The 57,671-nt window shown below is 31.7% G+C and carries 53 protein-coding genes, 1 tRNA gene and 1 pseudogene (2 of these 55 running past the window's edge); 23 read left to right on the top strand and 32 right to left on the bottom strand.

Annotated elements, in window-relative coordinates; translation table 11 throughout:
• Both BXU10_RS06960 and BXU10_RS06965 read left to right on the top strand, forming a co-directional pair.
• A protein-coding gene (locus BXU10_RS06960) for an SPOR domain-containing protein (RefSeq protein ID WP_078226724.1) crosses the window boundary here: on the top strand, positions 1-477 show its 3' end. 486 nt of this gene lie to the left of the window's left edge; only the last 477 of its 963 coding nucleotides appear in the window; its start codon lies beyond the left edge, outside the window; the stop codon is at positions 475-477.
• Positions 478-574: 97 nt separating this feature from the next.
• Positions 575-934, top strand: coding sequence for a hypothetical protein (locus BXU10_RS06965; RefSeq protein WP_078226725.1), 360 nt, complete (start codon positions 575-577; stop codon positions 932-934).
• 40 nt (positions 935-974) lie between these two features.
• Here the strand turns inward: BXU10_RS06965 and BXU10_RS06970 are convergent, their stop codons facing one another.
• The 8 genes from BXU10_RS06970 to BXU10_RS07005 all read right to left on the bottom strand — a co-directional run bounded on the left by BXU10_RS06970 (position 975) and on the right by BXU10_RS07005 (position 12,617).
• Entirely contained in the window at positions 975-1,739 is a 765-nt protein-coding gene (locus BXU10_RS06970) for a hypothetical protein (protein WP_078226726.1), read from the bottom strand.
• 47 nt (positions 1,740-1,786) lie between these two features.
• The gene (locus tag BXU10_RS06975) at positions 1,787-4,066 is read right to left on the bottom strand and encodes a helix-turn-helix domain-containing protein (protein WP_078226727.1); all 2,280 of its coding nucleotides are present in this window, start codon (positions 4,064-4,066) and stop codon (positions 1,787-1,789) included.
• Between the two features lie 102 nt (positions 4,067-4,168).
• Positions 4,169-4,744, bottom strand: a complete 576-nt coding sequence (locus BXU10_RS06980; RefSeq protein WP_078226728.1) for an OmpH family outer membrane protein — start codon at positions 4,742-4,744, stop codon at positions 4,169-4,171.
• Positions 4,745-4,989: 245 nt separating this feature from the next.
• The gene (locus tag BXU10_RS06985; RefSeq protein WP_078227929.1) at positions 4,990-5,838 is read right to left on the bottom strand and encodes a bifunctional 2-polyprenyl-6-hydroxyphenol methylase/3-demethylubiquinol 3-O-methyltransferase UbiG; all 849 of its coding nucleotides are present in this window, start codon (positions 5,836-5,838) and stop codon (positions 4,990-4,992) included.
• A gap of 98 nt (positions 5,839-5,936) precedes the next feature.
• A complete protein-coding gene (locus BXU10_RS06990) occupies positions 5,937-6,317 on the bottom strand; it encodes a GNAT family N-acetyltransferase (RefSeq protein ID WP_223255402.1) in 381 nt (126 codons plus the stop codon).
• Positions 6,318-6,494: 177 nt separating this feature from the next.
• Complete coding sequence (mnmG, locus tag BXU10_RS06995) at positions 6,495-8,366, bottom strand: tRNA uridine-5-carboxymethylaminomethyl(34) synthesis enzyme MnmG (protein WP_078226729.1); 1,872 nt, start codon at positions 8,364-8,366, stop codon at positions 6,495-6,497.
• 412 nt (positions 8,367-8,778) lie between these two features.
• Complete coding sequence (ybeY, locus tag BXU10_RS07000; RefSeq protein WP_078226730.1) at positions 8,779-9,198, bottom strand: rRNA maturation RNase YbeY; 420 nt, start codon at positions 9,196-9,198, stop codon at positions 8,779-8,781.
• Positions 9,195-12,617: a DUF4175 family protein gene (locus tag BXU10_RS07005; RefSeq protein WP_223255403.1), complete on the bottom strand. Its 3,423-nt coding sequence runs from the start codon at positions 12,615-12,617 to the stop codon at positions 9,195-9,197. Before BXU10_RS07005 ends, ybeY begins: the two co-directional genes overlap by 4 nt.
• A gap of 135 nt (positions 12,618-12,752) precedes the next feature.
• Between BXU10_RS07005 and gltX the strand changes: the two genes are divergently transcribed.
• Positions 12,753-14,258, top strand: a complete 1,506-nt coding sequence (gltX, locus tag BXU10_RS07010) for a glutamate--tRNA ligase (protein WP_078226731.1) — start codon at positions 12,753-12,755, stop codon at positions 14,256-14,258.
• 124 nt (positions 14,259-14,382) lie between these two features.
• Positions 14,383-15,360, top strand: a complete 978-nt coding sequence (locus tag BXU10_RS07015; protein WP_078226732.1) for an SPFH domain-containing protein — start codon at positions 14,383-14,385, stop codon at positions 15,358-15,360.
• 25 nt (positions 15,361-15,385) lie between these two features.
• Here BXU10_RS07015 and BXU10_RS07020 read toward each other — a convergent pair whose 3' ends face one another.
• From BXU10_RS07020 to BXU10_RS07035, 4 genes are all read right to left on the bottom strand, one after another.
• On the bottom strand, positions 15,386-15,640 hold the full coding sequence (locus BXU10_RS07020) for a DUF6327 family protein (protein ID WP_078226733.1): 255 nt from the start codon (positions 15,638-15,640) through the stop codon (positions 15,386-15,388).
• Between the two features lie 3 nt (positions 15,641-15,643).
• Positions 15,644-15,994 carry a competence protein gene (locus BXU10_RS07025; RefSeq protein WP_078227931.1) on the bottom strand — a complete coding sequence of 117 codons (351 nt, stop codon included), beginning with the start codon at positions 15,992-15,994 and terminating at the stop codon, positions 15,644-15,646.
• 117 nt (positions 15,995-16,111) lie between these two features.
• Positions 16,112-16,438: a YtxH domain-containing protein gene (locus BXU10_RS07030; protein WP_031453825.1), complete on the bottom strand. Its 327-nt coding sequence runs from the start codon at positions 16,436-16,438 to the stop codon at positions 16,112-16,114.
• A 939-nt stretch (positions 16,439-17,377) separates the two neighbouring features.
• Positions 17,378-19,510 (bottom strand): glutamine--tRNA ligase/YqeY domain fusion protein, encoded by a 2,133-nt coding sequence (locus tag BXU10_RS07035; RefSeq protein WP_078226734.1) that lies wholly within the window; start codon positions 19,508-19,510, stop codon positions 17,378-17,380.
• Positions 19,511-19,616: 106 nt separating this feature from the next.
• Here BXU10_RS07035 and folB point away from each other — a divergent pair, with 106 nt between their 5' ends.
• The gene (folB, locus tag BXU10_RS07040) at positions 19,617-19,976 is read left to right on the top strand and encodes a dihydroneopterin aldolase (protein ID WP_031453827.1); all 360 of its coding nucleotides are present in this window, start codon (positions 19,617-19,619) and stop codon (positions 19,974-19,976) included.
• 94 nt (positions 19,977-20,070) lie between these two features.
• Positions 20,071-20,141, top strand: a tRNA-Cys gene (locus BXU10_RS24895).
• Between the two features lie 218 nt (positions 20,142-20,359).
• On the opposite strand, the gene BXU10_RS07045 is transcribed toward BXU10_RS24895, so the two are convergent.
• The 4 genes from BXU10_RS07045 to rnr are packed head-to-tail and all read right to left on the bottom strand — an operon-like array spanning position 20,360 to position 24,704.
• On the bottom strand, positions 20,360-21,127 hold the full coding sequence (locus tag BXU10_RS07045) for a GldM family protein (RefSeq protein ID WP_180908691.1): 768 nt from the start codon (positions 21,125-21,127) through the stop codon (positions 20,360-20,362).
• Between the two features lie 10 nt (positions 21,128-21,137).
• Positions 21,138-21,815: a LysE family translocator gene (locus BXU10_RS07050; RefSeq protein WP_078226736.1), complete on the bottom strand. Its 678-nt coding sequence runs from the start codon at positions 21,813-21,815 to the stop codon at positions 21,138-21,140.
• Between the two features lie 15 nt (positions 21,816-21,830).
• The gene (locus BXU10_RS07055) at positions 21,831-22,499 is read right to left on the bottom strand and encodes a head GIN domain-containing protein (RefSeq protein ID WP_078227932.1); all 669 of its coding nucleotides are present in this window, start codon (positions 22,497-22,499) and stop codon (positions 21,831-21,833) included.
• Positions 22,500-22,523: 24 nt separating this feature from the next.
• A complete protein-coding gene (gene rnr, locus BXU10_RS07060) occupies positions 22,524-24,704 on the bottom strand; it encodes a ribonuclease R (protein WP_078226737.1) in 2,181 nt (726 codons plus the stop codon).
• A gap of 196 nt (positions 24,705-24,900) precedes the next feature.
• Between rnr and BXU10_RS07065 the strand changes: the two genes are divergently transcribed.
• A complete protein-coding gene (locus BXU10_RS07065; RefSeq protein WP_078226738.1) occupies positions 24,901-25,134 on the top strand; it encodes a putative signal transducing protein in 234 nt (77 codons plus the stop codon).
• Positions 25,135-25,190: 56 nt separating this feature from the next.
• On the opposite strand, the gene BXU10_RS07070 is transcribed toward BXU10_RS07065, so the two are convergent.
• Entirely contained in the window at positions 25,191-26,627 is a 1,437-nt protein-coding gene (locus BXU10_RS07070; RefSeq protein WP_078226739.1) for a T9SS type A sorting domain-containing protein, read from the bottom strand.
• A gap of 954 nt (positions 26,628-27,581) precedes the next feature.
• On the opposite strand from BXU10_RS07070, the gene rpiB reads away from it, so the two are divergent.
• Positions 27,582-28,013: a ribose 5-phosphate isomerase B gene (rpiB, locus tag BXU10_RS07080; RefSeq protein WP_078226741.1), complete on the top strand. Its 432-nt coding sequence runs from the start codon at positions 27,582-27,584 to the stop codon at positions 28,011-28,013.
• Positions 28,014-28,151: 138 nt separating this feature from the next.
• Here rpiB and BXU10_RS07085 read toward each other — a convergent pair whose 3' ends face one another.
• The gene (locus tag BXU10_RS07085) at positions 28,152-28,421 is read right to left on the bottom strand and encodes a DUF1294 domain-containing protein (protein WP_078226742.1); all 270 of its coding nucleotides are present in this window, start codon (positions 28,419-28,421) and stop codon (positions 28,152-28,154) included.
• A 116-nt stretch (positions 28,422-28,537) separates the two neighbouring features.
• Here BXU10_RS07085 and BXU10_RS07090 point away from each other — a divergent pair, with 116 nt between their 5' ends.
• Complete coding sequence (locus BXU10_RS07090) at positions 28,538-30,661, top strand: Tex family protein (RefSeq protein WP_078226743.1); 2,124 nt, start codon at positions 28,538-28,540, stop codon at positions 30,659-30,661.
• A 38-nt stretch (positions 30,662-30,699) separates the two neighbouring features.
• Here the strand turns inward: BXU10_RS07090 and BXU10_RS07095 are convergent, their stop codons facing one another.
• The 3 genes from BXU10_RS07095 to BXU10_RS07105 form a co-directional block, all read right to left on the bottom strand.
• Positions 30,700-32,043 carry a S9 family peptidase gene (locus tag BXU10_RS07095; RefSeq protein WP_123921962.1) on the bottom strand — a complete coding sequence of 448 codons (1,344 nt, stop codon included), beginning with the start codon at positions 32,041-32,043 and terminating at the stop codon, positions 30,700-30,702.
• A 106-nt stretch (positions 32,044-32,149) separates the two neighbouring features.
• Entirely contained in the window at positions 32,150-32,737 is a 588-nt protein-coding gene (locus tag BXU10_RS24780; RefSeq protein WP_123921963.1) for a YIP1 family protein, read from the bottom strand.
• Between the two features lie 2 nt (positions 32,738-32,739).
• Positions 32,740-33,006, bottom strand: a complete 267-nt coding sequence (locus BXU10_RS07105; protein ID WP_078226746.1) for a DUF2089 family protein — start codon at positions 33,004-33,006, stop codon at positions 32,740-32,742.
• 114 nt (positions 33,007-33,120) lie between these two features.
• Between BXU10_RS07105 and BXU10_RS07110 the strand changes: the two are divergent.
• Positions 33,121-33,315, top strand: a pseudogene (locus tag BXU10_RS07110) (S1 RNA-binding domain-containing protein); the annotation flags it as partial.
• 93 nt (positions 33,316-33,408) lie between these two features.
• On the opposite strand, the gene BXU10_RS25730 reads toward BXU10_RS07110, so the two are convergent.
• Together BXU10_RS25730 and BXU10_RS07120 are read right to left on the bottom strand one after the other, a co-directional pair.
• On the bottom strand, positions 33,409-33,807 hold the full coding sequence (locus tag BXU10_RS25730; RefSeq protein WP_369803402.1) for a T9SS type A sorting domain-containing protein: 399 nt from the start codon (positions 33,805-33,807) through the stop codon (positions 33,409-33,411).
• Between the two features lie 73 nt (positions 33,808-33,880).
• Entirely contained in the window at positions 33,881-35,968 is a 2,088-nt protein-coding gene (locus tag BXU10_RS07120; protein ID WP_078226747.1) for a hypothetical protein, read from the bottom strand.
• Positions 35,969-36,091: 123 nt separating this feature from the next.
• On the opposite strand from BXU10_RS07120, the gene BXU10_RS07125 reads away from it, so the two are divergent.
• Complete coding sequence (locus tag BXU10_RS07125) at positions 36,092-36,736, top strand: hypothetical protein (protein WP_078226748.1); 645 nt, start codon at positions 36,092-36,094, stop codon at positions 36,734-36,736.
• A gap of 62 nt (positions 36,737-36,798) precedes the next feature.
• Here the strand turns inward: BXU10_RS07125 and BXU10_RS07130 are convergent, their stop codons facing one another.
• From BXU10_RS07130 to tatA, 3 genes are all read right to left on the bottom strand, one after another.
• On the bottom strand, positions 36,799-38,199 hold the full coding sequence (locus BXU10_RS07130) for a glycosyl hydrolase family 8 (RefSeq protein WP_078226749.1): 1,401 nt from the start codon (positions 38,197-38,199) through the stop codon (positions 36,799-36,801).
• An 80-nt stretch (positions 38,200-38,279) separates the two neighbouring features.
• Positions 38,280-39,071, bottom strand: coding sequence for an IS982 family transposase (locus BXU10_RS07135; RefSeq protein ID WP_223255405.1), 792 nt, complete (start codon positions 39,069-39,071; stop codon positions 38,280-38,282).
• Between the two features lie 282 nt (positions 39,072-39,353).
• A complete protein-coding gene (gene tatA / locus BXU10_RS07140; protein WP_078226750.1) occupies positions 39,354-39,527 on the bottom strand; it encodes a twin-arginine translocase TatA/TatE family subunit in 174 nt (57 codons plus the stop codon).
• 207 nt (positions 39,528-39,734) lie between these two features.
• Here tatA and BXU10_RS07145 point away from each other — a divergent pair, with 207 nt between their 5' ends.
• The 6 genes from BXU10_RS07145 to BXU10_RS07170 all read left to right on the top strand — a co-directional run bounded on the left by BXU10_RS07145 (position 39,735) and on the right by BXU10_RS07170 (position 46,725).
• A complete protein-coding gene (locus tag BXU10_RS07145) occupies positions 39,735-40,220 on the top strand; it encodes a peptidase (protein ID WP_078226751.1) in 486 nt (161 codons plus the stop codon).
• A 10-nt stretch (positions 40,221-40,230) separates the two neighbouring features.
• Positions 40,231-41,715, top strand: a complete 1,485-nt coding sequence (locus tag BXU10_RS07150; RefSeq protein WP_078226752.1) for a GH3 auxin-responsive promoter family protein — start codon at positions 40,231-40,233, stop codon at positions 41,713-41,715.
• A gap of 126 nt (positions 41,716-41,841) precedes the next feature.
• Entirely contained in the window at positions 41,842-43,521 is a 1,680-nt protein-coding gene (locus tag BXU10_RS07155; protein WP_078226753.1) for a hypothetical protein, read from the top strand.
• 100 nt (positions 43,522-43,621) lie between these two features.
• Positions 43,622-44,605 carry a UDP-glucuronic acid decarboxylase family protein gene (locus BXU10_RS07160; RefSeq protein ID WP_031453853.1) on the top strand — a complete coding sequence of 328 codons (984 nt, stop codon included), beginning with the start codon at positions 43,622-43,624 and terminating at the stop codon, positions 44,603-44,605.
• Positions 44,606-45,958: an exopolysaccharide biosynthesis polyprenyl glycosylphosphotransferase gene (locus tag BXU10_RS07165; RefSeq protein ID WP_078226754.1), complete on the top strand. Its 1,353-nt coding sequence runs from the start codon at positions 44,606-44,608 to the stop codon at positions 45,956-45,958.
• Positions 45,958-46,725: a glycosyltransferase family 2 protein gene (locus tag BXU10_RS07170; RefSeq protein ID WP_078226755.1), complete on the top strand. Its 768-nt coding sequence runs from the start codon at positions 45,958-45,960 to the stop codon at positions 46,723-46,725. The genes BXU10_RS07165 and BXU10_RS07170 overlap by 1 nt, the downstream gene beginning before the upstream one ends.
• A gap of 31 nt (positions 46,726-46,756) precedes the next feature.
• Here the strand turns inward: BXU10_RS07170 and BXU10_RS25195 are convergent, their stop codons facing one another.
• The 3 genes from BXU10_RS25195 to BXU10_RS07180 are packed head-to-tail and all read right to left on the bottom strand — an operon-like array spanning position 46,757 to position 48,636.
• The gene (locus BXU10_RS25195) at positions 46,757-46,945 is read right to left on the bottom strand and encodes a hypothetical protein (protein ID WP_223255406.1); all 189 of its coding nucleotides are present in this window, start codon (positions 46,943-46,945) and stop codon (positions 46,757-46,759) included.
• A gap of 31 nt (positions 46,946-46,976) precedes the next feature.
• Positions 46,977-47,285: an ORF6N domain-containing protein gene (locus BXU10_RS25200; RefSeq protein WP_223255407.1), complete on the bottom strand. Its 309-nt coding sequence runs from the start codon at positions 47,283-47,285 to the stop codon at positions 46,977-46,979.
• 40 nt (positions 47,286-47,325) lie between these two features.
• Positions 47,326-48,636 carry a phenylacetate--CoA ligase family protein gene (locus tag BXU10_RS07180; protein WP_078226756.1) on the bottom strand — a complete coding sequence of 437 codons (1,311 nt, stop codon included), beginning with the start codon at positions 48,634-48,636 and terminating at the stop codon, positions 47,326-47,328.
• A gap of 135 nt (positions 48,637-48,771) precedes the next feature.
• Between BXU10_RS07180 and purD the strand changes: the two genes are divergently transcribed.
• Complete coding sequence (gene purD / locus BXU10_RS07185) at positions 48,772-50,046, top strand: phosphoribosylamine--glycine ligase (RefSeq protein WP_078226757.1); 1,275 nt, start codon at positions 48,772-48,774, stop codon at positions 50,044-50,046.
• 40 nt (positions 50,047-50,086) lie between these two features.
• Here the strand turns inward: purD and BXU10_RS07190 are convergent, their stop codons facing one another.
• Positions 50,087-50,317, bottom strand: a complete 231-nt coding sequence (locus BXU10_RS07190; protein WP_031453858.1) for a hypothetical protein — start codon at positions 50,315-50,317, stop codon at positions 50,087-50,089.
• 133 nt (positions 50,318-50,450) lie between these two features.
• On the opposite strand from BXU10_RS07190, the gene BXU10_RS07195 reads away from it, so the two are divergent.
• Entirely contained in the window at positions 50,451-51,380 is a 930-nt protein-coding gene (locus tag BXU10_RS07195; protein WP_078226758.1) for a DUF6427 family protein, read from the top strand.
• Here BXU10_RS07195 and upp read toward each other — a convergent pair.
• On the bottom strand, positions 51,375-52,028 hold the full coding sequence (gene upp, locus BXU10_RS07200; RefSeq protein WP_031453860.1) for a uracil phosphoribosyltransferase: 654 nt from the start codon (positions 52,026-52,028) through the stop codon (positions 51,375-51,377). The two genes, BXU10_RS07195 and upp, sit on opposite strands and share 6 nt — an antisense overlap.
• A 111-nt stretch (positions 52,029-52,139) precedes the next feature.
• Between upp and BXU10_RS07205 the strand changes: the two genes are divergently transcribed.
• From BXU10_RS07205 to BXU10_RS07220, 4 genes are all read left to right on the top strand, one after another.
• Positions 52,140-52,745, top strand: a complete 606-nt coding sequence (locus BXU10_RS07205; RefSeq protein ID WP_078226759.1) for a DUF4254 domain-containing protein — start codon at positions 52,140-52,142, stop codon at positions 52,743-52,745.
• Positions 52,746-52,788: 43 nt separating this feature from the next.
• Positions 52,789-53,790 (top strand): glycosyltransferase family 9 protein, encoded by a 1,002-nt coding sequence (locus BXU10_RS07210; RefSeq protein WP_078227935.1) that lies wholly within the window; start codon positions 52,789-52,791, stop codon positions 53,788-53,790.
• 187 nt (positions 53,791-53,977) lie between these two features.
• Positions 53,978-56,755, top strand: a complete 2,778-nt coding sequence (locus BXU10_RS07215; RefSeq protein ID WP_078226760.1) for a TonB-dependent receptor — start codon at positions 53,978-53,980, stop codon at positions 56,753-56,755.
• 66 nt (positions 56,756-56,821) lie between these two features.
• Positions 56,822-57,583, top strand: coding sequence for a GLPGLI family protein (locus tag BXU10_RS07220; protein ID WP_078226761.1), 762 nt, complete (start codon positions 56,822-56,824; stop codon positions 57,581-57,583).
• A gap of 24 nt (positions 57,584-57,607) precedes the next feature.
• On the opposite strand, the gene BXU10_RS07225 is transcribed toward BXU10_RS07220, so the two are convergent.
• Positions 57,608-57,671 carry the end of a hypothetical protein gene (locus tag BXU10_RS07225; RefSeq protein WP_123921964.1) on the bottom strand. 1,304 nt of this gene lie beyond the right edge of the window, so the window shows 64 of its 1,368 coding nt (coding positions 1,305-1,368); the start codon falls outside the window, past its right edge; the stop codon is at positions 57,608-57,610.

Genomic DNA, 57,671 nt, shown 5'->3' on the forward strand with positions numbered 1-57,671 from the left:
GAAAGAAAATCTTCAAATTCGTATTTAAAATATGCGGCCATATTTGTGTTGGGTCTTGGAATTACAGGAAGCATTGGCTATCCGCTGTATGAACAAGAAATTGCAACACAAACCCTAGTTGTTGAAAGTACTGTTCAGAAAAAGGTGCAGAACAAAATTCAGGAAGCTACCTTTATGATTCAAAATCCTTTACCTGCAGTAACGCTATCTATAGATACTTCAAAAACAGAAGCAGTAGATAAAACAATGCCATATCACATTATTGCAGGGGCTTTTAGAAGTGAGCAAAACGCTAAAAAAGCATATAACCAATTAATAAAAAATGGCTACGAAGCCAGAATGCTTGGCGAAAATAAACACGGATTATTCCCTGTGTTATATGGAAGTTACGCTACCATGTCTGAAGCTGAAAAAGCACAAAGAGAAATTCGTAAAGCTGAAAATCCTGACGCCTGGATTTTAATCGAAAATTTATAAAGCTTAGAGAGAAAAATTCATTTGTTTTATTATTCACTTTAGAACTACAAAGATTATGAAGTTTACCATTAGACTATTTATTATTATATGCCTTCTTATGACGTCACAATCTTTTTTTGCACAGGAGACCAGCGTTCCTTCAGAAAAAGCGATTCAGGAGGCTAAAACAGCGGAAGAGCATCAAAATAAAATAAATAAAGAGCAGAAAAAAATTGAGAAGCATCAGCGGGAGGTTAATAGCGCAGAAAAATCTATTAAGAAAACACAAAAGAAAATAGAAAAACAAAAAGCTGCAAATCAAAAAACTGACAGTCAAATTGCAAGCAGCAAAAATTCTGAAGAAGAAATTCAGAAATTAAAAATAAAGTCAACTAAGCAAAAACTTGAAATTGATAAACTGGAGCTTAAACTATTACAACAGAAAAAAGAATTAGACGAAATTAGAGCCTCTTTTTAATATATAAAAAATCCTATTCTGAACGAATAGGATTTTTTGTTTAACGTGGAACAATTTCAGCGTCCTGAGAAAGAATTATTTTTTTGTTTTGGTAAATAGTCAATCCTGCCGGAGCAGTGCCATTTTCTCGTAGAGGCGATATATGACATTCGTAAATATATTGTCCTTTTTTAAATTCAAATCGATGATTTCCACCATTTCCATCCAAAATCACTTTTCCTTTAGAAATCACCAGATCAGGTTCTTCAGTCATTTTCTTTTTCAAAGACCAGGAAGCATAACGATAGTTATTATTTCCTAAATCATCTATTCTAATCCTGAATTTACTAGTTTCTAATATACATTCAGGCACTTTAAACTTAGCTATTGAAGTATGTAATTTCGTTTTCTCTTTAGCGATTATATTATTTTTAAGATCCTTTTCGAATTTGGACTGATAATTTATCGAAATCAGGCGACCGTCAGTATCAATCCATATTGTACCCTGATTGAGCATAATACCTCTCCAGCCCATTTCTGACCAGTCTTTAGCAGGATCCGATTTTATGATTTCATTCTTCAAAGTAGCATCAAAAATTTCAGAATATCGTTTTACAAACTCTTCTTTACTTTTAATTTCCGGAATTGGATATTCTCTTTTGAACGGATACGAAATCATAGCAGCAAGAGCTTGCTTTTTATCATTTTTTACATTCGAAATAAAGGTTTTAATAAACTTTTGATATTCCGGTTTCAAATCCTGGCTTTTAACTAAATTAATTGTAAGTACTGATAGAAACAGGCATATAATTTTTATCTTTTTCATAATCTGTATTGTCTATGTTTTACGTGGAACATTAATTTTAAAGATACTTAATTAATACTGGCTTTAAACATTTTTAACTCATCCCAGGTGAATTCATCACCGTGTTTTTCTTTTAATCCGTTAAGAGATTCCTCCTGATAAAATTCGAAAGCATCTCGCAGTGCCAATATCTTATCATAGGGTAAAACATCCGAGATTTCGATTTTTTTTGCCTGAATCAATTTAACTAAATGCATTTCAATAGTCTGTATCGTAAGTTTTCGAAGTCGGGCAATATCAGCAATTGAATTTTTCTCAATCCACAAATCATATGTTTCTTCAACGGTGGTTTTCTTAATTGCTTTTGGCTCGTTCTTATCTAATTTTTTCGAGGTATAGCGTACAATTGGCTCATCTAACTTGAAAATATCGGTATTGCTCATTTTAAACTCGTCACGAATTTTCGAAATCTTATCTGATTTGTAATTTTTAATCGTTGAGGACGTTAATTTTTCCTTACAAATGGTTTCACCCGCAACAACTATTTCGATCAATAATTTGGCCTTCATTAAGCGTAAAACAGTCTTTGTTTGCAGATCGTCCAATAAAGCTAATTCTTCATAAAATTCTTTTACTTTTTTGAATTTCTGAATTTCGGCCATTTTCTGCAGAAGATCTGTAACCAGTTTATCCATCGGTTTAAAAAAATACTCATAGGCAGCCACTACCCTTTCCTGGACGAAAAATAAATCAACAGTTTCTTTACTAAAAATTTTATTGAGCTGATGCACAAACTTTTGCGAAGGATCTATTAGCAATTCAATTGTTTCAAGACGCTTATGTGCCCAAACAGAATGTTTTGATTTTTCGGAATTAGCAGCATTTTCGTTGTAACTAAATCTGTGATTGCGCCATTCCTGAGCTAAATCTATCCAGTTAAAACTGTTAATCAAATAGTTATGAATAAAATTTTTGGTTTCAAAATGCAAATGTTTTTCCAGAACGTCTTCGGTTGCTTTATTCAAAGCATAATCCATTACCTCCTGATCGTTTGAAATACCATTCATTTGAAGCGGAGAAAGCAAAATAAGCCCTTTTAAGGAAGTTAAACGTGATAATGCAACATACGCTTGTCCTGGCAAAAAAACTTGCGATACATCAAGCGCAGCTTTCTCAAAAGTTAGACCCTGACTTTTATGTACTGTAATTGCCCACGCCAATTTTAGCGGATAATGCGCAAAAGTCCCTAAAACCTCCTCTTCTATTTCTTTCGTAAGCTCATTTATCTTATACCGGATGTTTTTCCACTCGTATTTTTCAACCTCAATCGTTTTGTTCTCTTCCGGAAAATGCACAAAGATTTCTTCTGGTGAAAGTGATTTTACAACACCCATTTTTCCGTTAAAATACCTTTTATCAAAAGATAAATCGTTTTTAACAAACATCACCTGTGCTCCTACCTTTAGTTTCAGATTTTCTTCAACCGGAAATATTTTTTCGGGAAAATCGCCAACAATAAAAGGCTGATAGGTATATTCATTTCCGGCCAAATCACCAATTGCCTGTTCATTGATCGAATCAGCCTTTGCATTGTGTGTTGTGAGCGTAATATAGCCGGGATTATTTTTCAAATCAAAATCAGGTTTAACATATTCGTTTAAAATCTGAATATCCTGAGGCGTAATCTGATTGTTTCGAAGATTGTTCAAAACCGAGATAAAAGAATCATCAGTCTGTCGATAAATCTTAGATAATTCAATGTAAAGCGGTGGATTTTGCTGAATTACATGCGAATGAAAAAAGAATTTTCCTTTGTAATAATTGCGTAAAGTTCGCCATTCTTCATCCCGAATGACTGGCGGTAATTGCAGTAAATCTCCAATAAAAAGTACCTGAACACCACCAAAAGCCTGAGAATTTTTGCGAACCGTCTGCATCATAAAATCTATGGCGTCCAGCAAATCAGAACGTAACATACTTACTTCATCAATAATCAGCAATTCCATGTTACGGATCACATTACGTTTTACATTATTCATTTTGAAATGCCTTCGTAAAGTTTCCTTATTTTCAAATTTTACAGTCTCAGTGAATTGGGAATTGTCATCATACGAAGGAATAAAAGCCGAAAATGGCAGTTGAAACATCGAATGAATGGTTACTCCGCCAGCATTCAAGGCGGCGATTCCTGTTGGTGCCACAACCACCGTATTTTTATGTGTAGTAGCGATAATTTCACGTAAAAGTGTAGTCTTTCCTGTTCCGGCTTTGCCTGTCAGGAATATCGATTTTTGCGTTTGATTGATAAATTGTAAAGTATAAGCAGCTGCTTCTGAAACGTTTTGCATTGGGCGTATATTGAAGACTAAAAGTATCGCATTTTTATAAAATAAAAAAACCTAAATCTGTTAATTAGATTTAGGTTTTAGGATAGTTAGTTATTTTAGTTGTTATTTCTTTGCCTCTTCTTTAGTTGGAGCTTTTTCATCTGTTTTTGGCTCCGCTTTGTATTTATCGTTCAAAGCTTTAATAATTTCTTTTGTAATGTCGTATTTATCTTGTGCATATAAAACAGTTGCAGCATCACCTGTACCGTAGATATAGGAATATCCGTTTTTCTTTCCGTAATCTTTAATGAATTTTTTCACACCGCTTACAAGAGAATCCATTTCAACTCCGCTTTCTTGTTGCAATTGCTGCGCTAATTGTTGTTGAGCATAACCCAATTGTTGTTCTCTTTTTTGTAATTCAGCACCTCTTTGTTGTGCCCAGGCCTGACCGTTTGCCTGTGCCTGACTTTGAAAATTAGCAGCATCTTGTTTGAAACGATTTATCTCAGCTTGAAGTTGTCTTCCTTTTTCTTCTGATTGTGCTTTGTATTTTGCTTCAAGGTCTTTTGCTTCAGTGTACTCTTTCATTAAAACCGAAGTATCTACGTAAGCTGTTTTTACTTCCTTTACTTCAGCCGCTTTCTCACATGAAACAACTAAAACCGAAAGCGCGATAATTACTAATGCTTTTTTCATTTTCTGAATTTTCTATTTTTTATGTATGAAAGACAAAAATATAAAAAAATAAATAGCATCGACATAAAGTTCAAAAAATGCTATAATTTTATCATATTAGTTTTATTTATGGACAAAAAATCAACGATAAGATATCACTATTAAAAGTGGCTTTCATATCTTTTATTAGAGCTGTTTTCTTAAAAAAGACAACACAAACCCTCGTTTTACTTAAAAACATGCCGTAAATAAGCTTATTTTACGTTTTAGCTGTTTTTTAAGACATAAATGTGCGATGAATACTCTTTTGTTGAAGACGCTTTTAAATTTGATCGTAAACCGATAAAAAAAGCACGAATAAAATTCATTTTTCCGGTTTTATATTTTTCGGACAAAAGACTCACATAAAAAGAATCAAATTTCATCGGAAGAACTTTTTCCAATTTCATGTCTACTTTTTCGAACAGCGATTTTATTGCTTTTTTCGAGAAATGCCAAAAATGAATCGGTACATCGAAAGCTGCCCAAAATTCTCCGTAATGTTTTGCATCGAAAGATTTGAAATTTGGAACCGCAACAATTAATGTTCCAGTTGGCTTTAATAAACGCTTCAATTCCTGGATTTGTAATTCTAAATTTGGAACGTGTTCCAAAACGTGCCACATTGTAATTACGTCAAAAAAATTATTTTCCAATTCGCTGATTTGCTCCACAAATGAAATTCCTTTTTTCTTTGCAATTTCTTTTGCTCTTTCGCTTGGTTCTACTCCAAAAGTTTCCCAACCGTCATTTTTTGCCGTTAATAAAAAATCTCCGGTTCCGGCACCAATGTCTAAAATTTTCCCTTTTTGAGTTTGTTCTGAATTGATCAGATTCAGTTTGTTTTTTAAAGCAATATTTTTTACAAAATGATACGCTTTTTCAAAAACGGAACGTTTATTATCTGTGTGCGAGATATAATCTTCGCTTTCGTAATATCTTCCAAGATTTTCTAAATCCGGTTGGGGAGATGTAATTAGCATATCTAGATTTTCATCATAATACAAATCGAAAATTTCTTTTGAAACTGAATGGTCTTTTACAGTCAGAAAATGTTTTTTGTTTAAAACGTCCATTTTTAAATTATAGGTATTTTGGTTTAATTTCATAGTAAACCCTAAAAGTGGAATTTTTACTTTTAGGGTTTGTCTCTTTTAATATTTATATTTTGAATTCAGCCCTTCCAATTAATTTTAACAGCTGATAATTTTTCATTTTCAATTCGTATTTCCGGGATAATTGTAAAACCATTTTTGAGATAAAACTGCATTGGAGATTTATAAAAAGACTCGTTTTGTTTAACTTCTTTTTCGCCATCACTTGCCCATCCATTCAAGCTATTATTTTTGCTTTTAATTAAATTAATCAAAAGAGAACCGTTTCCTTTCCCCTGAAATTTATGATTCAAAATTAATCTAAACCAATCTTCATTTTCTCTTAAAAAAGTATAAGCCCAACCATTGATTTTGTTTTCATCATCAAGCAGCAAATAATGTTTTGTATTTAAAAGTCCGTTTAAATAAATATCAAATTCTTCGGCTGTTTTATATATCAATCTTACTGATATTCTACATTCCAAATCTCTCGTAAAACTTCTTTTTCCTCAAAAGATAAAATTTCTTTTTCAACTATTTTAATAAATTTTGAGAATACGTTTCACGTGGAACAATTTTTAAATTTGTTTCAGGTTTCAAGTTTCAAATTGCAACAAAAGTTGAAACCTAAAAAAAAATTATCTACCCATATAAATCAAAAGCACAGAAATATCACTCGGAGAAACTCCGCTGATTCTTGATGCCTGTGAAATTGTTACAGGACGAATTTTACCTAATTTTTGTTTCGCTTCAATAGACATTGATTTAATCTTATTATAATCAAAATTCTCAGGGATTTTTACTTCCTCGAGTCTAGTCAATTTATCTGCGTTATTTCTTTCCTTTTCGATATATCCGGAATATTTAACCTGGATTTCTGCCTGCTCCAAAATTTCCTGATCAAGATCATTTTCTTCAGCGTAAGCTTTCACTTTTTCAAATTTCATCATATCCTCCAAATCTAATTGCGGACGTGAAAAAACTTTAAACATTTTATCACCCTGAGAAATTGGTGCACTTTCTTTCGCTTCCAAAATCGGATTCGTTTCTGCAACCGAAACACTAGTTTCTTTAAAAAACTGAACCATTTTTTCAGACTCGTTTAATTTACGTTCCATTCTACGCAAACGAGCTTCAGAAGCTAAACCAATTTCATATGACATTGGGGTCAATCTGAAATCGGCATTATCTTGTCGCAACAATGTTCTGTATTCTGCTCTTGACGTAAACATACGATAAGGTTCTTCTGTTCCTTTCGTAATTAAGTCGTCAATCAAAACTCCAATATAAGCTTCATCACGTTTCAAAATTAAAGGCGCTTTTTCGTGCACTTTTAAATGTGCATTTATTCCTGCCATTAAACCTTGAGATGCTGCTTCTTCATATCCTGTTGTTCCGTTTATTTGTCCGGCAAAATATAACCCTTCAACTAACTTTGTTTCTAAAGTATGTTTCAACTGTGTCGGTGGAAAATAATCATATTCGATTGCATAGCCCGGGCGAAGAAATTTTACATTCTTAAAACCGGCAACAGAACGCAACGCTTTAAACTGAATATCCTCTGGAAGAGAAGTTGAAAATCCGTTCACGTAAACTTCACAGGTTTTCCATCCTTCTGGTTCGACAAACAATTGATGTCTTTCTTTATCGGCAAAACGATTTATTTTATCTTCAATCGAAGGGCAATATCTTGGGCCGATACTTTTTATTCTTCCGTTGAACATTGGAGAACGATCAAATCCTGATCTCAAAATATCATGCACATCCAAAGAAGTATACGTCATGTGACACGATCTTTGTTCGGTCAATGGAAAGGTCAAATCAGAATACGAAAACTTATCCGGTTTCGCATCTCCTTTTTCTTCGTTCATTTTAGAATAATCCAAAGAACGTCCATCGACTCTCGGCGGCGTTCCTGTTTTCATTCTTCCAGATTCAAAACCTACTGCAACCAAATCTTCGGTAATACCAAAAGCGGCACTTTCGCCCGCTCTTCCTCCACCGAATTGTTTATCTCCAATATGAATCAATCCGTTCAAAAAAGTTCCGTTTGTCAGGACAACAGATTTCGAACGAATTTCAACTCCAAGCGAAGTTATGATTCCTTTTATCTTTCCGTTATCGATAATCAATCCTTTTACCATCTCTTGGTAGAAATCCAAATTTGGAGTTCCCTCCAACATCATTCTCCATTCTTCAGCAAAACGCATTCGGTCACTTTGAACTCTCGGCGACCACATTGCTGGTCCTTTCGATTTATTTAACATCTTAAACTGAATTGCTGTTCTGTCTGAAACAATTCCGGAGTAACCTCCAAGCGCATCAATCTCACGAACGATCTGTCCTTTTGCAATTCCTCCCATCGCTGGGTTACAAGACATCTGTGCAATGTTCTGCAAACTCATTGTAACCAATAAAGTTTTTGATCCCAAATTTGCAGCCGAAGCTGCAGCTTCAGATCCTGCATGGCCAGCACCGACCACAATAACATCGTATTCTTCTAAAAACATTTTGTTTTATTATTCTCTGGAAACCGGTTAAGTCAGTTCTCAGAATTAACATTCTTTATTTTTGATTCAGGTTTCAAAATTACCCCTGAATTATGTTCCACGTGAAACATATATTTTATTCCCATTATTCATCTTTCATGTTTCCGGTAAACCTAAGACATGTTCCACGTGAAACATTTTTACCACTTTCTGATTTACTAGTTTCGAATTTAAACTGTTTTACGTGGAACAATTAACTAATTAAACCTTAGACTTGAAACAAAGATTTTCATGTTCCACGTGGAACGAATTTAATAAAAATCTAAAACTTAAAAAAACGTTCCACGTGGAACGTTTAATTATTTGATATAAAATTTAGAACAATGTTTCACGTGGAACATCAATTTTAAACTTTAAAAAAGAGCTATTTAAGTTAAAGTTTCACGTGGAACATCGCTATTTTTTCATCTTCTTTGGAACGCATTAACTCTGCATCCTTATCTGTTTTATCTTTATATCCGCAATAATGTAATATGCCGTGAGCTAAAACTCGTTTCAATTCTTCATCAAAAGAAACATTGAAATCCTTTGCATTGTCTTCTACTCTTTCAACAGAAACAAAAATATCACCGTTTAATTCGTTTCCAACTGTATAATCAAAACTGATGATATCTGTTAATGTATCGTGATTCAGATATTCTACATTGATCTTATGAAGATATTCATCATCACAAAAAATGTAATTTACCTCTCCTTCCTTTTTCTTTTCAGAAACAATTACAGCGCTCAACCAATCAGTAAAGGCTTCTTCGTTTTCTAAATTAAAATCTGTTTCGTAATTAAAATTGATCATTTGGTATTAAAATATTCTTGAACCTTTTGGTTAAAATTTGAGCGCAAAGGTAGCGATTGTCTGTTTAAAATCTCTACACTATTTAAATAATCCAATAATGAGCTTGGTAACGCATTTGTTTTGTTTGTAAATTCAGTTTTGTTTGTTTCAGACTGACGCTTCGTGTCCTGACCTTGTTGCTGAACAGCATTATTTAATTTTAATAATTCTTGTTGTATATTTAAGATTCTTTGCAAGTTCTCATTCTTAAATCCTTTATTCAAAAGTTGCTTTTCAGATTGTTTCATTTGTTCAATAACAGGTCTTCCCTGAGAATCTAATCCTTTTTTAGCTAACTCTTTTTGCAACTCTTCACGAAGTTTAACTTGCTCTTTGTAAATCTCCATTATCTTTTCAGCGTCCCCTTCTCCATCTTCTCCTTCATTATTATTCTTTTCTCCTTTCCCATTTTTACTATCTTTTCCTGAAGAGCCATTATTACCACTATTTCCCTGACCTTCTTTTCCATCTTTTCCCTGACCACTTTTTCCTTGTCCTTGTTTTTGACCCTGACCTTGTCCCGGTTTATCTTCTGGTTTATCACCTGGCTTCATTCCATCTTTCATTTTATCAGCAAGCCCTTTTTGTTTTTTGATAATGTCTGGTAATTGCATTCCTTGTCCATCACCCGGCTTTGGTTTTCCTGATCCCGGTTTCGACATTGACATTTGCATGTTGTTTAATAAATCGCTCAAAAAGTCAGCTAACTTGTTGGCAGATGAAACTGCATATTGTTGGTGAGAAACTCCTTTTGGAACCTGAACATCTGTTAAAGATTCGATCGCTTTGTCTATATTATATTGTACGTTTCCAATTTCCTTGGTTACATCTTCAGCTACTTTTGGGTTTCTTAAAGACAAAGCAAACAAACTATCATCAACATGTTTGAACTGTTGTTTTAAATTTTGCTGCACTTTTATATTCTTCGTATATATAGAAGAACCCAATTTCATAGACTTAAATTGTTTCATTACATTTTCCTGTGATAAGGAATAAGCCAGCAAATTATCCAGAATCTGGCGAAGCATTGCAACATCTTCTTCAAGCTGTTCTTGTTCTCCACCTTCCATACTGGAGTCCATTTGTTGTGCCATACTCTTCATTTTCTTTGCTGCACTTTTCTGTTTTGGTTTAGCCGAAGATGATTTTTTTTTGTTCAATTCTTCTGATGCTTTCTGCAAATCATCTTTCACATCTTTTTCTTTTGATGCATCAGAAGGAATATCAAGAGGAGATTTTAATGTTTTATTTTCTTCTTTTAAGTCTTTTAAATCTTCCTGAATTTTATCAAATGCTTTATTGATTTCTTCCTGCTTCTCAGATGTGTTTTCTTTATCTTTATTAGAAAGCTGTTCTTGTTTTTCTGCAAGCTTATCTAATTTTTCTGCAACTTGTCCTGCTTTCTTTTCTACGTAAAATCTTTTGGTTAATTCAACTAATTGTTCTAAATTTCTAGATTGATTTTTACTGATTTGTTTGAACTTTTCCATTTTATCAAACAGTTCTTCGCTGTTTAATTTATCATTTAGGTTCTTCAATTCATCCAATAATTTCTGATTTTTCTCTAAATCTTTATCTGCATCCTCTAAACGCTTTTGTAAATCTTCTGAAGTTTTGTCCTTTTTATCGTCTTTGAATTTATCTAAATCCTTATTCATTTTTTCAGCAAATTGTTTCATCATTTCGTCTTGTTGTTTTTGACGTTTAATAAAATCATTAATTTTTTGCTGATCTTTAAATTCTAAATTATCTTTTTCTTTTCCTGTATTCTGGATTTTATCCATTTCGGAAATTTGCTTAGTTTGATTTTTTAATGATTTAGATAAACTATTAATGTTTTGATTTTGCTGTTGCAATTCCAGATCGTGAATTTCATCTGTAGTAGATACTCTGTCTGAAAAAACAGAAGACTTTGTACTCTTAAAATGATGTGGTGCATCGTTATCAAAAACTTCAAAATAGTATTCATAAGATACTCCTTCTTCAACTGTCAAGTTGCTTGGAAAAGAAAAAACGAACTGATCAAATACAGCTTGCTTTACCGGAATAGTTCCACGCTTTGCTGTTTGAGGTTTGTTACGTTCGTAGTAAACTATCTGCAATTTTGATAATCCGTAATCATCACCAAGTCTTCCTAAAACATAATTCTTATCCAGCTTTAAACTATCCGGCGCAGGAGAAACAGTAATTGTTGGGTGTTGATCCTTGATAACTGACAAGTGATAATCTAATTTCTCATAGTTTTTAACCTTATTATTAGAAGTAAGAATTTGATATTCTGTATTTTGACCAATATTTTTACTTAATTTAAACTCATTTTCAGCCTTGTTAAACTTAAAAGTTGCGTTTTCATCCTTCCAAACAATCTCCTGAGTCGACTGTGTATTCATTTTCCAGGTTACCAAAGTACCTTCAGGAACGATAGCATTTCCGGTTCCCTGAATGGTTTCTGATTTCTTTTTTAAGTAAGATGGAAAATTCAGAACCATTTCGAAGTTGGCGATTGATGGAACTGTGATTACTTTTAATTCGTATTCTTCAGATGAAACTGAATTTCCTTCAAAAGAAAAAGAAACATTGTCAACTGGTTTTTCAAACTTGAATTCAAACTTTCCTGGCTGAGAAGATTCCATAAAATAACTTTCATCACCAATATGAATCATCACATTTTCGGGAACGATGTTTCCAACAGATTCCATTTTTACAACAAAATCTTTGTTCTGTTCTGTTTGCAAATTTTGATTTAGCACCACAAATTTGAAAAGCGCCGGAGGTAAAAATGTAGCATTAAAATGCACTACTCTATTTAAACTTTGAGAAATAATATTGCTGTTTCCTGAAATATAAAACACTACAAAAAGTAAAATTGGAATAAGTGCTAATGGCAAATACTTTCTGTTTGAATTAAAATTGATTGCATTTCCAAACGGAATTGGTTGTAGCGAATTTGCTTTTTGCTCTATCGAAGCCAACATCAACTCTGAACTTTCTGCTGAATTCTCATAAGCCGAAAGCTGTAAAAAGTTTGTCAGCTTATCACTCACTTCAGTAAAATGATTTCCAATAATGGCAGAAGCCTGATTATAATCTATTCCTTTTTGAAGTTTGAATAACTTAAATACTGGAAACAGAATAAAACGAAACAAAAGATAAACTTCTACTCCTATAAAAAGCCAAAATAAAAGTGTTCTTCCGAGGGGTTTTAACCAAAGGAAATACTCAATAAAAAGCGTAAATAAAAAATACAAAAGTCCAAAACCGGTAAAAAGAAGTATTCCTTTTATCAATTCATTCGTATAATATTTTTTAATAAAAGCTTCCAGCTTTTGATATATGGCAGATGATGTTTTCAAAATGAATCTGTTTAATTTATAACCCATAAAAGTAGTAATTTTAATTAGAAAATGACCCATTAGAAAATTAGTCAATTAAGCTACAAACAAGGCATTATCTCATTATACACATTTTCTAATTTTCTAATTCAGAGTTGTATCTTTGCATCAAAATTTATACAAATGTTAAAGCAAGTTCGTGTGCGTTTTGCACCAAGTCCAACAGGACCTCTACATATTGGCGGAGTTCGTACTGCCCTATTTAATTATTTATTTGCCAAAAAACATAACGGTGTTTTTTATCTGAGGATTGAAGATACAGATCAGACTCGTTTTGTTCCGGGAGCTGAGGCTTATATTATGGAAGCTTTAGAATGGTTAGGAATTTCGCCTGATGAAACCGTTGCAAAAAATGAAAAATTTGGTCCGTACAGACAAAGTGATCGTAAAGATTTATACCAACAATATGCTGATCAATTGATCAATTCTGGTTGGGCGTATTATGCTTTTGATACTCCCGAAGCTTTAGATGCACATAGAAAACAACACGAAGCCGAAGGAAAAACATTTATTTACAATCATCATAATCGTGAAAAGTTAGATACGTCTTTGGTAATTTCTGCAGAAGAAGTTTCTAAAAGAATTGCAAATGGAGAACATTATGTGATCCGTTTTAAAACTCCGGTTGATGAAACTTTACACTTGAAAGATATCATTCGTGGTGATGTAAAATTCGAAACGAATCTTCTTGATGATAAAGTATTATTTAAAAGTGACGGAATGCCAACTTATCATTTAGCTAATATTGTTGATGATCATTTAATGGAAACTTCACATGTAATTCGTGGAGAAGAATGGTTGCCGTCTATGCCACTACACGTTTTATTATACAGAGCTTTTGGTTGGGATGCTCCGGAATTTGCACATTTACCTTTGATTTTAAAACCTGTTGGAAACGGAAAATTATCTAAAAGAGATGGTGACAAATTAGGATTTCCTGTGTTTCCATTAGAATGGAAAACGGAAGAAGGCATTTCATCAGGTTACAGAGAGAAAGGATTTTTCCCGGAAGCAGTTATAAATTTTCTTGCTCTTTTAGGATGGAATGACGGAACTGATAAGGAATTATTTTCTTTAGAGGAATTAGTAGAGTCGTTTGACTTAAACCGAGTTCACAAATCGGGAGCAAAATTTGATCCGGAGAAAAACAAATGGTTCAATCACCAATATTTAATTAAACAAAATGATGCAGATTTAGCGAAAAGCTTCACTCCTATTTTAGTAGAAAAAGGAATTGATATTTCTAAATTTGATATTACAAGAATTGTTTCTTTGATAAAAGAACGTGCTCATTTTGTTTCTGAATTTTGGGATTTAACAGATTTCTTTTTCCACGCACCAACATCATACGATGAAAAAGCAAGCAAAAACTGGAAAGAAGAAACACCGGCTTTAATGCAGGAATTGATTTCAACTCTAGAATATATTGATGGTTTTGATTCAGCAAATATTGAAGCAATTGTAAAAGACTGGTTAACTAAAAACGAAATTGGAATTGGCAAAGTGATGCAGCCTTTTCGTTTAAGTTTGGTTGGAGCTTTAAAAGGCCCTCACCTATTTGACATTGTTGAAATCATCGGAAAAGAAGAAACTATATCTAGGATTCAGAAGGCAATAAGTTCTTTGTAAAAAAATATACTTTCAAAATGCAAACGCTAAGTAACATTAATAAAATGTTCTTAGCGTTTTTTTATATTCAAACCCGAAGAAATTTCGTAATTTACCGCACCTAAAAACTTAAATCAATATCACTATGAGTATCCCATTCATTATCATTTTTGTAATTGCATTCTTTATTTTCCTATCGTCATTCTTTACAGTAAAACAACAATCCTCTGTAATTATCGAAAGATTTGGAAAATTTCAGAGTGTTAGAAATTCAGGTTTGCAACTTAAAATTCCGGTTGTTGACAGAATTGCCGGAAGAGTAAATCTAAAAATTCAACAGTTAGATGTTATTATTGAAACCAAAACCAAAGACAACGTTTTTATCAAAATGAAAGTTTCGGTACAGTTTAAAGTTATTCAGGAAAAAGTATACGATGCTTTTTATAAACTGGAATATCCTCACGATCAGATCACGGCGTATGTTTTTGATGTCGTTCGTGCCGAAGTTCCAAAACTAAAACTGGATGATGTTTTTGAAAGAAAAGATGATATCGCCATAGCTGTAAAAAGAGAATTGAACGAAGCTATGACTACATATGGTTATGATATCATCAATACTTTGGTTACGGATATTGATCCGGATATCCAGGTAAAAAATGCAATGAACAGAATCAACGCTGCCGACAGAGAAAAAACAGCTGCAGAATTTGAAGCTGAAAGTTCAAGAATCAGAATCGTTGCTAAAGCAAAAGCCGAAGCAGAAAGTAAACGTTTACAAGGTCAGGGTATTGCAGATCAGCGTCGTGAAATTGCAAGAGGTTTAGTAGAAAGTGTTGAAGTTTTGAATAATGTTGGAATAAATTCCCAGGAAGCTTCTGCCCTAATTGTTGTCACTCAACATTATGATACGCTTCAGGCAATTGGAGCTGATGCTAATTCTAATTTAATTTTGTTGCCTAATTCACCACAAGCAGGAAGTGATATGTTGAATAATATGGTAGCTTCATTCTCAGCATCTAACCAAGTTGGGGAAATGATGAAGAAAAACAATAAAAAAGTGGAGAAACCAAAACCAATACAGCCACAAAGCGGTTATGAAGATGATATAACTCCAGAAAATTAATAAATATCAAAAACGAAAAAGAGGCTCAATTGCCTCTTTTTTTATTTATAAACCAACCGATTATATAAGGTAAAATCGATTGAAAAATACTTCCATAAGAATTTGAAAGGTAATCTTTGAATGAAGAAAAAATGCCATTCATAACATTTTGTGGTGTAATATTTTCTCTAGTTTTTTGAAAACTTAAAACCAATTTCTGATAACTGATTTCTTTTTCGAGTTTTAAAATTTCAAGATCTTTTTCTATTTCAGCATACGATGAGTATTTTTTTACTTCCATAAATTAATCGTTAAAAAAGATTTCAGAAAATTTCTCTAAAATCGGACCTTCAACAAACTTGTCTTTTATAAAAAAAAGTAAAATTGTAAACACAAAATAGATCCCTCCTACTGCTAAAAATCCGAGTGCATTACTTTCAAATAAAGAACCAAAAGCATACGCTGCGGCAAAAGATCCAAAAATAAGAACCATACTAAAACACAATAAAATCAAAGTAAATTTAAAAATTAAAGTTGTTGATTTCATCGCAACCTTAAATCCCCAGAGTTTATAATACGCTAAATTACTGTCAATATAAGCTTTGGTACTTTCCTGAATATTCTCTGTATTTTCTTTTAATTCTTCAAAAGCCATAATTTTAAATTTCATTAAAAAAGAAACACAAAACAAACTGATTACAAACTGAATATCAAATATTATAAAAAAATTATATCAACTATAAATCAGGTAAGTTTTGTGTTGCCTGGATTATTACTTTTGATATTTAGCGTTTTGCGTCTTCAAATCAGCTAGTTTAGATTCTAAAAAAGAAATAACTTCTTCTGTTTTATGGCTTACATTTGAAAGTAATTCATCAAAAGTTCCATCAAGATTCTCTGTAGCACTTGCAAATTTTTCACGCAAAACTTCTGAACTTGCTTCTAAGGAGTCTTTTAAATTGTTGGCAGTATCTCCCAGATTTTCTTTAATTTTTGCTCTTGTGTTTGAGCCTTTATCAGGAGCTAACAAAATTCCTATAGCTGCTCCTACTGCTGCTCCGGCCAAAATTGCTGCAATAGTATTTGAATTGTTTGACATAATATTTAATTTAAATGATTAATAAAGATACTAATTTTTGATATTCTAAAATATTGTCTAAAAGTAATTTACATAAAGTTAATAAACATAAGCAATAGCCTCTAATACTTTTCAATAATACACGCAAAAAACTTAAAGCTTATTTCAGCCGTATATACTTCTGAAAAATACATACTTCATTCCAATTAAATTTGAGGAATAAAAAATGATAAAAATAAAAATTTATAAATGATAAAACCAATTTCAGAAATCAGCATTGAATAAATTATAAAAACAAAAAAGTAAATTTTTCAATTTTTTAAAAAACCAGATTCGATTCCTAAAGTGCTTTTTTTAATTATAAATTTCAGATTTGATCTTTGGATAAAAATAGCAACTTTATAAACAATTGTATGTTAACAACCCGTTAAACCGACAAAAACGATGGCGAAAATTAAAATAAAGCTCAAAAATCAACAATTATTCAAAAGATGAGTTAAGAGATGAAATAAGTAAAAAAAGGTCTTAAAATTAAATTATGAAGGTCACTTTTAGTTTAAATAATCTATTAAAATTAAAAAAACAATAGATTTAATATATAATAAATATAATCTTTAAAATATACAAAATTATAAATAAAATTGATTTAATATAATTTCATCATTTATTTTGAAGAAATCCATACATTTTTTAAAACTAAATCTTAGATAGCAACTTTATAAACATTCCATTGTTAATAAGCTGTAAAGATGGCTAAAAGAAGAGCTAAAATTAAAATAAAGCGTTTATTTTAACTATTTTAAAAAAGATGAATTCTATATCGGAAGAAATAAAAAAACCTTTTAAAATCAATTTATGAAGGCTACTTTTAATATAAAATATTTATTAAAAATATATTTTATATAGAAAACATAAATAATAAAAAAGCGCTTATAAAAAGCGCTTTTCAATAGATTATATTTATTTGTAAATATTAGTAATTTCAGATATAACTAAGATTTCACTTTCCGAAGCATTTTTAGGAATATTTTCTTTTAATTTTAAAAAATCACTATAAAAACTATTTCTTAATTCAATTTCTTTCAAATCTCTTGATTTCCAAAGTGCTTCTCTACGTACATATGTAGACTCACTTCTCAATGACATTGAAAATAATTTTTTAATATCTTCTTCTTCAAAATCATAATAATCTAAATGAGAATACTTTAAAATGAAATGAGCAAATAAGAGTGAGCCTTTATTATTGTTGATATTTCTCTTAAATGAATTTTGTAATAAAGAAAAACTAGATACATTTTGTATACTTAAACCTATTGTATTTGCAATTTCCTCACGTTCTTCATCCGTTTCAACTTTAAAATATTTGTTGATGTCTTTTAAAGAATTATTGATACTGTTCTCTTCTTTTTTACCTTTTTCTTCCCAGGCATCTTTTAATCCAACAGTTTTGTTAAATACTAATTTTGAAGGAGTTGAGTCTTTATCAACAGTAAAATAACCCAAACGTTGAAACTGAAATTTATCTTCATTTTGAGCTGTAGCCAAACTTGGTTCAACGAATCCTTTTACAATTTCTAATGAATTTGGATTTACAAAATCTAAGAAATTTTTATCCTTATAACTGTCTGGTGCTTCATCTGTAAACAAACGATCATATAGTCGAACTTCAGCTTCAACTGCATGCTGAATAGAAACCCAGTGCAATGTTCCGGAAACTTTTCTTTGGCTTGCTTCTGTCCCACTTCCACTCAAAGAATCAGTATCATAAGTAACATGAATTTCTGTAATATTTCCATTATTATCTTTTTTAACATCTTGAGCTGCCTCACATTTAATGATATACGCATTTTTAAGACGCACTTCTTTTCCTAAAGTCAAACGGAAAAACTTCGCCGGAGCTTCTTCTAAAAAGTCTTCTCTTTCGATATATAATTCACGAGAAAAAGGCACTTTTCTGAAACCAGCATTTTCATCTTCCTGATTATTTTCAGCTTCCAGCCACTCTTCTTTTCCTTCAGGATAATTTGTAATTACCAATTTTACAGGATCTAAAACGGCCATTACACGAGGTGCGATTTTGTTCAAATCTTCACGAATACAAAATTCTAAAACGGATACATTGATCAAATTATCACGTTTTGCAATACCAATTGTATTAGCAAAATTACGCAATGAAGCAGCTGTATAACCTCGTCTTCTTAATCCGGAAATAGTTGACATTCTTGGATCATCCCAACCGTTAACATGCTTTTCTTTAACTAGTTGCTGTAATTTTCTTTTACTAACAACGGTATGTGATAAGTTACGTCTTGCAAATTCTCTTTGCTTTGGACGAATCTGATTTTCATCAATGATCTGATCTAAAAACCAATCGTATAATTCACGATGAGGCAAGAATTCCAGTGTGCAAAATGAATGTGAAATGGCTTCTAAATAATCGCTTTGACCGTGTGCCCAATCGTACATTGGGTAAATTTTCCAGGTATCCCCTGTTCTATGATGATGCTTATGCAAGATCCTGTACATGATAGGATCACGCATTAACATATTGGTAGATTTCATGTCAATTTTGGCACGAAGAATATGAGTACCTGCTTCAAATTCACCGCTTTTCATTCTTTCGAATAACTCTAAATTTTCTTCTACAGAACGATTTCTATAAGGGCTATTAACACCTTCAGTTGATGGTGTTCCTTTTTGAATCGCCATATCTTCAGAAGACTGGCTGTCAACATAGGCTTTATCTTTTTTAATTAATAAAACTGCCCAGTCATATAGTTGCTGAAAATAATCAGAAGCATAACGCTCTTCTGTCCACTTATAGCCTAACCATTCTACATCTTTTTTAATGGCATCAACAAATTCCTGTTCTTCTTTTTCAGGATTGGTATCATCAAAACGCAAATTTACAGGTGACTGATAATCAATTCCTAAACCAAAATTTAATGCAATAGAACTTGCGTGTCCAATGTGTAAATAACCATTTGGTTCGGGTGGAAAACGAAAACGTAATTTAGAATTTGACAGACCTAATTTCAGATCTTCTTCTATGATTTGTTCAATAAAATTGAGTGATTTCTCTTCTGATGCCATTATTTATAGTAATTTTAGCAAAGATAAAAAAAAGGTTTCAGGTTTCAGATTTAAAGTTATTTAAGTGGCGCAAAACCTGAAACTTTAAACGTGAAACAATACAAAAATGGGAGTTATTAAACTAAAAAACATCCGAACTTTTTCCTACCACGGATGTATGATTGAAGAAGGAAAAATAGGATCTGACTACACAGTCGATCTAAAAGTGAAAACTAATCTTCAAAAATCGGCTGAAACAGATCATCTTTTGGATACTGTTGACTATGTTCATTTGAATAAAATTGTGACTGAAGAAATGGCAATTCGTTCGCATTTACTAGAACATGTGGCCAAAAGAATCAATATTCGTGTACTTGCTGAAATAGAAACTGCAGAAAAAACAACAGTTTGGGTTTCAAAAATAAATCCTCCTATTGGTGGTGATGTTGAATCAGTTACTATAAAAATGACGGAAATTAGAAAGTAATTTTTGAATACATTTCAGTAAATTTTTAAAATACTTTACTTTAAACTTTTGAATTTTAAAGATTTTGGTTACTTTTGCCATCCGTTCAAGCAATGGCGTCGTGGCCGAGCGGCTAGGCTGGGCTCTGCAAAAGCTCCTACTCCGGTTCGAATCCGGACGATGCCTCTAAAACCTCTAAAGCAATTTAGAGGTTTTTTTATGTCTAATTTTTAAAAAAATTAATTAAAAATATTGCTTCGAATTCGGACGATACCTCAAAACCTCTAAAGCAATTTGAAGTTTTTTTTATATTTAATTTTTTTGCATCTGTGTCATTTCTAATCAGGCAGATGATAAAATTACTGATTAAGCACAAAAAATCCTCTGAAAATCAGAGGATTTAATTATCTTTTTAAAAGTTTCTTTTCATTTTTTATTCTTCGAATACTATCTCTGATAAACTCTTTACTTTCATAATAATTTTCTTTTATTTCTTCTTCTACAACCATAATTTTGATTGGAAGAAGTCTTGGTAAAAGATAATTTTCAGATCCAGGGAAAGAATATCCGATATCAGTAATTGAAAAAATTGATCCTTTTTTCAATTTTTTAATTTTATCTAAAACTTCCTTACTTACCTGATTACCAGAAATAAATATCTTTACATTGTGAGGTAATTTTACAATAAAGCTGTTTATTTTATAATTAGAAAGATCCATATCAAAAAGCAAATCTTGTGGTAAACTAAAACCAATTGTAGCATTAGAAAGTTCATTTCTTGTCATTTCTAAAATACATTTTTGATAACAGCTTTTTTCGTTAATAGTTGCTAAAGGATTATTAATTTGTTTTATCTTAAATTTATGCTCTTCACTAATTATTGAATTATCATTTAATATAATATCAACTTTAATTATGGAGTAAAGTCCCTGACCAGGAGAAAGATAATATTTTCCTTCCTTATTTTTATTTAACCCTGAACCAGAAGCAGTAAAAGATTTACAATTTGGAACCGCAATAGAAATTGGATTTAAAACTCCTCTGTAAACAACATTTAATTTATCAGCAGAAACTACAGCTATACTGGGTTTATCAACAACTACAGAATCTTTTTGTGCTATACTATTTAACGAGAAAGAAAAAAAGAAGAATAAAAGTAGTTTTTTAATCATAATAATTCGTCTACTTCTCAATCTTCTCAAAAGCATTTTTAACCATTTCTTTTTCTTTCGGAAACCAGCCTTGAATCATCAAAACAAATCCAAAAATCATTAGAACTATACTGATACCTTTTTTAATCTTTAAGATATTGGTTGGTGTCATTTTAGATTTTAATTGTTTGGCTAGTAAAATTTTAAGACAATCAACCAATAAATAAGTGATAATAACAGAAGTAAAAAAAGTAAACATTCTGGAGTTTTGCATTTCTAATTTTGGTCCGACAGAAATAATTACCGCTAACCAAAAACCTAGTACTCCAATGTTGATAACGTTTAGTAAAAAGCCTTTTATGAACAAACTTCCGTAATTTCTTTTAATGATATCCCTATCTATTTCTTCATCGTCAATTTTTTCTTCATTCTTTAATCTTACAAAAGAAATTATGCCGTATGCTAACATAATTATACCTCCAAAGATAAAAAGAGCTGGCTTGTCTTTTAAACTCTGAATTAATCTGTAGCTTCCTAAATATGCAATTGCTATAAAAAATACATCACCCAGTACTACACCAAAATCAAAGACTATAGCAGCTCTGAAGCCTTTGGTAATACTGGTTTCTAATAGTATAAAAAATACCGGGCCTACCATAAAACTTAAAAAAAGTCCCCATGGCAGCCCAGCTACAATATCATTTATCATTAAAATATAATTAGTTTACTTTACTTCTTCAATTTTTCCGCCAAAAACAGTCTTCTGATTAATTTGTTTTGGCTTTCCATAAATGTAAATAGAGCCTCCTGCGCTAACTTTTGCATCAACTAATGTAGAAGCATTTACATCTGCTTTTCCTCCAGCAGAAACGCTTACAGTAGTTTGAGATGTATTTAATTTACTTGCTAATAAATATCCTCCAGCTCCCAGTTTTGCGACCTGATTTGAAGCTTTACCAGATAAAGTAATTTCTCCACCGGAAACTGAACTTACATTTAGTTTATCTACATCCAAATCTACATTAATTTTGCCACCTTCCTGGGCACTTACTTTAAATGAAGTTGCTTTTATAACTTTACCACTGGAAACCAAAGCCCCTTCATTAACATCAATAAGCTCAATATGTTTGTAATATAATGTAATATCTAAATCGTCTCCTGATAATAATTTTGGAAAAGGCATTCTTAATTTTAATAAACCTGACTTGTTAACAACTTCAAGTTCTGATTCTCTTGCTCCTTTTATTACAATTTTATTTTCAGATGACTGAACTAATTTTACATGTAATTTATCAAATACTTTTACCGAATCAAAATCTCCTAATTCTTTGGTAACCTGACTAAAAGACAATTGCACAATTAAAATTGCAACGACTATAATTAATTTTTTCATTTTATAAATTTTTAAATTTAACAACTATTCAGCTCTTCGTAAAAAATGAAAATCTAATTGTTTTTTAACTAAATCTGCATTTTTTACTTTAACGTAAATTTCATCTCCTAATTGCAATATACTGTTTGAAGTTGCTCCAACCAAGGCATATTGCTTTTCATCAAAAGTATAATAATCATCTTTTATTTCTCTGATTCTTACCATACCTTCACATTTATTTGAAATAATTTCAACATAAATTCCCCATTCTGTAACTCCTGAAATTACTCCTAAAAATTCTTCGTCCTGATGATCCTGCATGTATTTCACCTGCATATATTTGATACTGTCTCTTTCAGCATTAGTCGCTAAACTTTCCATATTCGAACAATGCAGACATTTTGTTTCGTAAATTTCTTCATCTACAGATTTTCCTGCATCAAGATAAAACTGTAATAATCGATGTACCATAACGTCAGGATATCTACGAATTGGCGAAGTAAAATGACTGTAATAATCAAAAGCCAAACCATAATGACCAATATTATCTGTCGAATATTTGGCTTTACTCATACTTCTAATAGCAAGGGTATCAATAAGATTTTGCTCTTTTTTACCGTTAACTTCTTCCATCAATGCATTCAAAGACTTCGAAATATCCCCTTTGTTACGAAAATCAATTTTATAACCAAATTTAGCAATTACACCTGCCATCGCAATTAATTTGTCTTCGTTTGGTTCGTCGTGGATTCTATAAATAAATGTTTTCTTTTGTTTTCCAATATATTCCGCCACTTTTCTGTTGGCTAAAAGCATGAACTCTTCAATCAAGTGATTGGCATCTTTAGAAACTTTAAAATAAACACCTTCTGGTTCTCCTTGAGCATCAAGATTGAATTTTACTTCTACTTTGTCAAAAGAAATTGCGCCATTCTGCATTCTTTTCTTTCTTAAAATCTTAGCTAATTCATCTAATTTTAAAGTTGCTTCAACAATTTCATCCGGAACAACATACGATTCTCCTGTAATCGAAATATCAATTGGAATTGTCTTGTCTTTTGTTTCAATAATATATTGTGCTTCTTCATAAGCAAAACGCTGATCAGAATAAATTACCGTTCTGCCAAACCATTGATTGATAACCTGCGCTGTTGGAGAAACTTCGAATACTGCAGAGAACGTATATTTCTCTTCATTTGGACGAAGTGAACAGGCAAAATTAGACAAAACTTCAGGAAGCATTGGCACTACTCTATCTACCAAATATACCGAAGTTGCTCTTTGATAAGCTTCATCATCCAAAATTGTTCCTTCTTCTAAATAATACGAAACATCAGCAATATGAACTCCAATTTCGTAATTTCCGTTTTCTAACTTTTTGAAAGACAAGGCATCATCAAAATCTTTGGCATCTTTGGGATCAATCGTAAACGTAAGCGTGTTACGCATGTCACGACGTTTTGCAATCTCAGATTCCTGAATTGAAGTGTCTATTTTTTGTGCATAAACCTCTACTTCTACCGGAAAATCAGATGGTAAACCATATTCTGCTAAAATCGCATGAATTTCTGTATTATGTTCTCCAGGTTTTCCTAAAACTTTAATTACAGATCCAAAAGGACTATCGGCTCTTTTTGGCCAATCTTCAATATTCACTAAAACAACATCACCATTTTCTGCTTCTCCTATTTTATCTTTAGGAATAAAAATATCGGTATACATTTTTGGATTTGCCGTTGATACAAAAGCAAAATTGGGCTGAATATCAATTACTCCAACGAATTCTGTTTTGTTTCTTTCAACAACTTCAATTACTTCACCTTCGGGTCTTTTTCCTTTTCTTCGGTTGTAAACGTAAACTTTAACTTTGTCTTTGTCTAATGCGCGATTCAGATTATTGGTCGGAATAAAAACATCTTCGGTAAAATCTTCACAAATAAAATAAGCTGTTTTACGGCTTGTCATATCTATTATTCCTTCGTAATAATCCTGACTCTCCGCTTTCACCAAATAGTTCCCAGGCTCAGATTCAATAATTTTTTTGGAACCAGCCATTATTTTTAAGTCTTTTATGATCTGGTTTCTGCTTTTTGTATCATCAAGTTCAAGCTTTGCAGCTATTTGTTTGTAATTAAATGCTTTATTAGGGCTTTTCGATAAAATCTTCAGTATTTTTCCTGAGAAATCTTTCTCATTTTTTATCGGTTTTCTAATTTTCTTACTCATATATCTTTTCTTATAAAGTTTAAAATTACAAATAAGATACCAGATAACAGATTTTAACAATTAGAATTATTAAAATTATAACTTTAGTAGGTAGTTATTTAATTTTATTTAAAGGTCATTTTTAGTTGATATATTTAATTAACGCTTATACCAGATTTTAATAATGCTTATTTCGTACCTTTATAAAAAGACCTTTATGGAAAGCTTTAAAACTATTGCTATATTCAATTATGACTATGAAACGGTCATTCTTAAACACTTATTAGAGCAGCAAGGAATTCCATATTTTTTTGAAAACGAAATGACTTTGTCGGTTGTTCCAATGTATACTAGCGCATTGGGTGGAATCAAACTCAAAGTTAATCCTGAAGATTTCGAAGAAGTTCAGCAGATTCTGGATAATCTTAATAGTCCTCTTAAAATCGTTTAAAATTATTTAAACAAAAAAAGCTACCATTATGGCAGCTTTCAAACTTTTATTTATTTCTATTTTACTAAAACAGTCTTAGTTCCTTTTCCTTTATCGGTAATAATTTCAAAGTAATAAGTTCCGTTTGATAAAGAACTTACTGAAACAGCATTACTTTTTTCTGTTTTTACCAATTGACCTAAAGTGTTATAAATATTTACTTTTTCTAAGGTTAAAATTTCACTTAAGTTAATATTTACTACTTCTGATGCTGGATTAGGATATATACTAAAGTTATCCATAACAAATTTATCTGTACTTAACATACCTGTTAAACTAAACACCCTAACCTGACCTGTATAGGGACCTTTTAGTGCATTAGCTACAGCTCCTATTACTAAAACTTTGCCATTTGAAGAAAGAGCAACACTTCCTCCACTATTATCATCTACAGCTGTTCCATCAATATCAGCTCCAAACTTTTTCCAGACGCCTGCTACATTTTGATAGGTTCTAACATGTCCGGTATTTTTTCCAGCTTTTCCATAATTATAAATGGCACCAACAGCTAAAATTTTTCCATCAGAAGAAAGAGAAACATCCTGACCACTATAATCCCTATATTCTTCTCCATTGATATCACTTCCTATTTGTTTCCAGGTACCTGCATTATTAAAATAAACCCTAACGTGACCTGAATCTGATCCATTACCATCATTTCTGGGAGCTCCAATTGCTAGAATAGTTCCATCTGAAGATAGTGCTAAATTATTACCACTCAAATCACCGGCACCTTCTCCATTAATATCATTTCCTATTTGTATCCAACTGCCTGAAATATTCTGAAATACTCTTACCTGTCCTGAATCTTCCCCATTACCATCACTTTCAGGAGCACCAACTGCTAAAATAGAACCATCAGCCGATATTTTAAGCTTTTTTCCAAATCGATCTGAGGCTAATTTACCGTTAATTGCATTTCCTATTTGTGTCCAGCTGCCTGAAATATTTTGAAAAACAGTTACTTGGCCTGATTTAACTGCGCTTCCATTTTTATTATAAGCGCCAATACCTAAAATTGAACCATCGGAAGAAATTGAAACACTAGTTCCAAAAAAATCTCCCGCTGTTAAACCATACAAATTTCCTATTGTCGTCCAGGTACCACTTACATTTTTATATACATCAACACTTCCTGCATTATTTCCATTATTTGAATTTTCCGGGTTACCAACTGCTATAATAGTGCCATCACTAGAAAGTGAAATACTAGTACCTGATAACCAGCTGCTTTTAAGATCAGCACCAAGCTGTATCCAACTACCATCTACATTTTTATATACTCTTACTGTATTAAAACCTATACCACCGCTTGCTATAATGGTTCCATCTGCTGAAATAGCAACGCTGCTACCAAATTGATTATTTTCTGCATCTCCGTATATGTCGTTACCAATTTGAGCTTGGCTAAAACTGAATAAAGGAAATAAAATTAAGAGTAAAGTTTTTTTCATAAAAGAATTGATTTAAAAAATTTAGCTGTAAATATAAAAATTATAATAAGCAATCACGGAAAATCAAACATTGATCAGTTTAAAAAAATTCACCAATTTTTAAATAATCTCAAAATTGTCTGAATCAAACTAAATTTCAATTCAAAATTTTTTTTTCTCTTTTAAATTTCAAAGTTGTCAACATATATTAAATACAATAAAAAGAAAATTTTAAATTTAATTAATTTTTGATGGTTATTATAGTGTGTTAATATGTGCAATAATTTTATTTTTAAAAGTATTGAAATGAAGTTACTCTTAGTTATATAGAGTTATCAACATACTTATATTTTGTTAAATGATTAATTTATAAGACTTTTTGTATTTTAATTAACAACGGTTCACAACCAAATTTTAATTCATTTTGTAAATAAGTTGATATGTGGATTATTGTTGAAAATGGCAATTTTGATATTGATAACTTTTCTAAAAATTCATGAAACTTTTCTTGTATTTTAAATTTCAGTTTTGGATTAGGTATTTTTTTTAAACATCCAAAAAAAACTTCTAATTTTCTATCTGAACTTATTAACATTTTCTGTTAATTTAAAGTTAACTGAATATCAACGAATTACAAACTTATATTAACATCACAAAAATTTAACAAATATTTTATTTATTTCTTACTGATTATGAAATACTTACACCAAAGTTAAAATTGTTAATAACCGATAATGTTTTGATATAAAGTGATTTATATTTATAGTATATTTTAACTTAAAATGAGTATTAGTAATATGATGCAAAGTTATAAGAGAAAGTCTATTTTAATCACTGATGAAAAATACAATCTGAAATTTCTGGATGTAATAATAGTTGAAATTTATGTAATCGCAGCTAACTTTTCTTTTTCAAATAGAATTACTTCTGGATTCTTTGGTTAAATTTGCAGGACACAACTTAATAGTATTTAAAATGAAAATTTCGATAGGAAACGATCACGCAGGACCGGAGTATAAAAAAGCAATTGTAGCTATGCTTAAAGCAAAAGGATATGAAGTAACCAATTACGGAACAGATTCTGAGGATTCTGTAGATTATCCTGATTTTGGTCATCCGGTTGCGACTGATGTATCTGAAGGAAAAGCTGATTTTGGAATCGTTATCTGCGGAAGCGGAAACGGAATAGCCATGACAGTGAACAAACATCCAAAAGTAAGAGCCGGTTTATGCTGGAGTAAAGAAATTGCCGTTTTAGTCCGTTTGCATAATGATGCTAACATTATCAGCATTCCGGCGCGTTTTACATCAATTCCACAAGCAGTAGAAATGGTTGAAACTTTTTTGAATACTGAATTTGAAGGAGGAAGACATCAAAATAGGGTAAATAAAATTGCCTGTTCATAAAAAGTCAAAAAAATTCGGTGCTTCGCACCTATTGAAAGAAACACCGGGTGGATTTTTAAATTTGTCCGGCGTTTTTATTTAAAACATTGTATATCAGTAATTATAAAGTTCTTTTTTAGATATTAACATTGTTAATATCTACTTTTTGTAATTTAAGAAGACAATTATAAGAGTAATCTGTATACCCAAAATTCCGCAAAACTTCACGATAAAGGATGATTTACTCGTTTTATGTCTGAACAATAACATTGCTAATAATAAACCAATAGAACCTCCAAAAAAAGCCAGTGAAAAAAGTGTATTTTCAGGGATTCTGCGTTTATTTTTCCGTGCTTGATATTTGTCATATCCTGCTATAATAAAGACAGTAAAATTTATAATTAAAAAATACAGTAATAAAACTTTCATAGGCTTAAAATTAAAAACAAAGATATTATTTTAGCCAAGTGAATGATAAATCATCCAAAAAGTTTAATTGGCAGATTCTATCATTTTGTAATTAAGAAATATATTTCATTAAAAGTATGACTAATATTCAATTCATTGCGAAATCTGTTCAGACAGCAGCAATTAACATTCAAAAAACCGTTCAATTATTAGAAGAAGATTGCACGATTCCGTTTATTTCCCGTTACCGAAAAGATACAACCGGAAATCTGGATGAAGTTGTAATTGAACAGATTGCAAAGCTTCAAAAAGAATACGAAACACTTATAAAACGTAAAGAAGCGGTTTTAAAATCTATCGAAGAACAAAAGGCCCTTACGCCGGAATTAAAGAAAAAGATTGAAGATAGTTTTGATTTGCAGGAGATAGAAGATTTTTACCTTCCGTACAAAAAGAAGAAAAAAACAAAAGCCGATGTGGCCCGCGAATTCGGTTTGGAACCTTTGGCAAAAATCATTATCTCAGAAAGTAATGTCGATGTTGATTTTATTTCAACGCAATATATTAATGAAAATGTAATTAATGAAGAAGCTGCGATGCAAGGCGCGAGAGATATTGTAGCCGAATGGATCAATGAAAATATTTATGTACGTAAGCAGCTGCGAAGATTGTTTCAGCGAAAAGCAACCATTGCTACTAAAGTCGTTAAAAAGAAAGCAGAGGAAGAGGGCGCACAAAAATTCAGTCAGTATTTTGATTGGGAAGAGCCTTTGACAAAAGCTCCTTCACACCGTTTATTAGCTATGCTTCGTGCAGAAAATGAAGGTTTTGTAAAGATGAAAATTGATGTTGATCTGGATGAAGCCTACGATATTATTGATGAAATCATCATTAAAAAACAAAATAGTACTACGGCTCATTTACAACTGGCAATTGAAGATAGTTACAAACGTTTATTGAATCCGGCTATTGGAAATGAAACTTTGCAGGAAGCAAAAGCAAAGGCAGATGCAAATTCTATTCAGGTTTTTGCTAACAATTTAGGTCAGTTGTTATTGGCTCCGCCGTTGGGAGAAAAAAGAATTTTGGCGATTGACCCAGGATTCAGAAGCGGTTGTAAAGTAGTTTGTCTGGACGAGAAAGGCGATTTATTGTATAACGAAACCATTTATCCGCACGCGCCTCAAAATGAGGAAGCAATGGCGATCAAAAAAATCCGTTCTATGGTAAATGCCTATCATATTGATGCAATTTCTATTGGAAATGGAACGGCTTCGAGAGAAACAGAGTTCTTTATCAAAAAAATCGCGTTTGACAAACCACTGCAGGTTTTTATAGTTTCAGAAGCTGGGGCTTCGGTTTACTCAGCATCAAAAATTGCGAGAGAAGAATTTCCTAATTATGATGTTACGGTTCGTGGTTCTGTTTCTATCGGAAGACGACTTTCAGATCCTTTGGCAGAGTTGGTAAAAATCGACCCAAAAGCAATTGGAGTAGGGCAGTACCAGCATGATGTGGACCAGACGAAATTAAAAGAAGAGCTTGATAATACAGTAATAAGATGTGTGAATTCAGTTGGAATCAATATCAACACTGCCAGTAAACATTTGCTAAGTTATGTGAGTGGAATAGGAGAGAAGCTTGCTGAAAACATTGTACAATACCGTTCTGAAAACGGGCCTTTTGAAGACAGAAAACAGCTAAAAAAAGTGCCTCGTTTAGGAGATAAGGCGTATCAGCAAGGTGCAGCATTTATCAGAATTTCGAATGCAAAAAATCCATTGGACAATTCGGCAGTGCATCCTGAAGCTTATCTTGTTGTAGAAAAAATGGCGAAAGATTTGAAACTTTCGGTAAATGACTTAATTGCAAACAAAGAAAAAACAGCCCTAATTAAGGCTGAAAACTATATTACTCCTGAAATTGGGTTATTAACCTTAAAAGATATCATTAAAGAGCTTGAAAAACCTGGATTAGACCCTAGAAAATCGGCTAAGGTTTTTGAATTTGATGCGAATGTAAAATCGATTAAAGACTTGAGAACCGGAATGATTTTACCTGGAATTGTGAATAACATTACCAATTTTGGTTGTTTTGTTGATATCGGAATCAAGGAAAGCGGATTGGTTCACATTTCTCAACTAAAAGCCGGCTTTGTAAGCGATGTAAACGAAGTTGTTAAGCTTCACCAACATGTTGATGTAAAAGTGACAGAAGTTGATGAGGATAGAAAGAGAATCCAGTTGACGATGGTACTATAAATACAAAAGCCCCGAAAAAAAAATCGGGGCTTTTTATTCTATTTATCTAGAATCCAAGTACTCATTTTATCAAGCACTTTAGGAGAGATAGTTTGTTCTATTTCGGCATATTCAGCGAGTGCACCAGTTTTACATTCTTGAAACAGGTGATTCATTCCTTCGAATTCATAAGTTTCAAAATTTTTATTTTTGGCTTTTTTTAATGATTTTTCAATTGCGGCTAAGTTATCTTTTGCGGGAACTTGAAAATCTAAACTTCCATTGATTGCTAGCACAGGTATTTTTATTTGTGATACATACTTATCTGGATTAAAACTTATAAAGTATCTAAACCAAGTATTTTTCAACTGTTTCATATTGTCTTCGTTTATTTCTTCCCCTTCTTTGGTTAGAAAAATTTTTAAATCTTTTTCGTAATCATTTCCAGCGTAATTTTTTATAAAGGCAAATGTTTTTTGGTTTGATTGTAGTTCTTTTTCCAAATTTTCTTCCTTCATACCGGTTAATTTCGATGATAAATAAATTTGTTTAGCTAACAATTCATCGATAGGTGTTCCAGGACCAGCCATTAAAACCATAAAAGATACCTTTTTATTCAATGATGCCACTATTGGAGCAATCATTCCACCTTCGCTATGTCCTATTAATCCAATGTTTTGATAGCCTTTTTTTATCAAGAAGTCTACAGCAGCACTAATATCGGTAGCATAATTATAGGTCGTTTCACTTTTGCTACCTTGTGAAGAGCCACCTACCCCGCGGTCATCCATTCTAAGAGTTGCAATTCCCTTTTTGGCAAAATCATCAGCAATAACAGCAAAAGGTTTGTGTCCAAAAAGCTCTTCATCACGATTTTGCCTACCAGAACCTGTTATCATGACTAAAATGGGTCTTTTTTTATCAAAATTTTTCGGTTCAGAGATTGTTCCTGCCAACGTATTTTTATCAGTTGGGTTTACAAAACTTATCTCTTCGGTAACATAATTAAAAGGTGCTTTAGGAGTTTGAGGCCTATTTATTTTCTTTACAGTTTCACCATTCTTTAGTTTTGTAAAAATCAAAGGCATCTCCATACCACCTTGTTTAAAAATACCATCAATTGTTTCATTACTATATTTTCCTGAATAGCTAAGACCTAGAGAAGCAGCATCAAATAAGAGTTGATTTTCAATAAAGCTTATCGTAGAAATTGGAATATTAGTAGCGCCTTGTTTTGGACTTTCTAGACTTGAAATGAGTTTATTACCATCTTTTTTGATATGAATAATCAATGGAAGTTTCATTCCTTGAACGTCTAATTCGCCTTGCCACGAGCCTGTTATTTCTTGAGCGAAAATAAATTGAATGCTTAATAGCATTAGGGTTAAAATTTTTGTTTTCATGGTTTTCAATTTTTTATTTTAGACAATAGATTGTTAGCCTTTTACAAATTATTTAAATTTGAAAGGGATGTTAATAAGAATAGAATTTTGATTTTTAGAGGTTATATCAAAGATTCAAATTTTGAATATAAACCTGATGAAAAAGTATAAAAAAGTATAATAATACTATAAATAAGGCAATGTGCTGCCATTTTTTAAAGTTAGTAGCTGTTTTAAAACCGTTATAAATCAAAACAAAACCGTAAATAATAATGGCGAGTAGTATCAACATGCAAAAGACCAATGGTAATAACTCTAGAGGATTTATTTTTAAAGTATTCGCTGCTTCGGCATTTGTTTTTAGATTTTTAGCCAAACTATTCATGCTAGTAATTTTTATACATAGTAAGATAAGAAAGTTAGGTGCTTGCGAAATTAAAACGGTATTTGTAATATCAATAAATCGTGTTTTTTTATTAATTATGAGCGCCAATAAAAAAAGAAAAATGATGGCAGAAACATTACTAATAGTAACCAACAAAAAGGCAGAGGTTAGGCTTAGGTTTTCATTTTCAGTAAAATGAAAGAGGCTATCCATTTGGATTTTTGTAAAAAAGCAAGTAAAGAAGTTGATAATGAAATACAAAACACCAGTAATAAACAATTGTTTCTCTGAAAATTTTGAAAACGGATTTAATAGAAATTTCCAATTCATGGTTATGATTTTAATTTTTTAATTTTTTCAATGAGGTCATCCATTTTATTCCGCATAGTAGGATAAGAGTTTCCTGCTTGTTTAGCCATTTCTTTGATACTTCCACTTGAAAGAAAAAATTCCAGAATAAAATCTTGATCCTCTCTGCTTAATTTTAAATACAGTGGCAAATCATAAGTACCACTTACTTCGGTTTGACACTGATCGCATTTCATCATGCTTACTCGTAAAGCATTTTCGCAACTTGGGCAATTAACAGGTAGTTTCATTTTAACAAAGTTAAATATATTTTTAATAAAGTTAAAAATATTTTTGATATTATATCATTTTTTTTTAAAATGAAGTATAATTAAAAAAACAGATAAAGATTTAAACCATGAAATGTGAAGAACATTACCAATTTTGGCTGTTTTGTAGATATCGGAATAAAAGAAAGCGGACTGGTTCATATTTCGCAATTGAAAGTAGGTTTTGTTAGTGATGTAAATGAGGTGGTTAAACTTCACCAGCATGTTGATGTTAAAGTTACTGAGGTTGATGAGGATAGAAAGAGGATTCAGCTGACGATGATATTATAGAAATTCCAATTTTAAAATTCTTAAAATTTTCACATAAAAAAACTCCCAAATTACAATGTAGTTTGGGAGTTTTGTTTTTATAAAATGTGGAAATTATAATTTTATGAATTTTTGAGAAGTTTCTCCGGTTTCTGTTTTAATTTTAATCAAATACAAACCAGGAGTAAATGAACTTACATCTATTGATGAATTTACATTTTCGTTGGTATAAATTAACCTTCCTATTAAATTATAAATTTTTACAGAATAATTATTTGTTTCGTTTAAGGAGTTTATGTTTAATATACTCTTGGTTGGATTTGGCGATAAAGAAAATTGTTTGTTTTCTTGAATGAAATCTTCGTTAGATAAGGTAACTTCATTTCCTTTTATGCCAATTAAATGAGCAGATCTATGATCTTTTTTATAAGTAGTAAAATTGCCCCCTACCAGAAGTTCTCCATTATCTTGCTGAAGTATAGCATTGACAGCGTAATTTAACCCTGTTCCAATATCAAAGGAATCATCTTTGGACCCATCAGAATTTAAGCAAATAAGACTATTTTGATTGTTTTGCTGATAAGAATTAAAAAGTACCTCCTACAAGAATTTTTCCATTGGGTTTTATTGATGTAGTAATAACTCCACTTGGTGTAGTACTGGCATCATAGCTAAATCCTGTTCCAATATCGAAAGAATTATCTTTGCTACCATCGCTATTTAAACGAATTAAATTTCTTTGAGAGACTCCCTGATAATTTGTAAACTCACCTCCCACAATTATTTTTCCGTCATTTTGCAAAACTAAAGATAAAATCTGACTATCAAATCCGGTTCCTATATTAAAGGAATCATCTTTGCTACCATCGCTATTTAAACGAATTAAATACTTTTGGTTTTTTCCATTAAAGGCGTAAAAGTCTCCGCCGGCAAGTATTTTTCCGTCTGGTTGTAAAACGATAGATTTGATGCCAATTGTGTAGAGATATACATCAAATTTTGTTTTAAAAGAAGTATCGCGAGAACCGTCTGTATTTAAACGAACCAAATAAAAATCTGAAGAATTTTGTTCAAAACCTCTTCCAAAAATTATTTTTCCATCAGGCTGTAATACTACACTATTAATAATACCCAATTTAGATGAATACTTAAAGGAATTATCAATACTACCATCTGAATTTAAACGAATGATATACCAAAAACCTTCTATTCCCTGATATTCAGTAAACTTCCCTGTTACAAGAATTTTTCCATCCGTTTGTAGTACTATTGTGTTAACACTATTGTCAAATCCGGTACCAATATTAAAAGATTCATCTTTAGTACCATCAGGATTTAATCGAATTAAATATTTTTGAGCAATTCCATTATAGGATGTAAATTCTCCTCCTACAAGAATTTTTCCATCATCCTGTTTGGTTATAGCATATATGTTATCATTGAATCCTATCTTTATTCCAAAATCTGTATTTCGATTACCATCCGGATTCAGACAAGTAAAACTATTTTGAGTAAATGCATTATAGCTGGTATAAAGACCACTTACAAGAATTTTTTCATTGGCTTGTATTGTAATCGAATATACGGTACATCCATAAACAATATTAGGAAGTTTCTCAGAAGAAAAGCCTTCACCAATATTAAAAGAATTGTCAATAGTTAAGTTAGTATTAAAACGACGAATTTTTTTTGAAAAATCTCCCCCAGCCAATATTTTTCCATCATTTTGAATGGCTACCGTATATACAGTACCATCAAATCCAGAAGCGTTATTAAAGCTGCCACTAGAAACATTTCCCTTAGTATCCAGACGGATTAAACGATTGTAGGTATTTCTTTGATAGACGGTAAAACTTCCACCAACAACTATTTTTCCATCTGTCTGTATTGCTATGGATTGAACACTCCCGTTAAATCCTGTTCCTGTAACAAAAGAAGTATCATAATTTCCATTATCATTTAACCGAATAAGACTATTTGAAGTTAAATTTTTATATTGAGTAAAGCTTCCTCCCACAATTATTTTACTATCATTTTGCAAAATAATTGAATTAACGTTACCATTAAATCCTGTTTCAATATTAAATGTGTCATCATTGGTTCCATCACTATTTAACCGAATTATTTTTCTCTGACTTTTATCCTGGTAAGAATTAAAATTACCTCCGACAAGAATTTTACCATCTGTCTGAATAACTACAGATCTTACAATATTATCAAATCCAGTTCCAACATCAAAAGAATTATCTTTACTTCCGTCCGTATTCAAACGAGCTAAACGATTGCATTCAAATCCCTGATAAGAAGTAAACGCACCACCGATAATTATTTTTCCATCGTTTTGAAGAGCTATAGTTAAAATCGAATTATTAGGTCCGGTTCCTATTTCAAATGATTCATCTTTACTTCCGTCTGAGTTTAAACGAATCAAAAAATTTTGTTTAAGGCCTAAATAAGTTGAAAAGTAGCCCCCAACAAGTATTTTCCCATCAGATTGAATAATACTTTTATAAACAGTACCGGTTGCATTAAAACCTGGACTTATACCCAATGGCAATATTATGTCTCCAATATTTTGTGAAAAAGCTATTAAAAACTGTAAAAATAAAATTAAAAAGAGTAAAGTTTTTTCATAAATATAAATTTCATCAAATATATAAAGATTTCCCTGCAAATTTTTTAAACTAGATTATTAAATAAAAACGTCAAATTACAATCACAGTTTTTGGAGTTTTCTTTTTAAAAAATATTCTTCCCAATACTATATATTTGTAAGAAATCATTAAATCCCCAAATCATGAAAAAAATTATCTTAATTGTAATCGCAGTTTTGTTCTCGACTATTGGTCACGCTAAATTTATTCAGGCAGTTTTGTATATGGAAGACGGAACTAAAAAAGCAGGTTTGGCCGAAATGGTCGAAAATGGCGATTCTAAAGTAATTTTCAAAACAGATGAAAAAGCAAAAAAGGAAAAAATTGCAAGTGATGTTATCAAAAAAATAGAATATACAGATGGTGAGAATGAGTTTTTAGCCGAAAGATTCTATTTAACCTCTGCAGGTGCATTTTCCGGAAAGTTTTCTAAATCAAAAGAGAAAAAATGGTTTTATATTCTCTATGACAGAGATATCAAAATTGGATGTGTTGATTTTGCAGGAACGATGCAATATAATGCTGTAAAAGGTAAAACTTCAGGTCAGTCAGGAGATACTACCTATTTTTTTGGTAAGAAAAAAAGCGATGAATTGTATTTTGGGTTTTTAAAATCAAATGCCGGCATCGCTGTTCATACGGAAACCGGTTCAAATATCAAAAAAATGTCTAAAGAGGCGTTTGCAGGATGTCCAAAACTCATTGCTGCTATTGAAAAAGAAGATTTTAAAACTAAAACAGCACTAGAGCAGCTGATTCGTATTTTTGAAAGAAATAAGTGTAAGTAAGAATCTTAACAATAAAAAAACTCCCAAATTACAATGTAGTTTGGGAGTTTTTAGTTTATAAGTTATTTTATGATGACTTTTTTGGTGATACTTTTAGCACCGTTTGTAATTTTTATCAGATACAAACCAGAGGATTGGTTAGCTAAATTAATATCAGTATTTTCAGAAGTTGTTTTTTGTTCTGAAATAAGGTTTCCCTGCGGAGTGAAAACTGTAATCAATGAATTTTCAGGCGCCAGAACAGTAAATTTATCTGCACTCGGATTTGGGTAAAGCGAAACTGTAGATTCTTCAATATCAAAATCATTATTGGATAAAGTTGCGCTCGGAGGCAAATAAAAATTACCGGTTAATAAAAACGAATACAATGTTTTCATTGTGTGATTAAAGTAGTTGCCTGGCTCGTTTGTACTTTTTAAATCAGCATAAGAAGCATCTAAATGGCCTTGATTTTCTCCAGCCATTGCTGCACAAGCAAAAGCACCCACAAAAGGAGCGTTGTGCCATTGTCCAATTAGCGTTCCATTTTGATTGTAACCATCTTTGATATTTGCCGTTCCACCAAGAGTTATTCTAACAAAATCTGAGGATTTTTTAGAATACGTTTTAGCATCCGGAGTTCCATACCATAAATAATCAACAGCAATTCTCCAAGGCGTTCTACATGCGTCATAGTTATAGGTTTTACCGGCATTTACATATCCTTTTGATTGTGCTTCTGCTGAATAATTTCCGGAACCATCACACCAGTCAGATACTAATCCGCCAACTGCGTTATTTAGAGTTAAATTATTGTTGATTATCGTATAAGCTTTGGAAGCAACAGCATTCCAAAAAGCGGTATCATTCGTAAAAGAACCAAAAGCTCTGTAATAAGCAGGAGAAAAATAGGAAGGATTGGTAATTGAACTTCCGCCAAAAGCATCTCCAGGTTTTAGCACAAAAGTGTTGGCTTCAATTTCATGCGTTTTGATGGCAGTAATTAAAGTTTTAGCATCATTTTTATAATTTATTGTTCCGATGCTTCCCCATTGATAATCGGCAACGATTAATGCAAATGCAGCGTCTAATTCGGCATCTGTAGCACCGTTGGCACCATTGATTCCTGAACATCCATTGATTTTCCAATTCATTACTCCATTGGCATTAACATTATCTTTATAGTACAGCCAGAGACCGTCAAAAAGATCTTTATCGCCTTTGTAAACACTAAGCAGCATTCCATAGGCAATTCCTTCTGAAACGGTTTCTGAGGAATTAAATTTTACCCTGTATCTTCCATTCGTACAGGACTCCGTAAAGTTGGATTTCCAGGTATCATAATTGGCTTTGGCATCCTGGCTATCTTTTGTCGTTGCCATTAAGCCATTATTAAAAGTAATATTGGCAGGAAAAGGTTTTGTTGCTTGTGAATAATTTTCTACACATAGAAAAAAACTCACCAATAAAAATAGGTTTTTCATATTTATATAAATTTAGGGACGATAAAAGTAAGATTTTTTATATAAATAAAAAAACCCGAAATCATAATTAATTCAAGTTGCTAGTTAATTGATTTGTTTAATTGTAGTGCGAATACAAAGAGTGTAAGCTTTATAATAAACCCTTGCAGTGTCACCGCGTGTATTGTTCTTGGGAAAAGTTTTTTGATATCGCTAATTGTTGTTTCTACTCTTTTTCTCATTTTTAATTTTTCCCTTTTTTGTTCTAAAGTATCATTTCTTTTAGAATTCGACTTTCTTTGAATTTTCAATAAAATTGCTTTTCGTTCCAAAGCTTTATCTTCTAAACTATAATCTAAATAAGCACTATCGCCATATATTGAAGTTTCGGCAGGTAATTTATCAATCATTCTTCCTAATGATTTTACATCAGCTGTTTTTCCTGGTGTAAAATGAAATGCTATTGGAATACCTGATTTTGTTGTTACTAATTGTACTTTGACACCGTAAAAATAATTGCGCATACTTGCCGTGTAACCTCTCCACTTTTTATCTTTAAGAATTTTGCATTTTGAAATTCTCATATTATGGCATACCGCTACTGGAAAAGAATCAATTATATAATGCATTTCGCAACAAAAGTCTTTAAAATAAGAACTTATAATTTCAAATAATTCATAAAGAAGATTGCCTACTTTATGAAGCCGTCTATTGAATCTGCTTTTCTCAAGCATATTAGGGATATACCCATATTGCTTCATAAATTGAATTGCAGAACAATGATTACCATAAAAACTTGTCGAGGAAACTATGGCTGTTATTATTATTTCACTGTCACTTACTTGTCTTCTAATATCGTCTTTGTGCTCAATTCCTTGTAAAATATCATCCATTAAACAAAAAATTGAAATAATTTTGTCTTTTGTAAGCATCATATCTGTGAGTCTTTAGTTGTCGTAAACCAAATTTCTCACTTTTGATGCTTACTTTTTATATTTTATAACTAGCAACTTGAATTAATTACTAATTATTTTCGTTTGCAAATTTTTATTTTCAGGAAAAATCCTTCAAGAATGCAAGCTTTTGAATGTAAATAATTTAAAAATTGGACATAAAAAATCCCAACTAAAACCATTATGATTTCAGTTGGGATTCAAAACACTCTTTACAGAGTTTTATTTAACTTCTTCTTCTTTTTTAGCAGTAGGTTGATCATCTTTGGCTGCGTTTTTAAATTCTTTAATTCCGCTTCCTAGTCCTTTCATTAATTCCGGAATTTTTTTACCTCCAAAAAGTAATAAAACAACTGCCAATATAATAAGGATTTCTGTAACGCCAAATCTTCCCATAATAGTAAAATTAGTGCCGAAGCAATTTATAAATTTTTGCTGCAAATGTATATAGAATATACGTATCAGAATAGTTTTTAGACTAAAATGTTTATTTTGAAGAGCGTTAAATATTTTATAAAATAAAAAAATAAGAAGTATTGTATCAAATTTGACACATACCACCAAATGTAATAATTGTTATATTTGCGAGTATAAACATCCGCAATGACCAAGAAAAAAAAGAACTTCAGAAAAAAATTGTTCGTAAAAAACCGATTGGTAATTTTGAATGAAAATACATTTGAAGAAATCTTTTCGTTCAGACTTACTTTAATGAATGTTTTTGTTGTTTTTTCTTTAGGCGGAATATTCTTAATTCTCATTACTACTTTTATCATTGCATTTACCCCTTTGCGTGAATTTATACCCGGATATTCGTCAACACAGTTAAAAAAAAATGCTTTAGAATTAGCTATAAAGTCTGATTCATTAACAACTTCATTAAAGAAAAATGAAGCCTATATCAAATCGATTCAAAAAGTATTGACAGGTGAATTAGAATATGCAAAGTTCAACAAAGACTCTATTTTAGCTGAATCTGAAATACAGATAACTAATATGAAGGCTTCTGAAGAAGAAATTAAACTTAGGGAAGAAGTTTCCAAAATAGAGAAGGAGTCAGGCGGTAGCAAAGCAAACAAAAAGAAATAATACACACAAAATGTCAATTAAATCTATAGCAGCAAAAATATTTGCACGAAAAATATACAATCAAACAAAAGTATGGTCTAATAAACCGGTTGAAACTCAGCTGAAAGTTTTTAAAATTTTGATTGAGAAGGCCAAAGCAACCGAATTTGGAAAAGATCATCATTTTGATACTATAAAAACAATTACAGATTTTCAAAAGAACGTTCCAATTCGGGATTATGAAGATTTAAAATCGTATATCGAAAAAGTAAAATTAGGCAAGGAAAATATTCTGTGGAAGGGAAAACCTATTTATTTTGCCAAAACTTCCGGAACAACATCCGGAGCCAAATATATTCCGCTAACCAGGGAATCAATGCCTTATCACATCAATGCGGCACGTAATGCTATTTTGCATTATATCAACGAAACAGGAAATGCCGATTTTGTTGATGGTAAAATGATCTTTTTACAGGGAAGTCCAATTTTGACTGAAAAGCACGGAATAAATTTTGGAAGACTTTCAGGAATTGTTGCTCATTTTGTACCGAAATACCTGCAGAAAAACAGAATGCCATCATGGGAAACCAACTGCATTGAAGACTGGGAAAGCAAAGTTGATGCTATTGTTGATGAAACAATAAAAGAAGATATGTCTGTAATTTCCGGAATTCCATCATGGGTACAAATGTATTTTGAGCGATTACAACAAAAAAGCGGTGGAAAGAAAATAGGTGATATATTTAAGAACTTTAACCTGTTTATTTACGGAGGAGTAAATTATGAGCCTTATCGGGCTAAATTTGAAAATATGATTGGCAGAAAAGTAGACAGTATTGAGCTATTTCCTGCTTCTGAAGGATTTTTTGCCTATCAGGATTCTCAAAAAGAAAAAGGAATGCTCTTGTTACTTAACTCCGGAATTTTCTATGAGTTTATAAAAGCTGATGAATTTTTTGAAGAAAACCCAAAAAGTTATACTGTTGGCGAAGTAGAAATAGATGTAAATTATGTTTTGATTATTTCTACAAATGCAGGGCTGTGGCGTTATAATATTGGCGATACCGTTAAATTTACGACTTTATTTCCGCATCGCGTAATTGTCTCGGGCAGAATCAAGCATTATATTTCTGCTTTTGGAGAACATGTTATTGCAAACGAAGTCGAAAATGCGATGAAAGAAGCGACAGCAGGAACCAAAATTGTCATTAACGAATTTACAGTAGCACCACAAATTAATCCATCAAAGGGATTGCCTTATCACGAGTGGCTTATAGAATTTGAAAATGAACCGGAAAATATACTATCTTTTGCAGAAGCAATTGACGATTCGATGCGAAAACAAAACATTTATTACGATGATTTAATTACAGGAAATGTTTTGCAGAAAGTAGTTATAACCAAAGTTTCTAAAAATGGATTTCAGGAATACATGAAATCGCAGGGAAAATTAGGCGGACAGAATAAATTGCCAAGGTTATCAAATAATAGGGATATAGCGGATAATTTGAAATAGAGAAACAGTTCTTCTAACAATTTGATAAAAACTATTTTGAATGAATTAAATAGATAATTCATAACTTTCCTTACATTATGTTCCTGGATAATCTTTTTTTAAAGAGGATTTTAAAAATAAAAACACATGAAAGAAACTAAACATATATCAAGATCAAGAGCGCAGGAATCATCTGCAGCGATCGAAAAAATGTACATTACAATGCGCCATTTATTCAATCGTGGTTTTTATAAGCCAATGGGTGTCTCAGGCGATAGTCTGCGGGAATCATTATTGGCTTTACGCCCTGAAATTTATGGAAATATTGGTGAAGAAAAAGTTGAACTAAATGGGCTTTTATATGTTATAGAACGTCTTCCGATAGGAATCGAGCAATGCCGTTTTATCAATTTAACTTCAGATGAAGGATATTCAAAATCACATTTTCAGCCCATTGTTCCTCCAAAAAGAAGAAGAAATTGCTACCGTATTGATGAGGAACAAATGAATGTTGAAATCACACGAGGCCGCTCTGATATTTATGATATTTTAACGCATTTGACTTTTATTTTCATCGAATCTCATAAAATTAAAAACAGGGTTTTATTAGATGACGGTGGCGAAGTTTCGCGTGACTGGTTAAAATTGGAACAAGCTGTAATGCAAACCAAAAAACTGCCTCTGGTAGAAAGGGAAAAAGCAATATCGCATGTGGCCAATATTTTAGCCAGAACATTCGAAGAAGTTTTAGATATTTATGACGCTTTCGGGTCAGAAAATGCACCGGATCGTTTCCTTCATGTAATTTATTGGCTTGGAAAATTAGCCATTGAAGAAATGATCGACAATAACAAAAGAACGATTACTTTTAGCCCTGTTTTAAGAGAACGGCTAGGACATCACATTCACGGCGAAATCTGGGCAACAAATATTAAAGAGGTTTTAAAGGCAAACGATCTTTTAAAGAGACCAATTCACATTATAAGCGCCAATATGCACAGTGTAATGAATTCCATTTTTGCTACACCATTGCTGAAACCAAAATTCAAGGACAAATCTGATTTCTTTATTTATGAAGAGTTGAGCAAATCTGCAGCTAAGGAAACCAGGGCTATTGTAGAAGAACTGGCTATAAAAAACGGAATGATTTCGTTGCCTGACACTTCAGGAACCAATATCGATGTTCAGATTTTTGATACAGCCAAAATTGACTGGGCCAAAACAGCTTTTCCAAAAACGAAATTCGATGAAGAAAAACCCGTTATTATTGTAATGGATTATGCATTTGGCGAACAGGCTTATGAAACAATTGACGAGCTTTTGAAACCGTATAAAAAAGAAACGTTATTGAATGTAAAATCAGTTTCGATAATGGGCAAGGCAGGAATCCTGGAAGGAGGAAAAGGAGACATCATGATTCCTTCAGCGCATATAAATGAAGGGACGGCCGATAATTATTTCTTCGAAAATGAATTAACAGGTGCCATGTTTGAAGGAAATGATATTGCCGTTTTTGAAGGCGCAATGGTTACCGTTTTAGGGACTTCTTTGCAAAACAGGGAATTATTAAAATTCTTTCATGAATCGACATGGGGTGTAATTGGCCTTGAAATGGAAGGTTCTTATTACCAAAAAGCCATACAGTCGGCTTCAAAAATCAGAAAAAGTGTGCCACATGATATTAAGGTTCGATATGCCTATTATGCTTCTGATAATCCCCTAGAAACCGGAAGTACTCTGGCCTCAGGAGGTTTAGGAACCACAGGGGTAAAGCCAACTTATTTAATTACAATTAAAATACTGGAACAAATTTTTAATAATAAATAATCAACATTCAAAAGTTTAGTCAATAATAGAAAAAAGATAAATGCTAAATTTATTTTTATAAAATTGAAAAAAGTAAATTTGCTTTTCGAAACAAATCAATATGAAAAGAATACTTATTACAGGTGCTGCAGGATTTTTAGGATCACATTTGTGTGATCGGTTTATCAAAGAAGGCTATTATGTTATTGGAATGGATAACCTGATTACAGGAGATCTTAAAAATATTGAACATCTGTTTAAGTTAGAACATTTTGAGTTTTACCATCACGACATTACCAAATTTGTTCATATTCCGGGCGAATTAGACTATATTTTGCATTTTGCTTCGCCTGCAAGCCCAATTGATTATTTAAAAATTCCAATTCAAACCTTAAAGGTAGGATCATTAGGAACTCATAATTTATTAGGTTTGGCCCGTGTAAAAAAAGCAAGAATTTTAATTGCCTCTACTTCTGAAGTATATGGAGACCCTTTAGTCCATCCGCAAACTGAAGAATATTATGGAAATGTAAATACGATTGGGCCTCGCGGAGTTTATGATGAAGCAAAACGTTTTCAGGAATCCATAACAATGGCTTACCACACTTTTCATGGTGTTGAAACCAGAATCGTTCGTATTTTTAATACTTACGGACCAAGAATGCGTCTTAATGATGGCCGCGTAATTCCGGCTTTTATTGGTCAGGCACTTCGTGGAGAAGATTTAACGATTTTTGGAGATGGTATGCAAACCCGTTCGTTTTGTTATGTAGACGATCAGGTTGAAGGAATATACAGATTATTGCATTCAGATTATGTATATCCGGTTAATATTGGGAATCCGGATGAAATAACTATTAAGGATTTTGCTGAAGAAATTATAAAACTTACCGGGACAAACCAAAAAGTAGTTTACCATCCATTACCTATTAATGACCCTCTGCAACGCCAGCCGGACACTACAAAAGCAAAAGAATTATTAGGATGGGAAGCCAAAGTAAACCGCGCAGAAGGAATGAAAATTACGTATGATTATTTTAAATCACTTTCAAAAGAAGAACTTTCAAAAGAAGAGCATAAAGATTTTTCAAATTATATAAAATAAATGCGGACAAAAACAGGAAAATATTCAGGCTATATTCGGCCATTCTCCTATTTGATTGATTTGCTTATTATCAATTTTTTTGCGGTTTATATCGCACATTTTCCTGAAAATCAAATTTTATTTTTAATCGTATTAAATGTCGGTTGGATTGGTATTGCTTCTGATTTAGGTTTTTACGAAGTTTATCGTTATACAAAAGTAATTGCAATTTTAAATTGTGCTTTAAAACAAGCCTGCTTATTTGGTTTTGTCGTTTTTGCGCTTGCCTTCTTTTATGCTAAGCAAACCAGTTTTAGAACGTTGTTGTTTTATTTATGGTTTATATTTATTCTTATCTTATTTATTAAGTTTTCAATCTATTATTTCCTGCAGACTTATCGCGTTGTTTTTGGCGGAAATCACAGGAGAGTTGTGTTGTTAGGTAATAAAGCAAGTATTTCGCCTTTAAAATATTTTTTTACCGAGAATCCTGATTATGGATATGAACTGATTCATGTTTTTGAATTTGAAGAAGTAAAAGATGAGCATATTGAAGAAATGTTTGAATTCGTGATGAATAAAAATATGGACGAAATGTATTGTTCCATTATTGGATTATCTCAGGATCAGATGAATGCACTTATTGATTTTGCTGACAGTAATTTGAAGACATTAAAGTTTATTCCTGATGGGAATCAAATATTTTTTAGAAATTTCATCTTACAATATTATGATTATATTCCTGTAATTGCACTTAGGAGTATTCGACTAGATGAAAATTTGTATAAAATAATGAAACGAACTTTCGATGTTACTTTTTCAATAGTAATTATTTTGGGTGTTCTTTCATGGATTCTTCCAATTTTAGGAGTTTTAATTAAACTGGAATCTAAGGGACCAATTTTACTCAGACAAAGGCGTAACGGACTCAATAACAATGAATTCAATTGTTATAAATTTCGATCAATGGAAATAACCAATGAAACCTATACAAATCAGGTTTCTAAAAACGATCCCAGAGTTACTAAAATTGGAAAGTTTATTCGAAAGACCAGTATTGATGAGTTACCACAGTTTTTTAATGTTTTAAGAGGAGATATGTCAGTAGTCGGACCAAGACCGCACATGGTAAGCTATAATCAGGAATATATACTTAAAGTAGATAAATTTATGGTGCGCCATTTTATAAAACCCGGAATTACTGGTTTAGCGCAAGTAAAAGGTTTTCGTGGAGAAATCGAATCTGATTATGATATTATAAACAGGGTAAAATACGATATTTTTTACATCGAAAACTGGTCCATTTTATTAGACTTGAAAATTATTGTAACTACGGTTTACCATATCATTAAAGGTGATGAAAAAGCATATTGATGAGTGAGTTAGTTTCTATCATAACACCCACATATAATGCCGAAAAATATATTCGGGAAACGCTGCAGTCTGTACTGAATCAAAGTTATCAAAACTGGGAAATGATTCTGGCCGATGATGCATCAACTGATCACACAATTTCGATAATTGAAGAATTTGCTAAAAAAGACAGCCGAATAAAACTCTTTAAATTACCTGAAAATCGTGGAAATGGTTTTGCCCGAAACGCCGCTTTAGAAAAAGCAATAGGAAAATATATTGCCTACTTAGATGCCGATGATTTATGGTTTCCTGAGAAATTAGAAAAGCAAATACATTTTTTAAAAAGGAATAATCTGCATTTTACTTTTAGTTTTTACGATTCAATTGACGAAGAAGGAAATAATTTAAACAGAAGAGTTGAATCACCAAATCCATTAACTTACAAACAGTTGTTTTTCTGCAATTATGTTGGCAATTTAACAGCCATTTACGATGCAGATTATTTTGGCAAAATTATTTTGGAAACGTCCCAAAAAAGGCAAGATTGGAGAATATGGCTTACGATTTTAAAACAAATAAAAACGGCAAAACCTATCCCGGAATCTCTTGCTTTTTATAGAATTAGAAAGGATTCTGTTTCCTCTTCAAAATTCAAATTAATCAAACATAACTTTGGGGTTTACAGCCAATTCCATGGATATAATTTTGTGTTTGCTATTTTACTGATTATAAGGTTTTTATATACGCAGTTGATTGTAAAACGCCGATATATAAAGAAGATTTAGTTTTTAAGTTCACATTTATAACCTTAAACAATTACTTTTTATATCCAATTTTTACTCTTTCTCCTTCATTTTCTTTTTTCTCAGTTAGTTCATCCAGATACGAAAATACTAATTCAATATTTTTATCATGATTCTCCAACTTCTTCTGAATCTGAAGAATATCAACTTTTATTTCTGTCGTATCCAAAAGCATTTGTCTCACTTTCGTGAAAATCCTCATAATTTGAATATTGGTTTGGATTGCTTTGTCGCTATTTAAAACACTTGAAAGCATTAATTATACCATGTTCTGTGAATACCATTGGAGCATATCGTAAGCCCATCTTCTCAGAATTGGAGGTCGCAAATTGCGACCTCCAATTTTCAAATTCTTTTTTGGTAAGCTCAAACATAAAATCTTCAGGAAAACGGTTTCGATTCCTTTTGACTTGCTCTTTTAGTCGTTTTGTTTCAATGCCGTAAAGTAAAGCCAGATAACGATCTAGCATTATCTTTTGTCCGCGAATGAAGTATATTTTATTAGAAATTGTTTCTTCAGAGAGTAAAGATTGATCAGCCATAAGTTTTTAAATTAAAAACAAATGTAAGATTTTATTTATGTTATAAAAAAGATTTGAATTGCTTTAGTTTGCCTCGATTGGTTCTTTCTAAAACTATTTTTCTAGTGAAAGTGAAGTTTAGATTGGGTTCGAGATATAAATCAATTGCTTGTTTTATTTTATCGATTTGTTCTGAAACTAATTCTTTTTCAGAAACATATTCAATTTCAAAAGTATCTAATTTGGTTTGTTTGATGATAAATTCTTTTACATTTCCATCATCTTCGATAATGCTTTTGGTTACATAATAAAATGTCAATCCCGGGGATTTTTTACCACTTGGCAAAATGGCAACATCATTGGTTCTTCCAATAAGCTTTTTTAGAATTGGTTTTTGAGGGGTGCTCTTTTCATCGAGAATTCCAATATCGCCAATTTCATATCTTATGAAAGGAGTTGCTTTATTGAAGAGTGAAGTAATCACAATTTTGCCTTCTGTTCCATGTGGAACAGGATTATTATTTTCATCTAAAATTTCGACAAATAAAGTTTCAGCATTTACCTGCCATTCTCCCTGAGGATTTTCAAAAGCAATCAAATCCAGTTCAGAAGCACCATATTCACTGATAATTGGAATGCCGAATTGTCTTTCGAGAAGTTTTTTATCCGATTCAAAAAGCATTTCTGAAGTAACAAAACAAGCTTTCAGAGTTGGACAAATTTCGTTTAAAACCATATTTTTCTGTTCCAGATATTTAGCAAATAAAACGATAGAGCTAGTGTATCCGTTGAGGTAATCGAATTTTTTGGTTTTGAATTTCTGCAGAAATTTTTCCAGAACTGCATCAGATAAATCAAAAACCGGGAAACGAAAACGGTGCGTCAAAAAATCCTTGAAACGCTCTTTTTGATAACCAATCAAATCCATTGGAATACCATAAAACCTCGCCTGATAGGAATGATTAAAATCAATTCCGAACCAACCAAAACGCATCATATTCGAAGCCCAGGTCAAAGCATGCGAATATTTATCTTTAGCAAAAACAAAAGGAGTTCCGCTCGATCCGGAAGTTTTGTTGAGGTAAATGTTTTTTTTAGAATACCCTTTTGAAAGTCTTTCTTCAAGAGGTTTTTGTAAATTTTGTTTGTTTAAAACAGGAAGGTTTTTCCAATTTTCAGCAATTGTATTTCCGGCTAATTCTTTGTAAAAAGAGTTGTTTTTGAGATGAAAATCAACAATTTCTACTTTTTTATTTTCAAGAAACGAAGCAAATTCTTCTTCAGAAAAATGAACAATTTTATCCAATTCGGTTTTAGCTTTCTTTATTGGAAAACCATTTAATTGAAGCGAAATATCAAAAAGGCGAATCATTTTTTCAGCATATTTTCATCAAAAATAATGTTTAGGATTTACTAACAGTGCGGAACGAACAACTTTTTAAAGATTTAATTATTTTTTACGTACAAAAGCAAGTATTTTTGCACCACAACTAAATACAACAACACCATGACAATTTTACTATTGGGGTCAGGCGGAAGAGAGCATGCATTTGCATGGAAAATGACTCAGAGCCCGCTTTGCGAAAAACTTTTTGTAGTACCTGGAAATGCAGGAACAGCTGCAATTGCTGAAAATGTAGCAATATCTGCCACAGATTTTGAAGCAGTAAAAGCACTTGTACTTAAAGAAAATATAAGTTTAGTAGTTGTAGGACCTGAAGATCCGTTGGTAAAAGGTATTTACGACTATTTCAAAAATGACGAAAGTTTAAAAAATATTCCGGTTATTGGACCATCTCAATTGGGGGCGCAATTAGAAGGAAGCAAGGAATTTGCAAAAGAATTCCTGATGAAACACAACATTCCAACTGCAGCTTATGACAGTTTTACTGCTGAAACAGTTGAAAAAGGATGTGATTTTTTAGAAACTTTGCAGCCACCATACGTTTTAAAAGCAGACGGATTAGCAGCAGGAAAAGGAGTTCTGATTATTCAGGATCTTGAAGAAGCTAAAACAGAATTGCGTAACATGCTGGTTCATGCAAAATTTGGTACAGCAAGTTCAAAAGTAGTTATAGAAGAATTTTTGGATGGAATCGAATTAAGCTGTTTCGTTTTAACGGATGGTAAAAACTATAAAATTCTTCCAACAGCAAAAGATTACAAAAGAATTGGAGAAGGAGATACAGGTTTAAACACTGGTGGAATGGGAGCCGTTTCTCCCGTTCCTTATGTGGATGCTGTTTTGATGGAAAAAATTGAAACTCGTATCGTTAAACCAACCATCGAAGGTTTCCAAAAAGACGGAATCGAATACAAAGGTTTTGTATTTATTGGTTTAATCAACGTGAAAAACGAACCAATCGTTATTGAATACAACGTAAGAATGGGTGATCCTGAAACTGAAGTTGTAGTGCCAAGATTAAAATCTGATTTAGTTGAATTGTTCTTGTCTGTTGCAGATCAAAAATTAGGAGATTTTAATTTAGAAGTTGATCCAAGAAGCGCTACTACTGTCATGTTAGTATCTGGAGGATATCCTGAAGATTTCGAAAAAGGAAAAGTGATTACAGGTTTAGAAAATATTACAGATTCGATAGTTTTTCATGCAGGAACAAAATTAGATGGCGAAAATGTCGTTACTAATGGAGGACGTGTAATTGCAGTAACATCATACGGAGATAATTTCCAGGAGGCCATAAAAAAATCTTACCAAAACATAGATAAACTAAGCTTTGATAAGATGTATTTTAGAAAAGATATTGGCTTCGATTTACTTTAAAAATATTCAACAAGCCCTTTTTAATTAAAGGGTTTGGTTTTTATTTTAAAAATGAATGAGCTGTTGTATCTTGGTTTTCTGTTCCGGCATCATCAAAAATACGTAATTGTTTAATCCAATAAACGATTGCGCATGAACAGATGATCATGAAAATCCAGTTGATAGTGTTTGCACCAAACCATGTAATTAATTCCAAACGACGTAAAAAGTCAAGAGGAGCAAACAAAATGTTAACGAATAAGTATTGAATTCCTTCGAAAAAAGCTGTCATAATTTATAAAATTATATGTTATTATTGTTTTTAACGCATTGAATCAAAATTCAAAAAGAATCTTTTTCAACTTGTTGGTTTTCCTTTTTAAACAAGTATTATATTTACAGTCACAAAAGTATAAAATATCCTTATGATAACAAGTGTTTTTAAAAAATCTACGCCATTAAATTATTCTTTGGTCGTAATTTTGATACTGGTTTTCTTTTTTATGTTTCAAATTCAGGGACCATTATGGATGAGTTCTTATTTTTTGGCGTTTCAAAAAATAAGTTTATTGTGCTTTATTTTAGCTTCTTTTTTTCTGATAAATTTTATCGTAAAAAAGAACGGACTCAGTAAAGACAATGGTTACGCTATACTTTTCTATTTGTTATTTTTATTGTTTTTTCCAACAATATTTAATAATCCAAATGTATTATATGCTAACTTTTTTATTTTGCTGGCACTTCGAAGATTAATTTCTTTACAATCGCTTAAGGCTTCAAAAGAAAAAATATTTGATGCTTCTTTTTGGATTTTAGTGGCTTCGTTATTTCAATTTTGGTGTGTTCTTTTCCTGGTATTGGTTTTTATATCGATAATTTTTCATGTATCCCGGGATTACAGAAATTGGATTTTACCTTTTATTGCTCTTATAGGAGTTGCGTTATTATTTTTAACGACATCCTTAATGTTTAATTTTGATGCCATAAAATTTATTCAGGATAGGGCAGTTTTCGATTTAAGGATTGAGTATTTTAAAAATAATTATGAAAATGGTGCATTCTCAATCTATGTTGCAGTAGTTTTGTTTTTTGTAGTTTCAATGTTAACAACCTTATCAGACAGACCTCAAATTGTACATACTTCATACAAAAAAGTGGTAGCTTGTTTTTTTATTGCTGTCTTTGTTTTCATTCTTTCACCAGACAAAAGCAATGATTTATTATTGTTTAGTATTACGCCGTTGACTATTATGGCCTCGAGCCATATTGAATATATGCAGCAAAAACTAAATAAAGAAATTGTGTTTTATGTACTTATTTGTTGTAGTTTGTTTACTTTTTTCTCTCAATTATAATTTATTTCCATAAGCAAGATCACCGGCATCACCAAGTCCGGGAACAATATAATTTTTCTCGTTTAATTTTTCGTCTAAGGCAGCAATCCACAAATGACAATTGTCAGGAAGCTTTTTTTCAAGATAGGCAACTCCTTCCGGAGCGGCAATAACGACTACAATATGAATCTCTTTTGGAACAGCATTTTGAACTAATTTTTCATGAACTGCGACTATAGATTGACCTGTAGCCAGCATTGGATCAAGAAGCAGGACAGTTTTATCGTTTAAGTTTGAGAGTGCCTGATATTCGACTAAAATTTCAAATTCAGCATCATTATTAGGATGATATCTGGAAGCAGAAACAAAGCTATTTTCAGCATGGTCAAAATAATTTAAAAAACCATTATGAAGTGGTAGTCCGGCTCTCAAAATAGAACATAAGACTAAATCATTTTCAATTTCAGTAGTTTTTTTGATACCAAGAGGGGTTTGTATTTCGACATTTTTATAGGAAAGATTTTTACTCAGTTCATAGGCCATAATTTCGCCTATTCGTTCTATATTTCGTCGAAAACGCATACTGTCGTTCTGAATATTTATGTTTCTGATTTGTCCTAAAAAGTGATTTAGAACACTATTATTTTCAGAGATGTTATGAATTTTCATAATAGGTTTTTAGAATGATTAACGGTAAAGAATACCGGGACGAAAAATTATTGGTTTTTATCGTACTATAAAAGTATAAAAAGTATCTTTGTAACTCTAAAAAATAAAGACATGTTTTCAAAATTAGCATATACTGTTTTCGAACAAAGCATCAAAGATTATCATCAATTTGACAGCGTTGATCAACCAATAAACAATCCGTTTCCTAAAGACAAATTTGAGCATTTATTATATTTAAAAAACTGGATAGACACTGTACAATGGCATTACGAAGATATTATACGTGATCCGCAAATTGACCCTGTAGCAGCTTTGACTTTAAAAAGAAAAATTGATGCTTCTAATCAGGAACGTACTGATATGGTGGAATATATTGATAGTTACTTTTTGCAAAAATACAGTCATATAAAAGCAAAAGACGGGGCAAAAATTAATTCTGAAAGTCCTGCCTGGGCTTTTGACAGACTGTCAATTTTAGCATTGAAAATTTATCATATGAACGAAGAAGCAACTCGTGCAGAAGCTACACAGGAACACAGAGATAAATGTCAGGAAAAATTGAATATTCTTTTGGAGCAAAGAACAGACTTGTCTACAGCAATTGAAGAATTATTGACGGATATCGAAAGTGGAGAAAAATTCATGAAAGTGTACAAACAAATGAAAATGTACAACGACGATGATTTGAATCCGGTTTTATATCAAAATAAAAAATAATTTGGCAGAGTTGTCAAACAACAAAATCAAGCATATAGCCGTCATGAGACTATCCGCAATGGGAGATGTCGCCATGACGGTTCCTGTTTTACGAGCGTTTGTAAAACAATATCCAACAGTAAAACTGACTGTAATTTCTCGTCCTTTTTTTAAACCTTTTTTTGACGGAATTCCGAATTTGGAGTTTTTTGCTTTTGATGAAAAAGAAAGACACAAAGGATTTCCCGGACTTTTGAGATTATTCAGAGATTTGAAACAGCTTCAAATCGATGCTTTTGCGGATCTTCACAATGTTTTACGATCTAAGGTTGTGAGTTTGCTTTTTGCTTTAAGCGGAAAAAAAAGAGCAACTGTTGATAAAGGACGTGAAGGAAAAAAAGAATTAACCCGCGCAGAAAAGAAGATTTTCAAACAATTGCCAACGATGTTTGAAAGGCATGCCAAAGTGTTTGAAGAACTGGGTTTTCCATTAGATTTATCAAATCCTGAGTTCCCTGAAAAAGCTGTTTTAAGTGCAGAAATTACAGATTTAATTGGAGAAAATTATCAAAAACTAATCGGAATTGCACCTTTTGCCCAATATGATTCTAAAGTTTATCCTCTGGATTTAATGAAGGAAGTTGTTTCAGCACTTGCACAAAATCCAAACAATAAAATACTGCTTTTTGGCGGAGGAAAAAAAGAAATCGAAATCCTGGATTCACTTTCAGAGCCGTTTGAAAATGTAATAAATGTGGCAGGTAAAATTAAATTCCAACAGGAATTAAAATTGATTAGCAATCTGGATGTCATGCTTTCTATGGATTCTGGAAACAGCCATATTGCAGCAATGCTGGGTGTAAAAGTGGTCACACTTTGGGGAGCCACACATCCGTATGCCGGATTTTTACCATTCAACCAAAGTTTGGAAAATACATTAACTTCGGATCGAAACCAATATCCAAAAATCCCAACTTCTGTTTACGGAAATAAAATTGTTGAGGGTTATCAAGATGCTATGAGAACTATAACAGTAGAATCTGTTTTAAAAATGTTAAAACATTAAAACAAATTAATGTAATTAGCTTAAAAATTATGTTTATTGTAGTTTGTTTCTTTTGAGAGAATAATTTTATAAATTATTTAACAAAGGGTTTTAAAGGCGTAATCTTAAATATATTACTTTGGCTTGTTGTGAGTTAGGTCTTACAAATAAGCTTAATGATATTTAATATTATAATCGCAAACTATTTATGCCAAAAATTTTAGTAACAATTACAATTTTGTTCTTATTCTCGTTTTCATCATTTTCTCAAAAAACAAATCTTTCAGGTATTTTAACCGATGAAAGTGAAAAGACACCCATTTATAATTCTGTTGTTGCTTTATTAACACCCAAAGACTCTATTTTGTACAGATTTACCCGATCTGATAAAGAGGGAAAATTTAATATTAAAAATATAGAAGCAGGAAACTACATCCTGATGACTACCCATAGTCAATATGCAGACTATTTGGATGCAATAACTCTAGAAGATGGTGAAAAAAACATAGGAACAATTGCTCTAATAAGTAAAATGAAACTCCTAAAAGAAATAATAATAAATACAGGTTCTATAAGAGTTAAAGGAGATACCACGAGTTACAGGGCCAGTGATTTTAAAGTAGACGCCAATGCAAACGTTGAAGAATTACTAAAGAAACTGCCAGGTATACAAGTTGATAAAAATGGTACCATAAAAGCTATGGGCGAAACAGTAGAAAAGGTATTAGTTGATGGTGAAGAGTTTTTTGGAGATGACCCAGGTATGGCTGTCAAAAATTTAAGGGCCGATGCTGTAAAAGAAGTACAGGTTTTTAATAAAAAAAGTGATCAGGCTGAGTTTACCGGAATAGATGATGGCGAAACAAAAAAGACAATTAATCTGAAATTAAAGGAAGATAAAAAGAAAGGATATTTTGGTAAAATTGATGCTGCAAATCAACCATTTTCTGATACTGATTCCCGGTACAATATCAATTCGATGTTTAGCAGTTTTAAAGGTAAAAGAAAATTATCTGCTTTTTTATTAAACGGAAACACGGGTCAGGACGGACTTAGCTGGCAGGATAATGATAAGTTTGGCGGACGCGATGATATAAGCATGAATATGGATGATGATGGAAATGTAAGTTATGAGTGGACAGGTGGTAATAATGATGAAGAGCCGTATGTTGACACTCAAAACGGGTTTATCAAAAACACCAATGCAGGACTGCAGTACAGCAACAAGTGGAATGATAAACAGACTCTGAATCTATCTCCAAAATATAATAAGCAAATTTACACCAACAATAATATTAGGAATGTCCGGACACAAGTAGGTGAAACGCAGTTAAACGAAAATACATCGACAGTGAGCAATGTAAACAGAGGTAATTTCAAGGTAAATGCTACTTATGATGTAAAATTAGATTCTTTAAATTCCATAAAATTTACTGCCAAAACTAACTTTTATAATACAGAAAGCGATGAATTTATAAACGGAACCACTACAGGAAATGGCGTATTAAAAAACAAGCAGGAAAAAACTTTTATAACAAATTCAGACAAGCAGTCTTTGCAGGCTAATATTTTATTTAGACATAAATTCACCAAGGAACGTCGTACATTTTCTCTAAATGGCAATTGGAATATGTTGCATACAAATTCAGATAATTTTTTGAAATCTTTTAATGAAAGCTATAATGAAGGAGTTTTTTCTTCAAGGGATGATGTTGATCAAAATAAAATAGGAGAAAAAACAAATCAAGATTTAGGATTAAACATTACTTACACAGAGCCACTTAATAAAAATTTTGCATTGCAATTTGGCTATCAGATTACTCACAATACAGGTAAAAGCAATTATTTAACCTATGATTATTCCAAGGATACAGGTGATTATGATTTGGTTGTTGAATCTTTATCAAACCAATTCAGGCAAACAATAACAACACACAGACCTAATATAAAATTGAGCTATAATGCTAAAAAGATAAATTATAGTTTTGGAAGCGGTTTTGGGTTTACTTCATTTGATTTGCTGGATCAAACATTAAATAAAGAATATAAGCGTCATTATACTAACTTTTTCCCAACGGCAAATTTTTCTTATAAGTACAAAAGCAATAGTAATTTACGTTTTAGCTATGAAGGTGCTACTAAACAGCCTACTATAAATCAATTACAGCCTTTGAGAAACAATCAGGATTTCTTTAATCAAATTTTAGGTAATCCGGATTTAAAGCAATCCTTTACAAACAGGATATCTATATTTCATAACACTTACAGTATTTTGACAGAATCGCAATTTTATCAAAATATTACTTTTAGTTCGACTTCTAATTTAATTTCTTATAACAAAGATATTGATCCGGAAAATGCTAAAACAATTACCACACCTATCAATACAAACGGTAATTTTTCCGGTAATTTTTACTTTGGATATGGATTTAAGGTAAAAAAAATAGATTTATACGTAAATCTAAATCCAAGTCTAAACTATAACAAATACGTACTTAGTATTAATAATAAAATCAATAATTCGAATACTTTAAATTCAGGATTTGGAATTTATCTGAATAAATTTAAAGAAAAGAAGTACGAGTTTAGTTTAAGTAATAATTTTTCAAATAATAGAAATTCTACTTCTCAAAACGATGAAATAAAATCATTTAACACTAATAATTTGAGCTTAGAGATAGGAGTTTATTTTAGAGAGAAATGGAAACTGTCAACAGATTACAATTTATTCTCTCGTCAAAAGACGGTTGATTTTCAAACCAATCTCACCAATCAATTGTGGAATGCAAGACTGCAGCGTACCTTTAAAAATGATGAGTTTACGGCTTATATTATGGTAAGGGATATTTTGAATCAAAATATAGGTATTAACAGATATGTTTATGAAAATATAATAGGGGAGGAACAAAATGACAGATTAAAAAGATATGTTATGGTAGGCCTAACCTGGAATTTTAAAAACAAAGACACAGCAGCAAAAAAATAATTATGATGCTGTTCAGTAAAAGTAAGGGACAGCAATAAGAAACATAAAAAAATATACCGAAAGATTATGAAATCACCACTTTTTTTTATTGCAGTATTAATGTTTACAATTATCTCAAAAGCACAACACTTTGTAGATAAGGCTATAATTGAATATGAGGTAAATACCAATCTCAAAAAAACAATGAGTAATGACAGCTGGGACGAGATGATGAAAGAGAATCTTTCGGACTTAAAAATATCCTATTTCACTTTCACTTTTGCAGATAACAAAAGCATTTATAAATTTAACAGGTGGAGTCCAAAAACAAGAATACCAAAACATCAAAAAGAGGCTGATGAAGAAAACATCTGGTACCATGATTTTTCTTCAGGAAAAATGAACGTGCAAAAACAAATAGTAGGAACCAATTTTGTAATAGCAGATAGTATACAGAATATACAATGGCAAATCACAAATGAACACAGAGAAATTATGGGCTATAATTGCCGGAAAGCCATAGGAAAAAGGACTGACGGGGTATATGTATTTGCTTTTTACACAGATGATATAACCATTTCTGGCGGTCCATGTTCTGTAAATGGTTTGCCGGGTATGATTTTAGGACTTACAATTCCAAGATTATATACTTCATTTATGGCTGTAAAAATAGATTTAGAAATCAGTAACGGATTAGATATAAAGCCTACTCCAGCTAAAAAAACCTATGACTTAGTTGAACTAAAATCATTATTAGAAGAAAAAACAAAAGATTGGTTCAGTTACGGGGAGGATAAAGAAGAAAATAAAAGGCAAAAGGAAATGTTTTTTTGGAATGCTTTTTTATAATATTATTTAATTTTTATAAACAAATTAATAATAGGTTCTTACCAAATTTTTAAATTCGTTAACTTTATTAGCTCCTACATCAAAACTA

Source organism: Flavobacterium sp. LM4, from assembly GCF_002017935.1.
Classification (GTDB): domain Bacteria; phylum Bacteroidota; class Bacteroidia; order Flavobacteriales; family Flavobacteriaceae; genus Flavobacterium; species Flavobacterium chungangense.

Bases quoted from the DNA above. Each gene is read 5' to 3' on its own strand.
- BXU10_RS06965 (WP_078226725.1), top strand. From the start codon at position 575: ATGACGTCACAATCTTTTTTTGCACAGGAGACCAGCGTTCCTTCAGAA.
- BXU10_RS06970 (WP_078226726.1), bottom strand. From the start codon at position 1,739: ATGAAAAAGATAAAAATTATATGCCTGTTTCTATCAGTACTTACAATT.
- BXU10_RS06975 (WP_078226727.1), bottom strand. From the start codon at position 4,066: ATGCAAAACGTTTCAGAAGCAGCTGCTTATACTTTACAATTTATCAAT.
- BXU10_RS06980 (WP_078226728.1), bottom strand. From the start codon at position 4,744: ATGAAAAAAGCATTAGTAATTATCGCGCTTTCGGTTTTAGTTGTTTCA.
- BXU10_RS06985 (WP_078227929.1), bottom strand. From the start codon at position 5,838: ATGGACGTTTTAAACAAAAAACATTTTCTGACTGTAAAAGACCATTCA.
- mnmG (WP_078226729.1), bottom strand. From the start codon at position 8,366: ATGTTTTTAGAAGAATACGATGTTATTGTGGTCGGTGCTGGCCATGCA.
- ybeY (WP_078226730.1), bottom strand. From the start codon at position 9,198: ATGATCAATTTTAATTACGAAACAGATTTTAATTTAGAAAACGAAGAA.
- BXU10_RS07005 (WP_223255403.1), bottom strand. From the start codon at position 12,617: ATGGGTTATAAATTAAACAGATTCATTTTGAAAACATCATCTGCCATA.
- gltX (WP_078226731.1), top strand. From the start codon at position 12,753: ATGTTAAAGCAAGTTCGTGTGCGTTTTGCACCAAGTCCAACAGGACCT.
- BXU10_RS07015 (WP_078226732.1), top strand. From the start codon at position 14,383: ATGAGTATCCCATTCATTATCATTTTTGTAATTGCATTCTTTATTTTC.
- BXU10_RS07020 (WP_078226733.1), bottom strand. From the start codon at position 15,640: ATGGAAGTAAAAAAATACTCATCGTATGCTGAAATAGAAAAAGATCTT.
- BXU10_RS07025 (WP_078227931.1), bottom strand. From the start codon at position 15,994: ATGGCTTTTGAAGAATTAAAAGAAAATACAGAGAATATTCAGGAAAGT.
- BXU10_RS07030 (WP_031453825.1), bottom strand. From the start codon at position 16,438: ATGTCAAACAATTCAAATACTATTGCAGCAATTTTGGCCGGAGCAGCA.
- BXU10_RS07035 (WP_078226734.1), bottom strand. From the start codon at position 19,510: ATGGCATCAGAAGAGAAATCACTCAATTTTATTGAACAAATCATAGAA.
- folB (WP_031453827.1), top strand. From the start codon at position 19,617: ATGGGAGTTATTAAACTAAAAAACATCCGAACTTTTTCCTACCACGGA.
- BXU10_RS07045 (WP_180908691.1), bottom strand. From the start codon at position 21,127: ATGATTAAAAAACTACTTTTATTCTTCTTTTTTTCTTTCTCGTTAAAT.
- BXU10_RS07050 (WP_078226736.1), bottom strand. From the start codon at position 21,815: ATGATAAATGATATTGTAGCTGGGCTGCCATGGGGACTTTTTTTAAGT.
- BXU10_RS07055 (WP_078227932.1), bottom strand. From the start codon at position 22,499: ATGAAAAAATTAATTATAGTCGTTGCAATTTTAATTGTGCAATTGTCT.
- rnr (WP_078226737.1), bottom strand. From the start codon at position 24,704: ATGAGTAAGAAAATTAGAAAACCGATAAAAAATGAGAAAGATTTCTCA.
- BXU10_RS07065 (WP_078226738.1), top strand. From the start codon at position 24,901: ATGGAAAGCTTTAAAACTATTGCTATATTCAATTATGACTATGAAACG.
- BXU10_RS07070 (WP_078226739.1), bottom strand. From the start codon at position 26,627: ATGAAAAAAACTTTACTCTTAATTTTATTTCCTTTATTCAGTTTTAGC.
- rpiB (WP_078226741.1), top strand. From the start codon at position 27,582: ATGAAAATTTCGATAGGAAACGATCACGCAGGACCGGAGTATAAAAAA.
- BXU10_RS07085 (WP_078226742.1), bottom strand. From the start codon at position 28,421: ATGAAAGTTTTATTACTGTATTTTTTAATTATAAATTTTACTGTCTTT.
- BXU10_RS07090 (WP_078226743.1), top strand. From the start codon at position 28,538: ATGACTAATATTCAATTCATTGCGAAATCTGTTCAGACAGCAGCAATT.
- BXU10_RS07095 (WP_123921962.1), bottom strand. From the start codon at position 32,043: ATGAAAACAAAAATTTTAACCCTAATGCTATTAAGCATTCAATTTATT.
- BXU10_RS24780 (WP_123921963.1), bottom strand. From the start codon at position 32,737: ATGAATTGGAAATTTCTATTAAATCCGTTTTCAAAATTTTCAGAGAAA.
- BXU10_RS07105 (WP_078226746.1), bottom strand. From the start codon at position 33,006: ATGAAACTACCTGTTAATTGCCCAAGTTGCGAAAATGCTTTACGAGTA.
- BXU10_RS07125 (WP_078226748.1), top strand. From the start codon at position 36,092: ATGAAAAAAATTATCTTAATTGTAATCGCAGTTTTGTTCTCGACTATT.
- BXU10_RS07130 (WP_078226749.1), bottom strand. From the start codon at position 38,199: ATGAAAAACCTATTTTTATTGGTGAGTTTTTTTCTATGTGTAGAAAAT.
- BXU10_RS07135 (WP_223255405.1), bottom strand. From the start codon at position 39,071: ATGGATGATATTTTACAAGGAATTGAGCACAAAGACGATATTAGAAGA.
- tatA (WP_078226750.1), bottom strand. From the start codon at position 39,527: ATGGGAAGATTTGGCGTTACAGAAATCCTTATTATATTGGCAGTTGTT.
- BXU10_RS07145 (WP_078226751.1), top strand. From the start codon at position 39,735: ATGACCAAGAAAAAAAAGAACTTCAGAAAAAAATTGTTCGTAAAAAAC.
- BXU10_RS07150 (WP_078226752.1), top strand. From the start codon at position 40,231: ATGTCAATTAAATCTATAGCAGCAAAAATATTTGCACGAAAAATATAC.
- BXU10_RS07155 (WP_078226753.1), top strand. From the start codon at position 41,842: ATGAAAGAAACTAAACATATATCAAGATCAAGAGCGCAGGAATCATCT.
- BXU10_RS07160 (WP_031453853.1), top strand. From the start codon at position 43,622: ATGAAAAGAATACTTATTACAGGTGCTGCAGGATTTTTAGGATCACAT.
- BXU10_RS07165 (WP_078226754.1), top strand. From the start codon at position 44,606: ATGCGGACAAAAACAGGAAAATATTCAGGCTATATTCGGCCATTCTCC.
- BXU10_RS07170 (WP_078226755.1), top strand. From the start codon at position 45,958: ATGAGTGAGTTAGTTTCTATCATAACACCCACATATAATGCCGAAAAA.
- BXU10_RS25195 (WP_223255406.1), bottom strand. From the start codon at position 46,945: ATGAGGATTTTCACGAAAGTGAGACAAATGCTTTTGGATACGACAGAA.
- BXU10_RS25200 (WP_223255407.1), bottom strand. From the start codon at position 47,285: ATGGCTGATCAATCTTTACTCTCTGAAGAAACAATTTCTAATAAAATA.
- BXU10_RS07180 (WP_078226756.1), bottom strand. From the start codon at position 48,636: ATGATTCGCCTTTTTGATATTTCGCTTCAATTAAATGGTTTTCCAATA.
- purD (WP_078226757.1), top strand. From the start codon at position 48,772: ATGACAATTTTACTATTGGGGTCAGGCGGAAGAGAGCATGCATTTGCA.
- BXU10_RS07190 (WP_031453858.1), bottom strand. From the start codon at position 50,317: ATGACAGCTTTTTTCGAAGGAATTCAATACTTATTCGTTAACATTTTG.
- BXU10_RS07195 (WP_078226758.1), top strand. From the start codon at position 50,451: ATGATAACAAGTGTTTTTAAAAAATCTACGCCATTAAATTATTCTTTG.
- upp (WP_031453860.1), bottom strand. From the start codon at position 52,028: ATGAAAATTCATAACATCTCTGAAAATAATAGTGTTCTAAATCACTTT.
- BXU10_RS07205 (WP_078226759.1), top strand. From the start codon at position 52,140: ATGTTTTCAAAATTAGCATATACTGTTTTCGAACAAAGCATCAAAGAT.
- BXU10_RS07210 (WP_078227935.1), top strand. From the start codon at position 52,789: ATGAGACTATCCGCAATGGGAGATGTCGCCATGACGGTTCCTGTTTTA.
- BXU10_RS07215 (WP_078226760.1), top strand. From the start codon at position 53,978: ATGCCAAAAATTTTAGTAACAATTACAATTTTGTTCTTATTCTCGTTT.
- BXU10_RS07220 (WP_078226761.1), top strand. From the start codon at position 56,822: ATGAAATCACCACTTTTTTTTATTGCAGTATTAATGTTTACAATTATC.